This is a genomic window from Sphingopyxis sp. JAI128 (genome assembly GCF_014207235.1).
GTDB lineage: Bacteria > Pseudomonadota > Alphaproteobacteria > Sphingomonadales > Sphingomonadaceae > Sphingopyxis.
The window spans coordinates 1-57671 of record NZ_JACHDA010000002.1; the positions used below are offsets into that span (position 1 = coordinate 1).

General features: G+C 64.2%; 49 protein-coding genes and 1 tRNA gene (1 of these 50 running past the window's edge). 28 read left to right on the top strand and 22 right to left on the bottom strand.

Annotated elements, in window-relative coordinates:
• Together HDC35_RS04055 and HDC35_RS04060 are read right to left on the bottom strand one after the other, a co-directional pair.
• A partial coding sequence (locus HDC35_RS04055; RefSeq protein WP_184644012.1) for an RHS repeat domain-containing protein occupies positions 1–3569 on the bottom strand: 3569 nt, incomplete at its 3' end.
• Between the two features lie 19 nt (positions 3570–3588).
• Positions 3589–5487 carry a ParB/RepB/Spo0J family partition protein gene (locus HDC35_RS04060; RefSeq protein ID WP_184644014.1) on the bottom strand — a complete coding sequence of 633 codons (1899 nt, stop codon included), beginning with the start codon at positions 5485–5487 and terminating at the stop codon, positions 3589–3591.
• A gap of 451 nt (positions 5488–5938) precedes the next feature.
• Between HDC35_RS04060 and HDC35_RS04065 the strand changes: the two genes are divergently transcribed.
• From HDC35_RS04065 to HDC35_RS04080, 4 genes are all read left to right on the top strand, one after another.
• A complete protein-coding gene (locus tag HDC35_RS04065; RefSeq protein WP_184644016.1) occupies positions 5939–6934 on the top strand; it encodes a hypothetical protein in 996 nt (331 codons plus the stop codon).
• 170 nt (positions 6935–7104) lie between these two features.
• Positions 7105–7503: a hypothetical protein gene (locus HDC35_RS04070; protein ID WP_184644018.1), complete on the top strand. Its 399-nt coding sequence runs from the start codon at positions 7105–7107 to the stop codon at positions 7501–7503.
• A gap of 255 nt (positions 7504–7758) precedes the next feature.
• Positions 7759–7986, top strand: coding sequence for an AlpA family transcriptional regulator (locus HDC35_RS04075; RefSeq protein ID WP_184644020.1), 228 nt, complete (start codon positions 7759–7761; stop codon positions 7984–7986).
• Between the two features lie 284 nt (positions 7987–8270).
• Positions 8271–9950, top strand: a complete 1680-nt coding sequence (locus tag HDC35_RS04080; protein WP_184644022.1) for a recombinase family protein — start codon at positions 8271–8273, stop codon at positions 9948–9950.
• On the opposite strand, the gene HDC35_RS04085 is transcribed toward HDC35_RS04080, so the two are convergent.
• Together HDC35_RS04085 and HDC35_RS04090 are read right to left on the bottom strand one after the other, a co-directional pair.
• A complete protein-coding gene (locus tag HDC35_RS04085; RefSeq protein ID WP_184644024.1) occupies positions 9919–10368 on the bottom strand; it encodes a hypothetical protein in 450 nt (149 codons plus the stop codon). The genes HDC35_RS04080 and HDC35_RS04085 overlap by 32 nt on opposite strands.
• Before the next feature lie 46 nt (positions 10369–10414).
• Positions 10415–11404 carry a threonine/serine dehydratase gene (locus HDC35_RS04090; protein ID WP_184644026.1) on the bottom strand — a complete coding sequence of 330 codons (990 nt, stop codon included), beginning with the start codon at positions 11402–11404 and terminating at the stop codon, positions 10415–10417.
• Positions 11405–11468: 64 nt separating this feature from the next.
• Here HDC35_RS04090 and HDC35_RS04095 point away from each other — a divergent pair, with 64 nt between their 5' ends.
• From HDC35_RS04095 to HDC35_RS04110, 4 genes are all read left to right on the top strand, one after another.
• Positions 11469–12677, top strand: coding sequence for a saccharopine dehydrogenase family protein (locus HDC35_RS04095; RefSeq protein WP_184644028.1), 1209 nt, complete (start codon positions 11469–11471; stop codon positions 12675–12677).
• A 115-nt stretch (positions 12678–12792) separates the two neighbouring features.
• Complete coding sequence (locus HDC35_RS04100; protein WP_260397518.1) at positions 12793–13881, top strand: alpha/beta fold hydrolase; 1089 nt, start codon at positions 12793–12795, stop codon at positions 13879–13881.
• Positions 13878–14228: a DMT family protein gene (locus tag HDC35_RS04105; RefSeq protein WP_184644030.1), complete on the top strand. Its 351-nt coding sequence runs from the start codon at positions 13878–13880 to the stop codon at positions 14226–14228. Before HDC35_RS04100 ends, HDC35_RS04105 begins: the two co-directional genes overlap by 4 nt.
• Positions 14229–14252: 24 nt before the next feature.
• Complete coding sequence (locus HDC35_RS04110; RefSeq protein WP_184644032.1) at positions 14253–15440, top strand: carboxynorspermidine decarboxylase; 1188 nt, start codon at positions 14253–14255, stop codon at positions 15438–15440.
• On the opposite strand, the gene HDC35_RS04115 is transcribed toward HDC35_RS04110, so the two are convergent.
• Positions 15421–17079 carry an FAD-dependent oxidoreductase gene (locus HDC35_RS04115; RefSeq protein ID WP_184644034.1) on the bottom strand — a complete coding sequence of 553 codons (1659 nt, stop codon included), beginning with the start codon at positions 17077–17079 and terminating at the stop codon, positions 15421–15423. The genes HDC35_RS04110 and HDC35_RS04115 overlap by 20 nt on opposite strands.
• 256 nt (positions 17080–17335) lie before the next feature.
• On the opposite strand from HDC35_RS04115, the gene HDC35_RS04120 reads away from it, so the two are divergent.
• From HDC35_RS04120 to HDC35_RS04135, 4 genes are all read left to right on the top strand, one after another.
• Positions 17336–18529, top strand: a complete 1194-nt coding sequence (locus HDC35_RS04120; protein WP_184644036.1) for a type III PLP-dependent enzyme — start codon at positions 17336–17338, stop codon at positions 18527–18529.
• 415 nt (positions 18530–18944) lie between these two features.
• Positions 18945–20090, top strand: a complete 1146-nt coding sequence (locus HDC35_RS04125; protein WP_184644038.1) for a CaiB/BaiF CoA-transferase family protein — start codon at positions 18945–18947, stop codon at positions 20088–20090.
• Between the two features lie 65 nt (positions 20091–20155).
• On the top strand, positions 20156–20587 hold the full coding sequence (locus HDC35_RS04130; RefSeq protein ID WP_184644040.1) for an MAPEG family protein: 432 nt from the start codon (positions 20156–20158) through the stop codon (positions 20585–20587).
• 9 nt (positions 20588–20596) lie between these two features.
• Positions 20597–21031: an MAPEG family protein gene (locus tag HDC35_RS04135; protein WP_184644042.1), complete on the top strand. Its 435-nt coding sequence runs from the start codon at positions 20597–20599 to the stop codon at positions 21029–21031.
• 34 nt (positions 21032–21065) lie between these two features.
• Here the strand turns inward: HDC35_RS04135 and HDC35_RS04140 are convergent, their stop codons facing one another.
• Genes HDC35_RS04140 through HDC35_RS04175 form a run of 8 tightly spaced genes read right to left on the bottom strand, consistent with a single transcriptional unit; the run spans position 21066 to position 30862 of the window.
• A complete protein-coding gene (locus HDC35_RS04140; RefSeq protein ID WP_184644044.1) occupies positions 21066–22265 on the bottom strand; it encodes a class I SAM-dependent RNA methyltransferase in 1200 nt (399 codons plus the stop codon).
• Between the two features lies 1 nt (position 22266).
• On the bottom strand, positions 22267–23619 hold the full coding sequence (locus tag HDC35_RS04145; RefSeq protein WP_184644046.1) for an NAD(P)H-hydrate dehydratase: 1353 nt from the start codon (positions 23617–23619) through the stop codon (positions 22267–22269).
• A gap of 31 nt (positions 23620–23650) precedes the next feature.
• Entirely contained in the window at positions 23651–24040 is a 390-nt protein-coding gene (locus HDC35_RS04150; RefSeq protein WP_184644048.1) for a hypothetical protein, read from the bottom strand.
• Positions 24037–25896, bottom strand: a complete 1860-nt coding sequence (gene ilvD / locus HDC35_RS04155) for a dihydroxy-acid dehydratase (RefSeq protein ID WP_184644050.1) — start codon at positions 25894–25896, stop codon at positions 24037–24039. Before ilvD ends, HDC35_RS04150 begins: the two co-directional genes overlap by 4 nt.
• Before the next feature lie 59 nt (positions 25897–25955).
• Positions 25956–26687, bottom strand: a complete 732-nt coding sequence (locus HDC35_RS04160) for an N-formylglutamate amidohydrolase (RefSeq protein WP_184644052.1) — start codon at positions 26685–26687, stop codon at positions 25956–25958.
• Positions 26684–27532: a 4-(cytidine 5'-diphospho)-2-C-methyl-D-erythritol kinase gene (locus HDC35_RS04165; protein ID WP_184644054.1), complete on the bottom strand. Its 849-nt coding sequence runs from the start codon at positions 27530–27532 to the stop codon at positions 26684–26686. Before HDC35_RS04165 ends, HDC35_RS04160 begins: the two co-directional genes overlap by 4 nt.
• The gene (locus HDC35_RS04170; RefSeq protein ID WP_184644056.1) at positions 27529–29193 is read right to left on the bottom strand and encodes a tetratricopeptide repeat protein; all 1665 of its coding nucleotides are present in this window, start codon (positions 29191–29193) and stop codon (positions 27529–27531) included. Before HDC35_RS04170 ends, HDC35_RS04165 begins: the two co-directional genes overlap by 4 nt.
• A 13-nt stretch (positions 29194–29206) precedes the next feature.
• A complete protein-coding gene (locus HDC35_RS04175) occupies positions 29207–30862 on the bottom strand; it encodes an electron transfer flavoprotein-ubiquinone oxidoreductase (protein ID WP_184644058.1) in 1656 nt (551 codons plus the stop codon).
• A gap of 118 nt (positions 30863–30980) precedes the next feature.
• Between HDC35_RS04175 and HDC35_RS04180 the strand changes: the two genes are divergently transcribed.
• The 4 genes from HDC35_RS04180 (at position 30981) to HDC35_RS04195 (ending at position 35298) form a co-directional block, all read left to right on the top strand.
• Positions 30981–31766, top strand: coding sequence for a uracil-DNA glycosylase family protein (locus tag HDC35_RS04180; protein WP_184644060.1), 786 nt, complete (start codon positions 30981–30983; stop codon positions 31764–31766).
• 12 nt (positions 31767–31778) lie between these two features.
• On the top strand, positions 31779–33542 hold the full coding sequence (locus HDC35_RS04185) for a lytic transglycosylase domain-containing protein (protein WP_260397519.1): 1764 nt from the start codon (positions 31779–31781) through the stop codon (positions 33540–33542).
• Positions 33532–34056, top strand: coding sequence for a molybdenum cofactor biosynthesis protein B (gene moaB / locus HDC35_RS04190; RefSeq protein WP_184644064.1), 525 nt, complete (start codon positions 33532–33534; stop codon positions 34054–34056). The genes HDC35_RS04185 and moaB overlap by 11 nt, the downstream gene beginning before the upstream one ends.
• Before the next feature lie 153 nt (positions 34057–34209).
• Positions 34210–35298 (top strand): PA0069 family radical SAM protein, encoded by a 1089-nt coding sequence (locus HDC35_RS04195; protein WP_311770710.1) that lies wholly within the window; start codon positions 34210–34212, stop codon positions 35296–35298.
• A 39-nt stretch (positions 35299–35337) separates the two neighbouring features.
• Here HDC35_RS04195 and HDC35_RS04200 read toward each other — a convergent pair whose 3' ends face one another.
• The 6 genes from HDC35_RS04200 to HDC35_RS04225 all read right to left on the bottom strand — a co-directional run bounded on the left by HDC35_RS04200 (position 35338) and on the right by HDC35_RS04225 (position 43827).
• Positions 35338–36942 (bottom strand): long-chain fatty acid--CoA ligase, encoded by a 1605-nt coding sequence (locus HDC35_RS04200; RefSeq protein ID WP_184645160.1) that lies wholly within the window; start codon positions 36940–36942, stop codon positions 35338–35340.
• 76 nt (positions 36943–37018) lie between these two features.
• The gene (gene dnaE / locus HDC35_RS04205) at positions 37019–40504 is read right to left on the bottom strand and encodes a DNA polymerase III subunit alpha (protein WP_184644068.1); all 3486 of its coding nucleotides are present in this window, start codon (positions 40502–40504) and stop codon (positions 37019–37021) included.
• Positions 40505–40543: 39 nt separating this feature from the next.
• Entirely contained in the window at positions 40544–41020 is a 477-nt protein-coding gene (locus HDC35_RS04210; RefSeq protein ID WP_058802714.1) for a glutathione peroxidase, read from the bottom strand.
• Between the two features lie 20 nt (positions 41021–41040).
• Positions 41041–41718: an ABC transporter ATP-binding protein gene (locus HDC35_RS04215; RefSeq protein ID WP_184644070.1), complete on the bottom strand. Its 678-nt coding sequence runs from the start codon at positions 41716–41718 to the stop codon at positions 41041–41043.
• Positions 41711–42961 (bottom strand): lipoprotein-releasing ABC transporter permease subunit, encoded by a 1251-nt coding sequence (locus tag HDC35_RS04220; RefSeq protein ID WP_184644072.1) that lies wholly within the window; start codon positions 42959–42961, stop codon positions 41711–41713. Before HDC35_RS04220 ends, HDC35_RS04215 begins: the two co-directional genes overlap by 8 nt.
• A 464-nt stretch (positions 42962–43425) precedes the next feature.
• Positions 43426–43827, bottom strand: coding sequence for a MerR family DNA-binding protein (locus HDC35_RS04225; RefSeq protein WP_184644074.1), 402 nt, complete (start codon positions 43825–43827; stop codon positions 43426–43428).
• A 32-nt stretch (positions 43828–43859) separates the two neighbouring features.
• Between HDC35_RS04225 and HDC35_RS04230 the strand changes: the two genes are divergently transcribed.
• From HDC35_RS04230 to HDC35_RS04240, 3 genes are all read left to right on the top strand, one after another.
• Complete coding sequence (locus HDC35_RS04230) at positions 43860–44606, top strand: glutaredoxin (RefSeq protein WP_184644076.1); 747 nt, start codon at positions 43860–43862, stop codon at positions 44604–44606.
• A 77-nt stretch (positions 44607–44683) separates the two neighbouring features.
• A complete protein-coding gene (locus HDC35_RS04235) occupies positions 44684–46252 on the top strand; it encodes an alkaline phosphatase (RefSeq protein ID WP_184644078.1) in 1569 nt (522 codons plus the stop codon).
• Between the two features lie 42 nt (positions 46253–46294).
• Complete coding sequence (locus HDC35_RS04240) at positions 46295–47524, top strand: nucleotide pyrophosphatase/phosphodiesterase family protein (RefSeq protein WP_184644080.1); 1230 nt, start codon at positions 46295–46297, stop codon at positions 47522–47524.
• Here HDC35_RS04240 and HDC35_RS04245 read toward each other — a convergent pair.
• Together HDC35_RS04245 and mutL are read right to left on the bottom strand one after the other, a co-directional pair.
• Entirely contained in the window at positions 47475–47996 is a 522-nt protein-coding gene (locus tag HDC35_RS04245; RefSeq protein WP_184644082.1) for a hypothetical protein, read from the bottom strand. The genes HDC35_RS04240 and HDC35_RS04245 overlap by 50 nt on opposite strands.
• Position 47997: 1 nt before the next feature.
• Positions 47998–49821, bottom strand: coding sequence for a DNA mismatch repair endonuclease MutL (gene mutL / locus HDC35_RS04250; protein WP_184644085.1), 1824 nt, complete (start codon positions 49819–49821; stop codon positions 47998–48000).
• Between the two features lie 199 nt (positions 49822–50020).
• Between mutL and HDC35_RS04255 the strand changes: the two genes are divergently transcribed.
• The 8 genes from HDC35_RS04255 to HDC35_RS04290 all read left to right on the top strand — a co-directional run bounded on the left by HDC35_RS04255 (position 50021) and on the right by HDC35_RS04290 (position 56706).
• A complete protein-coding gene (locus HDC35_RS04255; protein WP_058803912.1) occupies positions 50021–51067 on the top strand; it encodes a rod shape-determining protein in 1047 nt (348 codons plus the stop codon).
• Between the two features lie 17 nt (positions 51068–51084).
• Complete coding sequence (gene mreC, locus HDC35_RS04260; protein WP_184644087.1) at positions 51085–51987, top strand: rod shape-determining protein MreC; 903 nt, start codon at positions 51085–51087, stop codon at positions 51985–51987.
• On the top strand, positions 51984–52505 hold the full coding sequence (locus HDC35_RS04265) for a rod shape-determining protein MreD (RefSeq protein ID WP_184644089.1): 522 nt from the start codon (positions 51984–51986) through the stop codon (positions 52503–52505). The genes mreC and HDC35_RS04265 overlap by 4 nt, the downstream gene beginning before the upstream one ends.
• An 18-nt stretch (positions 52506–52523) precedes the next feature.
• Positions 52524–54431 carry a penicillin-binding protein 2 gene (mrdA, locus tag HDC35_RS04270; protein WP_184644091.1) on the top strand — a complete coding sequence of 636 codons (1908 nt, stop codon included), beginning with the start codon at positions 52524–52526 and terminating at the stop codon, positions 54429–54431.
• A complete protein-coding gene (rodA, locus tag HDC35_RS04275) occupies positions 54428–55534 on the top strand; it encodes a rod shape-determining protein RodA (protein ID WP_184644093.1) in 1107 nt (368 codons plus the stop codon). Before mrdA ends, rodA begins: the two co-directional genes overlap by 4 nt.
• 110 nt (positions 55535–55644) lie before the next feature.
• Positions 55645–55720, top strand: a tRNA-Lys gene (locus HDC35_RS04280).
• A gap of 337 nt (positions 55721–56057) precedes the next feature.
• Positions 56058–56417, top strand: a complete 360-nt coding sequence (locus HDC35_RS19500; protein WP_221438125.1) for an excalibur calcium-binding domain-containing protein — start codon at positions 56058–56060, stop codon at positions 56415–56417.
• The gene (locus HDC35_RS04290; protein WP_184644095.1) at positions 56401–56706 is read left to right on the top strand and encodes a hypothetical protein; all 306 of its coding nucleotides are present in this window, start codon (positions 56401–56403) and stop codon (positions 56704–56706) included. The genes HDC35_RS19500 and HDC35_RS04290 overlap by 17 nt, the downstream gene beginning before the upstream one ends.
• A 13-nt stretch (positions 56707–56719) precedes the next feature.
• Here HDC35_RS04290 and HDC35_RS04295 read toward each other — a convergent pair whose 3' ends face one another.
• Positions 56720–56920, bottom strand: coding sequence for a DUF6961 family protein (locus HDC35_RS04295; RefSeq protein ID WP_221438126.1), 201 nt, complete (start codon positions 56918–56920; stop codon positions 56720–56722).
• A 157-nt stretch (positions 56921–57077) separates the two neighbouring features.
• Between HDC35_RS04295 and HDC35_RS04300 the strand changes: the two genes are divergently transcribed.
• On the top strand, positions 57078–57671 hold the 5' portion of the coding sequence (locus HDC35_RS04300) for a ParB/RepB/Spo0J family partition protein (RefSeq protein ID WP_184644097.1). Its footprint extends 525 nt past the window's final position; 594 of the gene's 1119 nt are visible here — the first part of the coding sequence; it begins with the start codon at positions 57078–57080; the stop codon falls past the right edge of the window.

Below are 57671 nucleotides of genomic sequence, written 5' to 3' on the forward strand. Positions count from 1 at the left end.
CCGACAAATCCCCGCGACCCATGACTGCTCCTCAAAAAGCAGTCTTGAATCAGACGCAGCCCGCTTTGGGAATCCCTTTTGTCAACACGGCCTAGAACTGGAATTCCACAGATTACGCCGTCAACCGTTTCGCTAATTAACTCCGGGACGTCTTCAAAGAGCACTTCGCCAGGAGTTCTGCATTGGAATCCGTAGTCCCGACACAAATCTTGCCTCATTAGTCCTCGCACTGAATCAAAAATGCGGTCGGGAGATAGGCATATCCATTGTCCAGGGCATAAGGCGTTAACAACCCACGGTTCGTCATCAACGCAATCGTTACCAACGCAATCAATTTTCAATCCCGACGGGTCGACAAAATTCACCGGATCCGAGCCTACATAATTATACCAATTCATCCCGTCCTGGTATCCGATCGGATCGGTCTGCATGAATCGCCCGAGCGTCGGCGAGTAGATGCGCGCCTTGTAATACCACATGCCCAGCTCGGGCAGCCAGGTCTGCCCGGTGTATCCGAACCGCCCGACATTGCCCGGCGCGGGGATGCCATATTCGTCATAGGCATTGATATTGATCGTCGCGCCCGCACTGTCGGTGATGCTCACGACGCTGCCACGCTCGTCGGCCATCAGGAACCGGCGGGTCGTGCTATTGATCGCGCTGCCCTCATACCAAGCGATCGGGTTGTCGATGCCGGGACCATGGACATAGCGGCGCTGGACGGCGTTGCTGCCATTATATTCGGCGATCAGGTCGACGCCGTCATACTCGAACCGCGTCGTCGTGCCGCCTCCGACTGTCTGATACAGCCGTCCGAGCGGGTCGTAGCCGAGCGTCGCGCTGGCGGGACCGGTCTTGAGCAGATTCTCCGATGTGTAGGTGAAGCTCCGGCTCCCGTCGTTCGTCAGGTTGCCGCGCGCATCGTAGGTGTAGCCGAACCCACCGGCATTCATGATACGGTTGAGCCCGTCGGCGACATAGGTCCGGTCGACATTGTAATGCGCCTGCCAGGCATAAGCGTCGTTGCTCCGCGCAACGCTCTGGATCTGGCTTGCGGGATTATAGGTGAACGTCTGCGTCAGGTCGTGCGTCGTCGCGCTGCCGCCGAGGTTGTTGGTCAACGTGCTCAGCCGCTGGCTCGCGTCATAGCCGAAGCTCTGCACGCTGCCGTTACCGAAGGTCACGCTCGATGCGCGCCCGAGATTGTCATAGGCGTAGGCCGCGAGCACGCCGACCCCGCTCGTGGCACCATTCTCGCGGATCTTGGTGACATTGCCGGCGGTGTCATAATCATAGTTGATCGTCAACACGCCGCCGGGATAGCTCATCGTCAGCCGCCGGCTTGCGGCGTCATAGGTGTAGCCGATCGTCCCCTGCGGACCGGTCTGGCTCGTCAGGCGGCCAAGCGCATCCTGCACGAAGCCCAGGCTGTAGGTTCCCTGGGTGGCTCCCGTCGCGCGGCCCATCAGGTCGTAGCTGTAGCTGACGTCGGTCTCGCCGGTTGGCAGGTCCTTTCCGGTCATCCGCCCGAGATCGTCGTAGCTGTAGCCGATTGTCGTCCCGTCGCGGAGGCGTCGCTGCGTCACGCTGCTGCGCGCGTCATAGGTCAGCCCTTCATAATCGCCCGTATTGCTGCTGTTCGCGCCCTTCGTCGTCACCGGATATTGGGTTTGCGCCAGCCGGTCGAATCCGTCGTAGACATAGGTGGTGCGATTGGTCTCTGCGTCGATCACATAATTTACGCGGCCATTGGCGGTATAGGCCGTGCGAACCTCATCGGCGGCAACTGCCGTGCCCACGGCGCTTTCGACCTTGGTCACGCGGCCAAGGCTGTCATAGCTGTTGCGGCTGATCCGGTCGGGGCCATAGGTCGTCGATGTCGTGGCCGCCGTGCAGGCGCTCGTCGGCAGCGAACCCCAGGTCGCCGGGTTCATGCGAAGCGCGGTGCACTCGAGGCGGTTCTTGCTGTCATAGCTGTGCTGGACGACACTCACCGCACCCGACGTGCCCGAGACGACGACCTTCGTCTTGTTGCCTGCCGAGTTGAACGTCGTGTCGAGGGTCTGGAAGACGGTCATCGCATCGAGCGCCGTCGCGGTCGCGGCCGTGACCGTACCGACTTCGGTCTTGATGATGCGACTCATCGCATCGAACGTATAGCGTTCGGCGCCTCGCGGACGACTGCCCGCGCCATCGGGATCGGGACCGATCGCCCCGCGTCGACGGTCTTTGTCGTCGTAGATATAGGTCGTCGTGTCGTCGGTGCCTGCAAGCGGTCCGTCGATCGTCGACAGATTGCCGCGCGCGTCATAGCCATAGGCGATCGACGAGCTGATCGCGCCGTCGCCTGAAGCCGTCGTCATCTTCGTTGGCTGCAGGTTCGGCGTATTATATTCGATCGTGACCTTGGTTTCGTTCGCGGTGCCGGCGCAGGTGGCAGCGGTAGCGCATGTCGTGATCGTCGTCGGCTTATATTTGGGCGTCGGATAGTTCACGAGCGCGCCGCTGAAGTTCTTATATTTAGCGTATAGCGCCGTGTAGCTGTAGTTGATCTCGGGCCGCGTTCCCGTCTCGCTACCCGCCGCGTCGGCGGTCGGCGACGGAAGCTGGATGCGCGTCACCTGGCCGTGCGTGGTATTATAGGTGTAGTCGGTGCGATTGCCGAGCGGGTCGAGCACATAGTTGGGCTGGTTGCATTTGACCGCGCTGCTGCACGTCGCGTCGTAGTTGGCGGTCGTCACGATATCCGAGAGACCGCTGCCCGACTTGGCAACAAGTCGCGTTTCGGTGATGTTGCCGCGGCTGTCATAGGTGTAGTTGACGTAGTTGCCCTCGGGCTCGGTGGTTCGCGTCAGACGGCCCTTTGTGTCATAGGTTTTCGTCGTCGTATTGCTCGCGGCATTTTCGATCGTTCCTGGCTGACCCTGCGACGGGTTCGTCGTGACCGTGCCGCCCCCGGTCGGGCCGCCGCTGATATCGACCACATCGTTCCCGCCGCTCGTCGACCAGGTGTAATTTTTGGTGACGCCGTCCCTCGTAACCGAAGCAACCTTGTTGCTGGTATAATAGGTGATCGTCGTCGAGGCGGTGCTATCGGTCGGCTTCTTGATCGAGGTCATCCGGTAACTGGCGTCGAAGGTGAACGTCCAGGTGCCGCCGTTGCTGTCCACCACCTGCTGCGTGCCGCTGACCGGCTCGGTATAGGTCGCATTGGGCCAGCTGCCCGTGCAGCTTCCGGGGACGCAATATTCGATGGCGGTGTTGACCAGCGTCACCTCGCCGTTCGACACATCGAGGCGATAGCCCGATTGGTCGCTGACGGCCGCCAGCGCGTAGCCGACATTGCATTGCCAACCCTGATCGAGCGGGCCGTTGTTGTACATGTCGCAGGTGGTCGACGCCTCGTTCCAGACGAGATCGAGCTTTTCCTTGCCCGGCTCGGTGATCGACACCGGCACCGCGCACTGCTTGTTACCTGCCGGTGTGCGCTTGATATAGGTGGTGATCTTGCACGCGCCGCGAGGACCCGTGATCGTATATTGCTTCGGATAACTGTCGTCCGGCGCCACCGCCTGCGGGCCGACGACATTAGACGGTCACCGTCCCGTCAGACGAGGTATAGGTATAGACCGGAAAGCCGCCGACGAAGGTCCGCACGAGGGTCGCGCCATTGCCTTTCGCCGACACCCAGGTGCTGCCTGACAGGGTGAAGCTTTCGGACACGCCGCCGCGCGTGATGCTAATGAAGCTGCCGTCCTGATAGAGGCTGCCGCTGTAATTGTCCTTCCAGCCGGCCCGCGTCCATGTGCGCGCATAGGAGAGGCCCGTCGAGCCGGGGTTTCCGGCCACATCGACCATCGAGAAGTTGAACGTCCCGGTCGACACATCGACGCCGAATTCATCGACATTGCGATAAGGTGTCGGCTCGTTGGCGACTTGTGCCGATGCAGAGGGAACCATGATCGTCGCGTCAAGAAACACCAGCAACGCCGCACAGAATTTGCGAAGAACCGAAGCGCCCAAAATCCGCATGAAAATCCCCCCGATACAGCCCCAAAAGTTCGGCGCCCACGCGCCGAGGCGGATCAGGGCGGAGGATTGGGCGGCGCTGCCGACCGCCAGCGTCTCGCCCATCACAATGGGGAGAATGCTCATCACCGCGTCATCGGACAGCGCGAGCAACCGGACGAACAGCCCGGCGACACCATGATCGCCATCATAGCCGCCAACCACGGTGGGCGTCTCGGGATCGAAGCCGAGCGTGGCCAGGACCTCCCGGCGCTTCGCATCGAACGCCGCCTCGCTCGCCGACACCTCGACGCTCTCGGCAATCGCATCGCTCGCCGCGCGCTGCCGTTCGACATCGACCCGCCATAGCGGCGACCCGACGATGGCATGGGCCACCATCAAGCGCAGCGCCACGCCCGGTTCGGACAAGACCGATGCGCGCACGGCGGCATGGCGGTGGAGATCGATATAGTTGCCAAGCGCGGCACTGACCTCGGGACGCACCGGCTTGGGCGTGTCGGCACCCGGCTCACCCTTGGCCCGCTGTCGCGCTTCCTTCATGGTGATATAGCCCTCGTGGAAGGCGACCTCGCCGCGATGGCTGACCGACACGAAAACCTTGCCGCCCTTCTTCTTGGGGCAATGGTCATGCTCCCAAGAATTGAAATAGGAGCCGCGGTCCATGATGACGACCTCAGACCAGCCCGCCTCGCGATAGGCGTCGGCCCGATCATCGACCGCAACCATCTGTGCGGTCCAGAAATCGTCGGCACTGGCAAAATAGCGATCCTCGCCGAACAGGTCCGAAATGACGTCGCCGGTGTAATCGGCAAGGTCGAACATCGCGACCTTGGCCGCAATCGCACTGCCGCCGAACAGCCATGCCTTCAACTGCGGGCCGGTGGGGGCGTGTTTCTCGGGACAATCGACCAATGCCAGCCACTCGCGCTGCTGCGCCTTCGATGCCAGCGTCAGATGCCGCATGGTGACGGCTTCGATCTTCTCGGCCCGATAAAGGTTGCGGATGCGGGGCAGCAAATTGCCGATGGCCAGCGTCCGCTTGACCTGCAAGCTGGTCAGCCCAAAGGTCAGGCCGACCGCCTCGATGCTCCGGCCCTCGCGGACAAGCCGGGTGAAGGCTTCACAGCGGTTCACCTCGTCGGGGTCCAGACGGGCAATGTTCTCGATCAGCGACGCTTCAAGCGCCGCCGCGTCGTCTCCGGCTTCCATGACCGCACAGGGCAGCGGATCGATGCCGTCCTGCTCTTCGGCGACCGCGAGCCCCGCATGATAGCGCCGCTTTCCCGCGACGATCTCATAGCTGCCGTCCTCCGCACCGGGCCTGACAATCAGCGGCACCAGAATGCCGCGCGCCCGGATTGACGGGAGAATGTTGGTGAGGTCCGGCTTCTTTGTGACCCCGCGCATGTTGGCGGACGAAACCGAGAGGTTGGCGATGTCGATATGCTTGAGTTCCATGATGTCTCTCCTTTGCTCTTCCAAACCACCGCAGCCCCGGCTGAGCGGGGTGGGCGGCGAGAGCGACCGGTGAGGTCCGCCATCAAGGCAGGGCGCACCGCAGGCCGAAATGCAATGGAGGACCCTGTAGGGGTTGCGCGCTGCCGGGCGGTCTTCAGAGGAGAGCGACGACCACCCCGCACGGCCGGAGGCCAACGCCAGCGCGCGTCAGCGCGATGACCTTCGGGACGGAGCTAGGCTCCGGCCCCGCGTCAGCGATCGTCACGGCGAAGCCGACGAGACGATGCGCAGCAGCGGCTCGGTGGAGCGCAGCGGAATGGAGCGTGGCCGCCGTAGGCGGGACGCTCGGTTTCTTACGCGCAAGCTGCTAGTCTATACGGCGGGTTTGGACGCATTTTTTCTCGACTTACGATCAGTGCTGTGCTGCCTTCCGTAAATCGCGGGAGGTAAAATGACGAAAGCAACCATTCAATATCGCCAACTCAAGCTCGATGGACTTTGGCCGGAAGCCGATCTGAAGGCGATGGTCGTCGATGTATTGAGGCGCCGCGCTTGGGCCGACAATGCCAAAACTCGCATAATTGATCTCGATCAGGACCAAAGCTACGTCATTCTAAACAAGCTTTCTGATCCCGCAACATGGGACGGCCCGGTATTCGCGGGCCAGCTGATCCAGCTTCAGGCCGGAACTGACGTGCATGCGGTACTACAGTCACTCGAAGAAGATACCGCAGAATATGTTGTGCAGAATCTGAACGTCGGCGAGGCCGTCCGGGTGCTGAAAGGCGCACTGTACTTCGTGGCGGTCGGAAATCACGTCGGCCTTATCGAGGGCCAACAGGTTCGTGGACGCACGCTGGAACGATACCTCACAGCCCTTCTTCAGCGCGCGGAGGAAATCGAGCCCGGGCAGGCCATAATTCTCAACGGCAAATTTGTTGCCGGTGACGGGAAGGAATTGTCGGAGTCCAGCGAGATTCAAGTGTCCGCTGCTCCCACCGATCGTCAGGGCGCGCGTAAGGAGCGCGCCGCCGAGCCGCGCGTCGAGCAACGCGAAGCAGCCGAAGCACGCGAACATGAACAAGCCACCGTCTTTGACATTCTGAGAATGCTTGGCTGGTCTGAGGAAGCGATCGAGAGTCTCGGCTCAGAGATACCAGACGATGGGTGGATCGAGGGCTTCTTCAAAGTCTTTATCAAGGAGCGCCGCCGTAAGAAGCCGATTTCCCGTGCGACAATCAATGAAGCGTTGCGTAACATCGATCCGGCAGATCTTGGTTTGCGAGGAGATGGGTCGGAGCGCGGCGGCATTGTAAAAATGTCGGTTCAGCGTGATATTCGGACGGCTGGCTCGCTATTGGACCCGGCGGATGCTATGGAACAGATTACGAACGCCCTTCGTGATTGGGCCACGGCTGGGAAGATCGATTGCAACTTCGAAAGATAGAGCGCTGGGTTCTGCCAGCGGCCTTGGCCGCGGGGGCTGCCTTGTCTCCTGGTGCGATCACGGACGATGCTGCTCGTATGTTGGTGACTTTTCTCGGATTGGTGTCAGCAAGTATACTTCCTACCGTCTCGTTGCTGATCAACAGCATGACTGCGAGCGGGCGTTCCGTGATGGCCCTTGATGAACTCGAAGGCGAACTCCAGGCCGCGATGGACGGTTTGCTTTTGTTGTTCGGATGCGCGGCGGTGGTTGTTGTCGCTTTGGTTGCGCTTGCGACTCCACCGCCGTTGACCCTTACAAAGTTGCCTGCACTCACGGACCAGATATTGCCACGGCTTGGCCAAGCCGTCGTGGTCATGTTTTCGGCAATCATTCTCATCCGCGTAGGCCAGATACCCGCAGTTCTTCGCCGCTCCCTTGTCGTCCGGCATAAAATCGCGGTTGAAGAGGCGCGCCGCAAAACGCTGGAAAAGGCGCCAGCCGCTGGCGCAGGCCAGGAGATGTTCGGCACACATCCCGATTTCGGAAAAACTGTCCGCTTGGAAGAGCTCCCCGGCAAAGGCCACTGAAGGCCGTTCGAGTCGTATCCGGGGCGAAAGCATATTCTCAGCACCAGAACTGGCACCAAACGTCTTCGCTGGGACGGCATGGGAAAATTATTTCGCCCAAAAATTGCACGCCGGGAGCCGACCAGAAACGCCAAGAAACGACAGGACACGCCAGAGGCAGTTGGTACCATTTTTGGCACTCTTGCGCGATTTTTTCTGATCGCCAATTCTACACCCAGGGGAGCCCAACCGACGCCAGCCGATGGAGTAATTGCCATGCCCGTCTCCGAAAGGATCATCCGCCTTCCGACCGTTCTCAATCGCACCGGACTGTCACGTTCCACCCTCTACCGTAAGATCTCCGAAGGCACCTTCCCAGCCCAGGTGCAGATCAGCGTCCATGGTGCCGGGTGGTGGGAGTCGGCCATCAATCGGTGGATCGCCGACCCGCCCGGCTACCGCGCCGAAAATGACAATCGGCCCATTGGCGATGGGCCGGTATGAAAAAGGACCAAGCGCCGCGTTCGCGGCCGCTTACGGCCGCGAATGACAACTCTTCCGCGCTTCCTCCTGCGTCGGTTGACGCGGCCTTGACGCGCATCGCCGAGGCGATCGGAAGACACATCGCGCGCGAGCATATCGGCGCGCGAAAAGCCGCCAACGACAATGATCTTCCGTAAATATGCGAAGGCCCGCGAGCGTTGACCCTAAGGGCATGGCGCGCGAGACTGTCATAGTGGGGGCAAGCGGGCCGGTGTCCGCTTGCCCCCACTCCAAAGGAAGATGTCATGATCCGCGCCGCGCTTTATGCCCGCTATTCCTCCGATCAACAGAGTTCGGCGTCGATCGCCGACCAGCAGCGTATCTGCCGCGAACGCGCATCGCGCGAGGGGTGGCAGATCGAAGGCGCCTATCAGGATGCCGCGATTTCGGGCGCGAGCATGATCCTGCGCCCTGGCATCCAGCGGCTGCTCGCCGATGCGCAGGCGGGCAAGTTCGATATCGTCCTCGCCGAGGCGCTCGACCGCGTGTCGCGCGATCAGGCCGATGTCGCGACGCTCTACAAGCACCTCCAGTTTGCGCGGGTGCCGCTCGTCACGCTCGCCGAAGGCGAGATCAGTGAGCTGCATGTCGGGCTCAAGGGGACGATGAATGCGCTGTTTCTCAAAGATCTAGCCAAAAAGACGCATCGTGGCCTGCGCGGGCGGATCGAGAAGGGTTTCTCCGCCGGGCCGAATGCCTACGGCTATCGCATCGTCCGGCGGCTGAACAGCGAAGGCGAAATTGTGCGCGGGGAGCGCGAGATCGATCCAGCGGAAGCGCTCATCGTCGAGCGCATCTTCCGCGAGTTCGCGTCGGGCAAGAGTCCGCGCGCGATTGCCCGCGATCTCAACGCCGATGGCGTCCCCGGCCCGAAAGGTTCTGCGTGGCGCGATACCGGTATTCGTGGAGATGTGCGACGCGGCACCGGCATCATCAACAATGAGCTGTACGCGGGGGTGCGCGTCTGGAACCACAAACATTATGTCAAAGATCCCGGCACGGGGAAGAGCGTCACCCGCCTCAATCCCGAAACCGAATGGATCAGGAAGGCGGTTCCCGATCTGCGCATAGTCGGCGAGGACCTATGGGACGCGGTCAAGCACCAGCAGGAGGACATCGCCCGGCGTTACGTGGCGGTCAAGGAAGCGGCAGAGGCGCGAGCGCTGCATAGCAAGCGGCGTCCTGCCTATCTGCTCTCAGGCCTGCTCGAATGCGGCGTGTGTGGCGGCACCTACGCGATTGTCGTCGGCGACCGCTATGGATGCGCCGGCCATCACCGCAAGCGCACGTGCGCCAACGGGCGGACGATCAAGCGGCAGACGCTGGAACGCCGCGCGCTCGTCGGCATCGCCGACCGGCTGGTGTCGGCCGACAAGGTTAAAGCAGCCGTCGCCGCATATGCCGCTCATATCAATCGCGAGAATCGCGAGCGGCGCGTCCAGGCTGACGCCGATGCCCGCGCACTCGCCAAGACCGACCGCGCGATTGCGGGCATCATGGCGGCCATCGAGGACGGGCTCTATCAGCCCACGATGAAGGCCCGCATGGCCGAACTTGAACGCGAGCGGGAAGAAATCACCGTGCGGCTTACCGAAGCGCCGCCCGTCATTCCCGACGTTCATCCCGGCATCGCTGAAATCTACAAGCGTAAGGTCGCAGCACTGACTGAGACGCTTGGCGATTCCGACACACGGCTCGATGCCTCAAGTGACATCCGCTCGCTCGTCGGCAAGATCATCCTTCATCCCGGTGAAAAGCGCGGCGAGGTTCGCGCCACCCTCCACGGTTCGCTCATGGGCATTCTTGACTTCGTAAACCACACGCCGCAACCGGACGAACGCCGAGTTATAACATCGGTGCCCCCGGGTTCGCGGGAACGACGAACAGGTCATGTCAGTCGCGGCAATAGCCCTCGCCGTCCTTGACGATCAGGCATTTTTTCTTGCCGGCCAGATATTTGAGGCCGGTCTCGTCGCCGCTGCCGCGCCGCAGGCTCAGCTCCTCGTCGCCGCGCTTGAACTTGATGCCATGCTCGCTGTCCTCGCCATCATAGGTGCCCTTGGTGTCGAGATCCGACTGCATCTCCAGTTTGTACTTGCCGGGTTCGCCGGTGGTTATGGTCACATACATGCCCTCGACGCCGGTCCATTTGCCCGCCCAGCTTGCGAAACGGTGCGACGCGGTGGCGGGGTCGGTCGCTTCTCCGGTCTCGGTGGGAACCGTTTCGACCGGGACCTCAGTCGTCGTCGTGTCCGTCGGTGCCGGTGCCGGCGCTTCGGCCTTTTCGCAGCCTGCCAGCAGCACAAGTGCCGCGGCGCTCGCCAGAATTATGCTTTTCTGCATCACGCTTCTCCTTCGACTGCCAAACGCTTCGGTTCCGATAAGTTTCCTATTCGGTGATGATCTCGGCGAACTTCAGCGGATCGACATTGCCGCCCGACAGGGTGACGAGCGTCGCGTCGGTCACCGCGACCTTCCCCGCAAGCACCGCCGCGAGCGCCGCCGCGCCGCCGGGCTCGACCACGAGGTGCAGCTTCTCGAACACCAGTCGCATCGCATCGCGCACCTCGCGCCGCGTAACCGCGACGCCTTTCACGCCGCGCGCCTGAAGCACCGCGAAGTTGATCGGCCATGTTTCGGGCGTCTGGAGCGCGTCGCATTCGGTCGGATATGCCATATCCTCGACCGACAGGATCTTGCCCGCGGCCAGGCTGCGCGTCACATCGTCCCAGCCCTCGGGCTCGACCGCGACAATCTCGGCCTCGGGACAGGCGAGCGCGAGTCCCGCCGACAGACCGCCGCCGCCGCAGCAGGCGATCACCTTGTCGGGCCCGTCGATCCCGCACGCCTTCATCTGCGCCGTCGCCTCGATGCCGGCGCTGCCCTGCCCCTCGATGATCCACGGATCGCCATAGGCGTGGACCAGTGTTCCGCCGCGCTCGGCGAGCAATTTCGCCGCGACGGCGTCGCGCGATTCGGTGACGCGATCGTACAGGACGACTTCGGCGCCCAACCTGCGCGTCGCCGCAAGCTTCATCGCCGGCGCGTTGCCGGGCATCACGATCGTTGCCTTTATCCCCAGCCGCTTCGCCGCCCACGCCACGCCCTGTGCATGATTGCCGCTCGACACGCCGACGACACCCTCGTTCGCCTGTTCGGGGGTCAAGTCGGTCAGCCGGTGCCACGCGCCGCGAATCTTGAACGCGCCGACGGGCTGCAGGCACTCTGCCTTGCACCAAATCGCCCGTCCGTCGATCTCGAGCGGCAGCAGCGGCGTTTGCGGCAGCAATGCAGCGACTTTCGTCGCGGCGCGTTCGACCCCCGCAAGCGTTGGGGCGCGGTTGGGGTCGATCAGGGCTTCGGGGCTTTGCTGTGTCATGGCTTCGTCCTATAGGGCCGGGCATACAAGACAAGGCGGCATAGGCCGCAACAGGAGATTTTTCATGAGCAAGGTTCTGGTGATCGGCGCAGGCGGCGTCGGTTCGGTCGCGGTGCACAAGATGGCGATGAACCCCGACATCTTTCCCGACATCACCCTCGCGAGCCGCCGCAAGTTCAAATGCGACGCGATCGCCGAATCGGTGAAGGAGCGCACCGGCGTCACGATCCAGACTGCCGAGGTCGACGCCGACCATATCGACGCAACCGCGGCGCTGATCCGCTCGGTCGGCGCGACGCATGTCGTCAATCTCGCGCTGCCCTATCAGGACCTCACGATCATGGAGGCGTGCCTGTCGACCGGTGCGCATTATCTCGACACCGCCAACTACGAGCCGCGCGACGAAGCCAAGTTCGAATATCACTGGCAATGGGCGTATCAGGACCGCTTCAGGGACGCCGGGTTGATGGCGCTGCTCGGTTCGGGCTTCGACCCCGGCGTGACCAGCGTCTTCACGACCTGGCTCCGCAAGCATCATTTCGACCGCATCGACACGCTCGACATCCTCGACTGCAACGGCGGCGATCACGGCCAGCATTTCGCGACCAACTTCAATCCCGAAATCAATATCCGCGAAGTGACCGCCGTCGCGCGGCACTGGGAGAATGGCGACTGGGTCGAAACCCCGCCGATGTCGGTGAAGCAGCAATTCGATTTCGAAGCCGTCGGGCCAAAAAATATGTATCTCATGTATCATGAGGAAATCGAAAGCCTGAAGACGCACCTGCCCGAGATCAAGCGCATCCGTTTCTGGATGACCTTCGGCGACGCCTATATCCAGCACCTCACCGTACTCCAGAATGTCGGCATGACGCGTATCGACCCGGTGATCTACGAGGGGCGAGAGATTATCCCGCTCCAGTTTCTCAAAGCCGTTCTCCCCGAACCTTCGAGCCTTGGCGAGACGACCAAGGGCAAGACCAACATCGGCGTCATCGCGACCGGCCTCGCCAAGGACGGGACGGAAAAGACGCTCTATCTCTATAACATCTGCGACCATGAGGACGCGTTCGCCGAAACGGGCAATCAGGCGGTGAGTTACACCACCGGCGTCCCCGCGATGATCGGCGCCGCGATGATGGTCACGGGCACCTGGTCGGGCGACGGTGTGTTCAACATGGAGCAGATGGATCCCGATCCCTTCATGGACATGCTGAACAAGCACGGCCTGCCCTGGCAGGTGAAGGAACTCGGCGCGCCGCTCGATTTCTGATCAACGCGCAAGCCAATAACCCATTTTTTGTCATTCCCGCGAAAGCGGGAACCCGGTAGCGACGGTAGAACTGGGTTTCCACTCTCGCGCGAACGACGAAGGGTAGTTTGAGATCATGAAGCTACATATGGCCGCGCTTGCCCTATTCGCGGCCTTTTCCACCCCCGCCACCGCGCAAACCGACGACCCCTACGCCCCTGCGCGCGCGATTGTCGCCGACATCGGCAAGATCGTCACGCCCAACGGCGTGCAGGAGACGTTCGAGGTCACGCTCGGCGGCGCGCGGCAGGTCGTCAATGTCCGCGGTTCCCACCGTGACAATCCGATCCTGATCTTCGTCCACGGCGGGCCCGGCGCGGTCGAGATGCCCTTCGCCTGGGCATTCCAACGTCCGTGGGAGGATGTCTTCACCGTCGTCCAATACGACCAGCGCGGCGCAGGCCGCTCCTATACGCTCAACGATCCCGCGGCGCTCGCCCCGACGATGACGCCTGAACGCTACCGCGACGATGCGATCGAACTCATCAAACTGCTTAAAAAACGCTACGCCAAGCGCAAGGTTGTGCTGATGGGCCACAGCTGGGGCTCGATCGTCGGCCTGTCGGTCGCGGTGAAACGCCCCGACCTTCTCTACGCCTATGTCGGCGTCGGCCAAGGGATCGATTTCCGCGAGGGAGAAAGGGCTGGGATGGCGTGGACGCGGGCGAAAGCGGTGGCGGCGGGCGACGCCGACGCCGTCGCTGCGATCGACGCGCTCGCGCCCTATCCAGAGGGCGAGTTCACGATCGCAAAGGCCGACGGCTGGCGCAAATATGCGATCCCCTACGGTTCGCTCATCTACAACAAACCCGACCTCAAATATTATTTCCAGACACCGCGGCTGTCGCCCGAATATGGACCCGCCGATGTGCAGGCGTGGGGCAAGGGCAGCGAATTTTCGGTCGCCACGCTCTGGCCGCGTCTCGCCGACGTCAGTTTCAAGCCCGTGCGCAAGATGGACGTGCCGATCATTTTCCTGCTCGGCCGGCACGATTATACCGTGCCTTCGCCGGTGGCGGCTGACTGGTTCGCACAGGTTCAGGCCCCCTCGAAGAAGCTTATCTGGCTCGAACATTCGGCGCATATGCCGATGGTCGAGGAGCCAGGCCATTTCTTCGCCGCGCTGCTCCGCGACGTTCTGCCGCTGACGAAAGACCCCGAATGACCGCCTATCTTGCGCCGATCGGCCTCCTTTTCGTCTCGAACATCTTCATGACCTTCGCTTGGTATGGGCAGCTTGGCGCGGTGTCCCGGCCGGTGTGGCTCGCCGTGCTGATCGCGTGGGGCATCGCCTTTTTCGAGTATTGCCTTGTGATCCCCGCGAACCGCATCGGCTATGGTGCTTACAGCGCCGCCGAACTCAAGACCTTGCAAGAAGTCATAACCCTGATCATATTCGCGGGGTTTGCGGTCTTCTGGCTCGGTGAGAAGCTAACGGTGAACCACCTCGTTGGCTTCGGCTTCATCGCGGCGGGGGCGTTCTTCATCTTCAAGGGACCGATTGCGGTCTGACTTTATTCAGGAATCCCAAGCGACATGGAAACCCGTGCCGGCGACCCCGGAGCCTTTGCCCGCTTCGACCTGACCCGCGTCCCCTCTCCCGCCTTCGTTGTCGACGCCGCGAAGGTGCGCGCCAACCTCGCGCTGCTGCGCCATATCGGCGATGCGTCGGGGGCGCGCGTGCTTGCGGCGCTCAAGGCCTTTTCGATGTGGTCGCTCGGTTCGACGGTTGCGGACTATCTCGACGGTGTATGTGCATCGGGCCTTTACGAGGCGAAGCTCGGACGCAGCGAATATGGCGGCCCGAACGGCAACAAAGAGGTTGCGACCTATTGCGCCGGTTACAAGGAAGCCGACCTGCCCGAAATCGCGGCGCTTTCCGACCATCTGATCTTCAATTCGCCCGGTCAGATCGCGCGCTTTCGCCCGCTGCTGGGCGAGCTTCGCGCGAAGGGTGCGGCGTTCGACGTAGGCCTACGGATCAACCCGATGCACAGCGAGGGCGAGGTCGCAAAATATGATCCCGCCGCGCCGTGCAGTCGCCTCGGCTTCCCGGTCAGCCAGCTGCTGCCCGAACATATGGAGGGCGTCGATGGCATCCACATCCATAGCCTCTGCGAACAGGATTTTCCGCCGCTCCAGCGCACATGGGCAGCGGTGCTGCCAATGCTGCGGCCCTTCTTTGGCCAGCTCAAATGGCTAAATTTCGGCGGCGGCCATCATGTGACCCGCGCCGATTATCAGACGGACGATCTGATCGCTTTCCTGAAGCAGGTGCGCGCCGCGACCGACTGCGACGTGATGATCGAACCCGGAGAGGCGATCGCGCTCGACGCCGGCATCCTCGTCGGCGAAATCCTCGACCTGTTCGACAACGGCATGCCCATCGGGATCACCGACATTTCGGCGACCTGCCACATGCCCGATGTGATCGAGGCGCCCTACCGCCCCGCGATGCTGAACGAAGGCAGCGAAGGCATGCCGACGCGGCTCGGCGGCCCGTCGTGCCTCGCGGGCGATGTAATCGGCGACTATCGCCTGCCCGGCGGCGCGCGCATCGGCCAGCGCTTCGCCTTCCTCGACCAGGCGCATTATTCGATGGTAAAGACCAACACCTTCAACGGCGTCCCGCTGCCGTCGATCTGGCTGTGGGACAGCGAGGTCGACGAACTGGCGCTGATCCGCGAATTCGGTTATGAGGATTTCAAGACGCGGCTGGGGTGACCTCCGCCAGCGCCTGATGGATATCGCTGACCACGACCGATCCTTCCCCGACCGACGATGCGACGCGTTTCACCGATCCCTTGCGGACGTCACCGACGGCATAGATGCGCGGCCAGCTCGTTTCGTAACGGGTCGGCATCCGGTCGAGCGACCACCCCGCCTTTACCAGTTCGAGCGGGGCGATGTCGGTTCCGGTTTTCACGAAACCGCGTTCGTCGCACACCATTTCCTTGGGCAGCCACGTCGTGTTCGGGTTCGCGCCGAGGAACAGGAACAGGAAGCCGCAATCGCAATGCCCCTCGTCGCCGGTATCGCGGCAACGATAGGTTAGGCCCGCCAGATGCTCCTCGCCGTGGAGCGCAACGACGTCGGTCGACGGGATGATCTCGATATTCGGATGTTCCTCGAGTCGCTTGACCAGATACTCCGACATCGTCTCGCGCAGGCTGCCGCGACGGAAGATCACATAGACCTTCTTCGCCACGCTCGCGAGATAGATCGCCCCCTGTCCCGCCGAATTGCCGGCACCGACGATCGTCACCTCGGCATCGCCGCACAGCTGCGCCTCCATCGGCGTCGCGCCATAATAGATACCGCGGCCTTCATAGGCCTCGATTCCGTCGATCGGCAGCGTCTGATATTTGGCGCCGCTGGCGACGACCACCGCCCGGCTGCGCAGCTTGCGCCCATCTGCGAGGTGCAGGCAATAGGCGTCGCCGTCGCGGTTAATCGAGGCCGCGCGCACCGGCGACACGAGCCGCGCGCCAAATTTCTGCGCCTGTACCGTCGCGCGCCGCGCGAGCTCGTTTCCCGAGATGCCGGTTGGGAAGCCGAGGTAATTTTCGATCTTTGACGACGTGCCCGCCTGCCCGCCCGGTGCGAGCGAGTCGAGCGCGATCACCGTCAGTCCTTCCGATGCCGCATAGACGGCGGCAGCCAGGCCGCCGGGTCCGCTTCCGACGACCAGGACATCGGCCGTCGCGCCATCGGGTAGCAGGTCGAGCCCCAGCCCGGCCGCAAGCTGTTCGAGTGTCGGCTGGACCAGCACCTCGGCAGCGCCTAGGATCGCGACGGGAAGCTGCGCCTCGCTCAGACCGCGTTCGGCAAGCAGGTGCGCCGCGACCGGACCATCGGCGGGGTCGAACCAGCGATGCGCGACGCCATGTTTCATAAGCAGGTCGCGCATCGCGTAAACGCTGCGATCCATCGCCGCACCGATGATGATCGTCACCGCAAAACCGCGGTGCTTGCTGAATTCGCGCCGCGCGGACAGCACGCGGATGAAGATATCGGAAAAATGACTGTTGCCCGCGATCAGCCGCTGGAAATCGGCGTGCGCGATGCGCAGGATCTTGCCGTCCGCGCCCATCTCGACGCGCGAGAGATGTCGTTGCCCGGTCAGCACCGACAGGTCCCCTGCAAACTGCCCATGCTCCATCCAGCCGACACGCTTGCGCCCTTCGTCGGTCGACGCGAAAATATCGGTATGGCCCGACAACGTGACGATACAGTCGGGCGCCATCGCGCCCTCTTCGACGATCAGGTCGCCCGCCGCGTGCGTTTCGACCGTGCCGAACCCACGCAACTCGGCAAGCTCCGCGTCGGAGAAAGTGTGGTTGACCTCGGCGCGGGAAACCATGACGGAAGAGTCCTTTCGGCTGTCGCTTGTCGATTATCCCTAACGTGGCAGCGGGCCCTTGTCTCGCATTTGCCCCACTCGGCGCGACGGGGGCCCGTTTCGCCGCGCGCGTTACCCCCGCGTTACAAAATTGCGCGCTGGGGTCTTTACAGGGAAGACCCCCCGCCATATATGCGCTCCCCGCTGCCCCAGGGGGACTTCCAATAACCGCAAGGCAGCCTTGGATGTTTCACTTTATCTTTGGGGGTCCCTTGCATTGCACCAGCATCATAGCGCCCACGGGCTGATTCAGGCACTTTCGCCGGTCGAACCCGTTACGCTTGTCCGCCCGCATGCCGCGCGGCGCGCAGCGCGTTTCTTCATCGAGCGATTTCCCGGCACGACCATGTACGCGGTTAAGGCGAATCCGTCGCCCGACCTGCTGCGCGTCCTGTGGGATTCGGGCGTCACCCATTATGACGTGGCCTCGATCGCCGAGGTGCGCCTCGTCGCGCGCACGCTGCCGCAGGCGACGCTCTGCTTCATGCATCCGGTAAAGGCCGAGGAAGCGATTTCCGAAGCCTATTGGAAGCATGGCGTGCGCACCTTCTCGCTCGACACGATGGACGAACTCGAAAAGATCGTCCGTGCGACCGAAGGCGCCCAGGATCTGAACCTGCTTGTTCGCCTGCGCGTCTCGTCCGATCATTCGAAGCTCAGCCTCGCCGCCAAATTCGGCGCGGAAACCGACGAGGTCGTCGAACTGCTGATGGCAACCCGTCAGGCGGCCGATGCGCTCGGCATCTGCTTCCACGTCGGCAGCCAGGCGATGACGCCTCACGCCTACGCCCAGGCGATGGAGCGCGTGCGCACGGCGATCGTCGCGGCGTCGGTGACGGTCGACATCATCGATGTCGGTGGCGGCTTTCCCTCGACCTATCCGGGCATGGAACCCCCGCCGCTCGACGCCTATTTCGAAACGATCCACCGCAGCTTCGAAAGCCTGCCGATCAGCTATTCGGCCGAACTCTGGTGTGAACCGGGCCGCGCGCTATCAGCCGAATATAGCTCGCTCATCGTCCGCGTCGAAAAACGCCGTGGCGAGGAACTCTACATCAATGATGGCGCCTATGGCGCGCTGTTCGACGCGGCGCATGTCGGCTGGCGCTTCCCGGTGACGCTGCAGCGCGACGTGGAAAGCGACGCCGAGATGGTACCGTTCAGCTTCTACGGTCCGACGTGCGACGATCTCGACCATATGGCAGGCCCCTTCTTCCTGCCTGCCGACATCAAGTCGGGCGATTTCATCGAGATCGGCATGCTCGGTGCCTACGGTTGCGCAATGCGGACCAAGTTCAACGGCTTCGGTGCCGACGAGACCCATGTCGTCAGCGACGAGCCGATGGCGAGCCTATATACCGGCGAAATCGAAGAGGAGCGCCGCAGCGCGACGGTGACCAAGCTGTTCTGACCGCACCCGATAGCGAAACGAAGAGGGCTGGCGCAGCAATGTGGCCGGCCCTTTTTTCGCCGATCGAAAAAGAAGCCTGCCGGCAAAACCGGCGAACCTGAAAAGAACAGGATGGCCTTTGCAAACCGTCCTGCTCTTAAGTCGTACCTCCGTGAATGACCGATCGCGAAAAATTCGCCAAACCTGCATTTTACCAGAATTTTTTCGCCAATAGTTGCGCCGCCAATCTCACCAAATTCGCAGCCGCGGCCTTCTGGTCTAAATCCTATGGCTGGATATGGGATGCCTTTTTGGTCGGCGCTGCCGACAGCCTCGGCACGCCGGCCAAACAGCCGGCCCGAGGACGAACCCCCTTCCGTTTTACTTTGCAATCATTCTATGCTGCTGGGCAAAAGCAGAGAGAGGATGCGCGTATATGCTGTCAGGGATCCGGATCGTCGACCTTACCACCGTCATTTTCGGCCCCTATGCGACGCAGATGCTCGCCGACCTCGGCGCCGAAGTGATCAAGGTCGAAACGCCGGGAACGGGCGATATTTCACGCTACCTGGGGACCGGCATTCCTGACCCGACGATGGGATCGATCCACCTGACCGTCAATCGCGGCAAACGCTCGATCGCGCTCGACCTAAAAAATCCGGACGATGCGGCGACACTGCGCGGCCTCATCGCCACCGCCGACGTCTTTTTCCACAACGTCCGCGGCCGGGCGATCGCCCGCCTCGGCTTCGATTACGAAAGCTGCAAGGCGCTCAAACCCGACATCATCTATGTCCATGGCACCGGTTTCGGGCAGGACGGCCCCTATGCCGACTTGCAGGCCTATGACGACGTCATCCAGGCCGCGACAGGCACCACCAGCCTGCTTCCCCGCGTCGATGGCGACCCGCGTCCACGCTATTTCCCCTCGCTGATCGCCGACAAGATCGCGGGCCAGTTCGGCGCGCAGGCGATCCTCGCGGCGCTCGTCCACAAACTTCGCACCGGCGAGGGGCAAGAGGTCGAGGTCCCGATGTTCGAATGCTTCGCCACCTTCATGCTGACCGAGCATCTGCGCGACGCGGCGCTCGATCCGCCGATCGGCCCCGCGGGTTATCCGCGCCAGCTTGACCCGACGCGACAGCCCTTCCCCACAAGCGACGGCTATCTCGCGATCGTCCCCTACACCCCCGAATCGACCGCACGGCTGATGGGCTTGCTCGGCAGTGCCGACCTGCTCGAAACGGCGGAATATGAAGCGGCGAAGGCCAAAGGCGCGCATATGCCGATTATCTACAGCGAGATCGCCCGCAAGACGCCGGCAAGGACCAGCGCCGAATGGCTTAAGCTCTTCGCTGCCAACGATATCCCAGCGATGGCGGCGCGCGACCTTCAAGATATCAAGGACGACCCGCATTTCGTCGCGACCGGCTTTTTCCGCCATCGCACCCATCCCGATGTCGGCGATTTCCACGAAATGCAGCCGCCGGTGAAATATGGCGCGATGCCGCCCCGCGACCTCGGCTTCGCGCCGCGCGTCGATGGCGACGGCGCGGCGATCCGCGCCGAGTTCGGCGGCTGAACTCAACGATTGCAAAGCCCGCGAAGCGCCCTAGCATCGCACCATATCGAAAAGGGGGAGCCAATATGTCGGAAAGTCTGCTTGCACCGGGCGCGGTCCTCGCGCTTTGGACCATCCTCATGCTCGGATGGCTGGCCATCACACGCTTTTCGGCGATGTCCAAAGCGGGAATCGATATCAAGGTCGCACCGCCGGGCGGCCGCGGCGCCGACCTGGAAAGCGTCCTTCCGCCGCCCACCAACTGGAAATCACACAATTATACGCATTTGTGCGAACAGCCGACGATCTTCTATGCGGTCATCCTGTTCCTTCATCTCTCGGGCGGCAACACCGACGTGACGCGCGGGCTGGCTTGGGCCTATGTCGTGCTGCGCATCGTCCACAGCCTGTGGCAATCGACGGTCAACCGGGTGTCGGTGCGCTTCCTGATTTTTTCGCTGGCGACATTCTGCCTCTTCGCATTGTCGATTCTCGCCGTCATCGCCACCTTGGGTTAGGGGAATATCATGGACACGAACGCCATTCTGGCGCCGGTAGCGACGCTCGCGCTCTGGTCGATGATCATATGGGTGTGGATGTATGCGACGCGCATTCCCGCAATGCGGCGTGCCAAGATCGACGCGGCCAAGATGGTGGGCGGGACCGGCAAGGGGCTCGACGAGGTGCTTCCCCCCGAAGTGCAGTGGAAAGCGCACAACTACAACCATCTGATGGAACAGCCGACGGTTTTCTATGCCGTCGCGATCGCGCTGGCGGTCGGCGGGATGGGCGGCGGACTCAATGCGCAAATCGCGTGGGCCTATGTGGTTCTCCGCATTGTTCACAGCCTGATCCAGGTAACGGTGAACCGCGTCATGTGGCGCTTCGCCGTGTTCGCGCTCGCCAGCCTTGCCTTGTTCGCGCTCTGCCTGCACGCCTTCATGGGTTTCGTGCTGCACTGAGACGCGTTGCCGCCGCGAAGGCGGTGGCAACGGCTTATCGCGAAAAACGGCCTGCCAGTTCCACATGGGTTGACCAGCGGAACTGGCCGACGGGCTGCACCCAGTCGAGGCGATAACCGCCTTCGACCAACAGTTTCGCATCGCGGGCGAAGCTCGCCGGATTGCAGCTGACATAAGCGATCACGGGCGTGTTTGACGCCGCCAGCTGCTTCACCTGCTCCTCGGCGCCCGCGCGCGGCGGGTCGAGGATGACGGCGCCGAAGCGATCGAGCTCGGCGGGCACCAGCGGTCGGCGGAACAGGTCGCGATGCTCGCCAGCGACAAGCGCGCGCTGGCGGTTCGCCGCCGCAGTCAACGCGGCGATCGCATCGCGCGCGCCCTCGGCCGCATAGACCTTGCGCCCCGCCTGGACCGACAGCGCAAAGGTGCCGACGCCGGCAAAGAGGTCGGCCACTGCGCCGGTGTCGCCGATGGCTTCGCGCACCGCATCGACCAGCCCCGCCTGCCCCGCCGCCGTCGGCTGCAAAAAGGCGAAGGGCGGGACTTCGACAAGGATATCGCCAAACCGCATCGTCGGCGGTTCGGGCTGCCACAGGATTTCAGGGCCATCGCCCCGATCGATCGCAAAGCGCGCAAGCTTGTTTACGTCAGCAAAATCCTGAAGCGCCATTGCCGCGTCGAGCCCCTCGGCCTTTACGCCTTCGAGGATCAGCTCGACGCCCTGATCGAGCATCTGCATCTTGACTTTCACCGGTCGCCTCGGCTGCGCGATCGTAGCAAGCAAAGTTCGCACGGGTTCGATCAGCGCGAACAGCTCCGGCAGCAACAGTGGGCACATCCGCATATCGACGACATGGTTGCTCTGCGCCGCGTTGAAACCGATCGCGACCTGCTTGCCCGTGCGCAGCGCAGTCAGGACGGCGCGCCGGCGGCTCTGCGGCGGCGAAAGCAGCGCGGCACGCACGTTGCCAAAGGGAACGGCCTGCCCTTCGAGCCCGCCGACAACGCGGTCGCGCACGAATTCGGCCAGCGCGGGCTCGGCGACATGCTGCAACTGACAGCCGCCGCATTTGCCGAAATGGCGGCACGGCGGATCGGCGCGATTGGGGCCGGGAATGAGGATACCGTCGTCGCGCACTCGATCGCCGGGCACGCCGCCCGCCACGTGGCGGCCATCGCCCGTCACGCCATCGCCGCGCGCGGCGATACGCTCGATCAGCGCAGCTTCGTTCATGTCAGTCCCTAACCAGATCGTCGGCTACAAGGCCGGGGCCTATACGCGCGGCCCGTGCGATATGCCAGCCTACAGCGGAAACCGCCGCGTCAAAGGCATCGCCGCCGCGCGCAAGCATCGCCCCGCACGCCCCCGCCAGCACGTCGCCCGTTCCCGCCGTCGCCAGCCAGGGGCTTCCGGGCCAAGCCGCGGCGACCCGGCCATCGGGCGCAGCGATAATCGTATCCGCGCCCTTGTAGATCACGACCGCCTGCGTCCGCACCGCCGCGGCCTTTGCCCGGTCGACCTTGCTGCCATAGGCTTGCGGGAAGGCACGCGCGAACTCGCCCTCATGCGGTGTCAGGATCGCTTTGCGCGGCGCTTCCGACAGGCGCGGCAGCGCCGCGTCGATCGCCGCCGCATCGAGCACCAGCGGCTTGCCCGAATCGAGCGCGGCCTCGACATCAAAAATCAGCTCGTCACCCGCGGGGAATCCCGGACCGATCACGACCGCACCGACGCGCGGATCGTTCAACCGTTCGCCGAACTTCTCGTCGCTCTCGGCAATGATCGCCGACAAGGGCGCCTGTTCGCTGCCGTCGAGCACGACGTAGCCCGCGCCCGCGCGCAGCGCCGCCGCCGCAGTCAATCCTGCGGCGCCGCGCATCGGTCCAGCAAAGACCAGCACCATGCCGCGCGTGAATTTATGCGCCGCGGCAGCGGGCGGCTGCGTTTCGGCCCTTGGCAGCGTTCGCATCCTTCGGCTCGCCGCGATCCCGATCGGCGCGAGCAGAACGCGCCCGCACGCCTGCGCCGAGGGCAACAGGACATGCGCGGGCTTGAGCGCTCCCAAGGCAATCGTCACAGCGGCCGGCAACGGCGGCATCCAGTCCGCCGCGCCGTCGGCGTCGATACCGCTTGGGACATCGACCGCCAGGATACGCCGGTCGGAAAAATGCGCGAGGACGGTTTCGAGCTCGTGGGCCAGCGGCCGCGAAAGGCCGACACCGAACAGCGCATCGACGATCAAGGGTGCCGGCTGCGTCCGGCCATCGAGCGGCTCGACCGGCCCGTCCCATAGCGCGCGGGACGCCTTCGCCAGCCCGGTCGCAGGGTCTGCGAGCGCCGCCACGCGGACCGGCGCGCCGCGCGCCCCGAGAAGCCGCGCCGCGACATAACCGTCGCCGCCGTTGTTACCGGGACCGCACAGGATCAGGATGGGCGCGCCCGCCGCCATCCGCCACGCCAGGTCGGCGACCGCTGCTCCGGCGGCGTCCATCAGTTTCGACAGCGACGTACCCTGCACCGCGCACGCGGCTTCGGCCTCGCGCATCGCCTTGACGGACAGGATCGGGGCGCCGGCCGGAACGGACATGCCCCGCCCTATCACGATCGCGCCGATGCGCCTACTTCGCGCCGCCCGTATTGGCGGGCAGGCGGTATCGGTCGTTGCCGATCGCGACTTCGATTATATTGTCGCCGACGATGCTGACCTTCGCGGGTTCTGCGCCGTCCGCCGACACCACCCCGCGTCCGTCGGTCGTGATCTGGAGGCGGCGATAGCCGACATTGCCGCGTCCGACGACAAGAATCACCCCGCCCTCGCCGCTCAATTCCTCGATCGTGCAGGCGCGATCGAACAGCTTCGCGCCTTCCAGCGCGCAATCGATGCGGCCGCTTTCGGCCGCCCCGCGCGATCCGCGCGCCTCGGCTTCGGCGAGGTCGCCATTGTCGGGCGCGCGGTCGCAGCCGGCGAGCGCGAGCAGTGTCAGCAATAGGCTCCCCGATCTCGTCATCCCTCGCCCTTCAGCTGCGACAGGTCGCGCACCGCGCCGCGTGCGGCACTGGTCGTCATCGCGGCATAGGCCTGAAGTGCTACCGAAACCTTGCGTGGACGCGGCTTGGCGGGTTGCCAGGCATCCGCGCCCTTCGCATCCATCGCGGCACGGCGCGCGGCGAGCACATCGCTGGCGACCAGCAGGTTGATCGTTCGCTTCGGGATATCGATTTCGATCACATCGCCATTTTCGACCAGCCCAATCGCGCCGCCTTCGGCAGCCTCGGGCGAGGCGTGACCGATCGACAGCCCCGATGTGCCGCCCGAAAAGCGGCCGTCGGTGACGAGCGCGCAGGCGGCGCCCAGCCCCTTCGACTTGAGATAGCTCGTCGGATAGAGCATTTCCTGCATTCCCGGCCCGCCCTTCGGCCCCTCGTAGCGGATGACGACGACATCGCCGGCTTCGACTCCGCCGGTCAATATGCCCGCGACCGCCGCGTCCTGGCTTTCATAAACTTTGGCAGGTCCCGAAAATTTCAGGATCTTTTCGTCGACGCCCGCGGTCTTCACGATGCAGCCGTCGAGCGCGATATTGCCCGACAGCACCGCAAGTCCGCCATCCTTGCTGAACGCATGGTCGGCCGACCGGATCACGCCATGTTCGCGGTCGAGGTCCAGATCGTCCCAGCGCCGGTCCTGGCTGAACGCGGTCTGCGTCGGCACGCCGCCGGGCGCCGCCATGAAGAATTTCTGCACCTCGGGATCGTTGGTCCGCGAAATGTCCCATTTGTTGAGTGCGTCGCCCAGCGTCGCGCTGTGCACCGTCGGCAAATGCGCGTGGATCAACCCTGCGCGCTCGAGTTGGCCGAGGATCGCCATGATCCCCCCGGCGCGGTGGACATCCTCCATATGCACGTCGCTCTTGGCCGGCGCGACCTTCGACAGGCACGGAACGCGCCGCGACAACCGATCGATATCGTCCATCGTGAAATCGACTCCCGCCTCGAACGCTGCCGCGAGCAGGTGCAGCACCGTGTTCGTCGACCCCCCCATCGCGATGTCGAGGCTCATCGCATTTTCGAACGCCTCGAACGTCGCGATATTACGCGGGAGGACGCTGTCGTCATCCTCTTCATAATGGCGGCGGCACATGTCGACGACCAGCCGCCCTGCAGTCAGGAACAGCGCCTTGCGGTCGGCGTGCGTCGCGAGCGTCGATCCGTTGCCAGGCAGCGACAGCCCCAGCGCCTCGGTCAGGCAGTTCATCGAATTGGCGGTGAACATACCCGAACAACTGCCGCACGTCGGACACGCGGCGCGCTCGATCTCGGAGACTTCCTCGTCGCTATATTTCTCATCGGCCGCAGCGACCATCGCATCGACCAGGTCGAGCGCGACTTCCTTGCCCTTCAGCACGACCTTGCCCGCTTCCATCGGGCCGCCCGACACGAACACCACGGGAATATTGATGCGCAGCGCCGCCATGAGCATTCCCGGCGTGATCTTGTCGCAGTTCGAAATGCACACCATCGCGTCGGCGCAATGCGCGTTGACCATATATTCCACGCTGTCGGCGATCAGGTCTCGGCTCGGCAGCGAATAGAGCATGCCGTCGTGCCCCATCGCGATGCCGTCATCGACCGCGATCGTGTTGAATTCCTTGGCGACCCCGCCCGCAGCCTCGATCTCGCGCGCGACCATCTGGCCCAGATCCTTCAGGTGGACATGCCCTGGCACGAACTGAGTGAAGCTGTTCACCACCGCGATGATCGGCTTGCCGAAATCGCTGTCCTTCATCCCCGTCGCGCGCCAGAGGCCGCGCGCGCCCGCCATGTTGCGGCCGTGGGTGGTGGTGCGCGAACGATATGAAGGCATTTTCAGCAATCCTGATAATATTATTTCAAAAATTTATGATAGGACGCGCCTCTACACGCCTATTCGGGCAGATTCAATGCAACTTTGCTGCACATGCGAGAAAGCCGCCCGGCGAACCGTTCCTGCCCCCCCGCGTCACCGACGAGATCCTGTCGCATCTCGATCCCCACATAGGGAATGCCATTGGCTTCGGCATGGCGGTTCATCGTCGCGTTGAGCAGCTTGCCCGAATAGGGCTGCTGGTCGCCGACGATCAGCCCTTCGGCCTCCAGCGCCGCGATCGCCGCGCCCGCCAGCCGGTCGTCCTCGTTATACAGCACCCCGACATGCCACGGTCGCGCCTGATCGGGATGCGCCGCGAGCGACGGCGTGAAGCTGTGAAGCGACAGGATCATCGCGGGCCGCGCCGCCGCGATCGTCGCCGAGATATGATCGTGATAAGGCCGATAAAAGCGCACCAGCCGCGCCTCGCGCCCGGCATCGTCCAGCGCATTGCCCGGCACCGCATGCCCGTCGCTCGCGATCGGGAGCACCCCCGGCGCATCCTCGTCGCGGTTGCAATCGACGACAAGGCGTGAGACGCCGCCGAGAATCGCCGCATCGACCGCGCCGCTCTCGACGAGCAGCGCCGCGACTTCGGCAACGCCGATATCGACCGCGATATGGTTCGCCAGCAACGCCGGATCGATGCCCAGATCGACATCCGCCGGCACCAAAGCCGACGCGTGATCGGCGATCAGCAGGATGCCGCCCGCCCGCGCCAAACCGGTCTGCCTCCAGGCTTCGTTCACCTTAATGCTCCGGCCATCGTCCACCAGCCCGGATGCCGCGCGGTCAGCAAGGTCGCCGCCGCGTCGCGTTCGGCCACCGCATCGAACAGCGCGAAACACGTCGCGCCCGACCCCGACATGCGCGCCAGCCAGGGCCTGAGCGCGCCGAGTTCGAGCAGGATATCGGCGATCGCGGGGCACTGCGCGATGGCCGGCCGCTGCAAATCGTTGCGCGCGCCGAACAATTGCGCCCGGCCGGCTGGATCACTGAACAGCGGCCCGCGATCGATCCCGTCCCACGCCGCGAACACCGGCCCCGTCGCGACCGGCAGCCGCGGATTGACGAGCAACACCGGCGTTCCGCCGAGCCGCAATTCGGGCACCGCGCTCAATTCTTCGCCGACGCCGACGCCAAGGCAGGTTTCGCTGGCAACGCATGCGGCGATATCGGCGCCGAGCGGGCTCACGACCCGCGCGAGCGTCGCGTTGCCCAGTTCGGGCAGGAATTGCGTCCGTACCAGCCGCGCCATCGCCGCAGCGTCGGCCGACCCGCCGCCGATCCCCGCCGCGACCGGCAGCGCCTTGGTCAGCGTCACCGCCAGCGGCGGCACCCGGTCCGCACCATAGCGTGCGCGCAGCAGGAGCAGCGCCTGCATCACCAGATTGTCACCACCCGCGCTCAGCCCCTCGGCAAATTCACCGTCGATCGTCAGGCTGTCGGTGTCGGCAAATTCGGCCGCAATCGTATCGCCGCCATCGACGAAGGCAAACAGCGTTTCGATCTCGTGATAGCCGTCGGCCCGCCGGCCTCGCACGTGCAGCGCCAGGTTGATTTTGGCCCAGCCGGTCTCGCAGAATGCGGTCACGGCGCGGTGTTCGCGGGGGTCAGCCCATCGCGCAGTTTCGCCGCCAGCCGCGTCGCCATATCGGCTTCGGCAAGCAGCGCCGCCGCGCGCCAACTGTACCGCGCCTGGAATTTGCGCCCCGCCTTCCAATAGGCGTCGCCCAGATGCTCGACGATCACCGCATTGTCGGGCGCGCCGCGCTGCGCCTTTTCGAGCAAGTCGACCGCATCGTCGGCGCGGCCGGTCAGGAAATAGGCCCAGCCGAGTGAATCCGTGATGCTCGCATTCTGAGGTTCGCGTGCCCATGCCGCCTCGATCCGCGCGAGCGATTGCGGCACGTCCTTGCGCCGTTCGAGCGCCGAATAGCCGGCGAAGTTCAGGATATTCGCATCGTCGGGCCGCAGCGCGACCGCCTTTTCCATCAACGGTTCCGCAGCATCCCAGTCGCCGGCCTGCAACAGCAATTCCGCGCGCGCGATCCACAGCGAGCCGCGCAGCGACCGATCCTCGTCGCTGTTCCCCAGCGTCTCCTCGAGCCGCTCATAGGCCCGCGCGGCCGCCGCGGGGTCGTCGGATCGCCGCGCCACGTCGGCCAGCCGCACCAGCAGGCTGCGTGCATCGGTTCCGGCGGCGGCGGCTTCGGCCAGCCGGGCGGCTTCGGCCAGGTCGCCGGCCTCCGCGGTCAGTTCGGCGCGCCGCATGGCTAGTGCCGGCGGCAGCGGCGCGCCGTCACCGTCGAGCAACTTCATCGCCGCGTCACGCTGGCCGTTACCCTCGAGCGCTTCGACCAGCGTCGCGCGAACCGCCCAATCCTCGTCATTCAGCCAATGCGCGGCGCGCGCGAACAGCAACGGCACCCGCGGACTCGCCCCAGGCGTCCGCGCCAGCCCGTCGGCGAGAAGCCCCAGCCACAACGCGGTGCCCGCGCGCGGCGTCGATGCCGGCTGGTCGGGAAGCAGCAGCATCGGGTCCTCGCGTTGTCCCGCCGCGAGCGCGATCCGTTCGCGCAGCCTTTTGGCGGCGTCGCGCGCATCGGCCTTGGCACCCGACCGGTCGCCAACCGCGTCGAGCGTCGCCGCCAGCCGCATCGCTATCAACTGGCTCGTCCGGTCGGTGAGCGTAATCGTGTCTGTCAGCGCCGCCGCTTCGTCGACGCGCCGCACCGCGGTGAGGACCAATGCGGCCTGTAGCCGGAGCGACGGGTCCGGCCGCGTCCGCGCCGACGTTGCAAGCAAATGGCGTTCGGGCAGTTTCTCGCGCGCGCCGACATCGATCCACGCGTTGACCGTGGGCTGGATCAACCGGGCAATCATATCGGCGCCGGTCTTGTCGTCGCGCCCGGACATCAGGTCGCGCGCCGCTTTCCAGTCCGACCGCCGCATCGCATCGACCATCAGCACCAATTGGGCATCGAACCGATGCTCACCGGCCGCCCACAGGCGCAGCGCGGCGGCGCGCGCCGCGTCGAGGTCGCCGGCCTGGATCGCCTGTTCGAGGATCCGTCCGCGCAGACCCGGCAGATCGGGCGCGAGGCTCGACGCAGTCGTCAACGCCGACAGCGCCGCGGCCGGCCGGCCGCTTTCCTCGGCAAGCCGCGCGCGGACCAGCGCGTTCAGCGCCGCGCCAGTATCGTCGACGGCGTGCGCCGGGGCGGCGGACGCCAATGCGGCGGCGGCCAGCATGAAATGCGCGATCTTACATGTTCGGGTAATTGGGGCCTCCGCCACCTTCGGGGGTGACCCAGTTGATATTCTGGGTCGGGTCCTTGATGTCGCACGTCTTGCAATGGACGCAATTCTGCGCGTTGATCACGAATTTGGGATCGCCCTCGGCTTCGCCCACGATTTCGTACACGCCGGCCGGACAATAACGCTGCGCCGGCTCGTCGAACATCGGCAGATTATATTCGACCGGGATCGACGGGTCTTTCAGCTGGAGGTGGACCGGCTGGTCTTCCTCATGATTGGTGTTGGAAACAAACACCGATGACAGCCGGTCGAATGTCAACACGCCGTCGGGTTTCGGATAGTCCGGCTTGGGCATGATGTCGGCGCGATAGAGGCTTTCATTATCCGGATGATGCTTCATCGTGAAGGGGACTTTAATCTTCAGCGTTTCGAGCCACATCGTCATGCCCGACAGGATGGTGCCGGCCAGATCGCCGTATTTCTCGACGAGCGGCAGCACGTTGCGGACGACGCTGAGCTCCTTCTTGACCCAGCTGTTGTCATAGGCGGCCTGATAGGCGTCGAGCGTGTCGTTCGACCGGCCCGCGGCCACCGCCGCAAACGCCGCCTCGGCCGCCATCATCCCCGACTTCATCGAGGTATGGGTGCCCTTGATGCGCGGCACGTTCAGGAAACCGGCGCTGTCGCCGATCAATGCGCCGCCCGGGAAGGCGAGTTTGGGCACCGATTGCAGCCCGCCGTCGCTGATCGCGCGCGCGCCATAGGAGACGCGCTTGCCGCCCTTTAGGATTTTCGCGATCTCGGGGTGGGTCTTCCATTTTTGCATCTCCTGGAACGGGGAGATGTGCGGGTTGCGGTAATTGAGCCAGGTCACGAAGCCCAGTGCGACCTGTCCGTTCGCCTGATGATATAGGAAGCCGCCGCCATTGGCATGTTCGTCGAGCGGCCAGCCCTGCGTATGGATCACCCGGCCCGGCGCATGGTTTGCAGGGTCGATGTCCCACAGTTCCTTGACGCCCAGCCCATAGACCTGCGGCTCGCAGTCGGCGTCGAGCGCGAACTGCGGTTTCAGCATCTTGGTCAGATGGCCGCGCACGCCCTCGGCAAAAAACGTATATTTCGCATGGAGTTCAAGCCCGGGCGCATAATCCGCCTTGTGGCTGCCGTCACGCGCGACTCCCATATCGCCCGTGGCAACGCCTTTGACCGAGCCATCTTCATTATACAGGATTTCGGCCGCCGAAAAGCCGGGGAAGATTTCGACGCCGAGCCCCTCGGCCTGTTCGGCGAGCCAGCGGCAAAGATTTCCCAGACTGCCGGTATAGGTGCCCTTGTTATGCATGAAGGGCGGCGTGATGATGTGCGGCACCCCGATCTTCTTGGTCTTGGTGAGCACCCAATGCTGGTTGTCGTTCACCGGCACCTCGGCGAGCGGACAGCCCATCTCGCGCCATTCGGGGAGAAGTTCGTCGAGCGCCTTGGGGTCGATCACCGCGCCCGACAGGATATGCGCGCCGACTTCGGATCCTTTTTCGAGGATGCACACCGACAATTCGCTGCCTGCATCATTTGCCATTTGTTTGAGGCGGATCGCCGCCGAAAGCCCCGCCGGACCCGCGCCGACGATGACCACGTCATAGGGCATCGATTCCCGTTCGCTCACCGCAAATACCTTTCTGCCGTCCCTGCACGGACATTCATCGTGCCCCGCGCTCATTCTGTCACGAATTGCGATGCCCGCCAATTGACGCGTCCGTCAACTGCCTGTTTGAAACAAAATCATGGGTGGGCGAAACTCTGCGTTGCTGGCGGAAAGCATTTGCGACTGGTGGTTGCTGGCGGGCGTCGATTCGCTTGTCGGCGAGCAGCCGGCGGGCTGGCTTGTCGCGCCGCCCGCGAATGACGCTGCGGCAAGGCCGAAGCGCCTCGACCCCGTCGAAGCCGACCCTCCCCCGCTCCCCGCGGTGCTTCAGCGCCAGGAAGCACCCGTGCCGGTGGACCCCGCTGGTCCCATCGCGTTTCCCGACGACTGGACGGAATTTCAGGACTGGCTGGCGACCGGCAGCGACGTTCCCGGCAGCCAGTGGGATGCGCGCCGCATTGCCCCCGCGGGCGAGCCCGGCGCCCCGCTCATGCTCCTCACCGCCTGGCCCGAAATCGACGACCAGCAGGAGGGCGTGCTATTTTCCGGCGCGGCCGGCCAACTGCTCGATGCGATGCTGCGCGCGATCGGCATGGCGCGCGCCGATTGCTATGTCGCCAGCCTTGCGGTGACGCGCCCGGCGGGCGGTCGCTGCGACGGCGAAGAGGCTGCCGGACTCGACCGGCTGCTCTGGCATCATCTGCGGCTGGCGCGCCCCGGGCGGCTGTTGCTGATCGGCGGCGACATCGTCCGCATGGCGGCGGCGACATCGCTTGTCGATGCGCGCGGAAAGTTACTCGAAATTAACCAAGATGGCGGCAAGGTGGACGCAGTGGCTGTAGCGCATCCCGCGATGCTGCTGGCCCGGCCCGCGCAGAAAGCGGCGGCCTGGGATAGCCTGAAACTGTTCAACCGGGGACGTTGACAGATGCAAAAGATGACCAAGACTTTCCTTTCCTGCGCCTTTCTCGCGCTTGCCCTATCTGCGTCACCGCTTCTGGCGGCCGATTCCGGCGATTACGGACTGATATCGGCGGCGCAAACCGTACCCGACATTCTCTCTTCGAAGCAGAAGCAGCTTTACACGCAGATCGTCGCCGCGATTCGCAGCGAACGCTGGGCCGATGCCAAATCCTTGCTGGACGGCGCCGATCAGGATCCCAAGGCAGGGCCGCTCACCGACTTCCTCCGCGCCGAACTGCTGACCGCCGCGAACAGCCCGCGCGCCGAGGTCGCCGACATCATGCCGATTCTCGCGCGCTCGCCTTTCCTTCCGCAAGCCGAACAGCTCGCCCGGTTGGCGACGAAACGCGGCGCGACCGAGCTGCCGGCGCTTCCCTTTCAGGCGCGCCTTGCCTGGGCGGGCAGCGCGCCGCGCAGGCTCGGCGCCGACAGCGTTAGCGATCCGGCGGCTGCCCGCCTCGCCGCGACGATTCCCGACCGGATCAAGAATGACGATCCTTCGGGCGCCGAAATGCTGCTCAACGCCGTCCTCGACCAGCTGAGCCCCGAGGCGCGCGCCGAATGGATGCAAAAGGTCGCTTGGTCCTATTATATCGAGAATGACGACCAGAATGCGCTTCGCCTCTCGCTCGCCTGCACCGCCGGCGGCGGCGCTTGGGCGACGCAAGGCGCGTGGGTGCAGGGCCTCGCCTCGTGGCGCCTGCGCGATTACCGCACCGCGCTCGTCGCTTTCGACCGCGTTGCGAAGGAAGCGCCCGACAGCGAACAGCGCGCGGCCGCCTATTACTGGGCCGCACGCGCCGCGATCGCCGCCGGCGAGCCGGCGTCGGTGCAATCGCGCCTGCGCGCCGCCGCCGCGAACGAGGAAACTTTCTACGGCCTCCTCGCCGCCGAAACGCTCGGCGTGGAAACCAACGCCCAGCGCGAGAATGTCCGCGCAGACCGCAGCGCCTGGCGCGCGCTCGAAGACCTGCCGAACGTCCGCCTTGCAATGGCCTTGTCCGAAATCGGCGAGGATATCTACGCGGGTCAGGCGCTGCGCCATCAGGCGCAGATCGGCAACCCCGACCAGCATGCCCAGCTGATCGCGATGGCGGGCGCGCTCAGCTTGCCCGAAACCCAGCTCTATCTGGCCCACAATACGCCGCACGGCCGCCGGCCCGCGGCGCAGACACGGTACCCGCAGCCCAAATGGGAACCCAATGGCGGGTGGAAGGTCGACCCCGCGCTCGTCTTTGCCCACACGCTTCAGGAATCGCGCTTCCAGCGGACCGTGGTCAGCCCCGCGGGTGCCTTCGGGCTGATGCAGGTCCGCCCCGGCACGGCGCGCGATATCGCGCGCTGGCGCGGCGACAGCGGCACCGGCGACCTGCGCATCCCCGCGGTTAACATGGATATGGGCCAAAGCTATCTGCAATATCTCAGCAAGGATCCTTCGACCGGGGGCCTGCTGCCCAAGGTGATCGCCGCCTACAACGCCGGCCCCGCCCCGATCGCGCGCTGGCAGACGGAGATACGCGATCAAGGCGATCCCTTGCTCTATATGGAATCGATACCCTATTGGGAAACACGCGGCTACGTCGGCATCGTCCTGCGCAATTACTGGATGTACGAAGCGCAGCAGGGCAAACCCTCGGTCAGCCGCGCCGCGCTCGCGCAGGGCAAATGGCCGCGCTTCCCCGACAGCAAGGATCGCACGCGTCTGACCTATGCGGGCGGCCTCGCCAATGCCGATTGACGAAAGCCTGACCTTCAAACCGGTCCGCATCGCACTGTTGACGATTTCGGACAGCCGCAGCGCCGCCGAGGACCGTTCTGGCGACAAGCTCGAGGAGTTGCTGACCGGCGCGGGCCATATCCTTGCCGCGCGCGCGATCATCAGGGACGAGACCGATCTGATCGTCTCGCGCCTTCACAACTGGATCGATGATGCGGAGGTCGATGTCGTAATCACCACCGGGGGCACCGGCCTCACCGGCCGCGATGTCACGCCCGAGGCCCTCCATCGGCTCGACGGCAAGGACATCCCCGGTTTCGGCGAGCTGTTCCGCTGGCTCAGTTACCAGACGATCGGCACCTCGACGATGCAGTCGCGCGCCTGCGCCATCGTCGCGCGCGGCACCTATATTTTCGCGCTTCCCGGTTCGACCGGCGCCGTCACCGACGCGTGGGAAGGCATTTTGTCGACGCAGCTCGACAGCCGGCACAAGCCCTGCAATTTCGTCGAACTGATGCCGCGGCTGATGGAATAGAACCCATCTTGAAAATGTCTTCACCCCCGACTTGATCCGATAGCCCTAGCGCCACCGCCGAATGGATGCCGGATCAAGTCCGGCATGACGATCAACTACTCTATCCGGTCATTTGTTCTTTATCTGTTCTCAGATTGCGCATATTCTACGCCGGTGGAATCGTCCAAACCCCTCCCCCCTGTCGCCGGTCGAGGCGCGCCCACCAACTTGCGCCCCACCCGCACCGGATCGGCCGAACGCATCGCCGACGGCGACTGGCTCGACGCGGCGGAGGATATCGACGGCGAGGCGCCAAAGCTGCGCACGACCGTGACCGTCGAGCATCCCAAGACGATCATCACGCGCAACAAGTCGCCCGACATCAGCTTCGATCGCTCGATCAACCCCTATCGCGGCTGCGAGCATGGCTGCATCTATTGCTTCGCGCGTCCGACCCACGCCTTCCACGACCTCTCGCCAGGCCTCGATTTCGAAAGCAGGCTGTTCGCGAAGCCCGATGCGGCCAAGCTGCTCCGCGCCGAACTCGCCAAGAAGAACTATATCCCTGCGCCGCTCGCGATCGGGACAAATACCGACGGCTACCAGCCGATCGAGCGCGAATGGGGCATCACGCGCTCGATCGTCGAGGTGCTCGCTGAAACGCGCCACCCGCTGATCATCACGACCAAGTCGGACCGGCTGCTGCGCGACATCGACCTGCTCGCCGACATGGCGCGCGACAATCTTGTCGGGGTCGCGGTGTCGGTGACGACGCTCGACCCCCATATCGCGCGCACGCTCGAACCGCGCGCGCCGCACCCGCGCCGCCGCCTCGCCGCGATCCGCCGGCTGATCGACGCAGGCGTGCCGACGCAGGTCAATATCTCGCCGGTGATCCCCGCGATCACCGATCACGAGATCGAGGCAATCATGGCCGCCGCGTCCGAAGCCGGCGCCATCCGCGCTTCCTATATATTGATGCGCCTGCCCTACGAGGTCGCCCCGCTTTTCCGTGCCTGGCTCGCCGCGCATTATCCCGACCGCGCCGACAAGGTGATGCATATGGTTCAGGACATCCGCGGCGGCAGCGACAACGATCCCAATTTCTTCACGCGCATGAAGGGGCACGGCGTCTGGGCGCAGCTGATCCGCACCCGCGTCAAACGCGCCGCGCGCGAACATGGCATGGACAAGAGCTTCCCGCCGCTCCGCAGTGACCTGTTCCGTCCGCCTGAGAGGAATGGGCAGATGGAGTTGTTCTGAACAACCATCGCCCCCGCCTGCGCGGGGGCGACGTGATGTTTATGCGGCGGTCAACGACCGCAGCTTGTAATCCTTATAATCGTCGCGAATCTGGCGCTTCAGGATCTTGCCCGTCGCCGTGTGCGGCAATTCGTCGACGAACACCACCTCGTCGGGAAGCCACCATTTGGCAACCTTGTCTTTTAGATAATCGACGATCGCCGCCTCGTTTGTCTCGGCGTCTGGCTTCTTGACGATCAGCAGGATCGGCCGTTCGTCCCATTTGGGGTGATAGACGCCGACTGCCGCAGCCTCCTGCACGCCCGGAGCGCCGACCGCGGCATTTTCCAGCTCGATCGAGCTGATCCACTCGCCCCCCGACTTGATGACATCCTTGGCGCGATCGGTAATCTGCATCACGCCGTCGGGGTGGATCACCGACACGTCGCCGGTATCGAACCAGTCGTCGGCGTCGATCGCGTCCCGGTCGGCCTTGAAATAGCGTCGGATGATCCAGGGTCCGCGGATCTGGAGCCGTCCGCTCGTCACCCCGTCGCGCGGCAATTCGCGGTCCTCGTCGTCGACGATACGCAATTCGACCCCGAACGGAGGGCAGCCCTGGCGGCAGACGACATCGACGCGTTCGTCAAAGCCCATCTGGTCCCAGTTCCACGGCCGCTTGCCCATGGTGCCGATCGGTGAGGTTTCGGTCATCCCCCATGCATGCGCGACCTCGACGCCCGCCTTCATGAACCGTTCGATCATCGCGCGTGGCGCCGCCGATCCGCCGATGATGACGCGCTGCAACTTGCCATAATCGATGCCCGTCGCGTCCATATGGCCGAACATCGCCAGCCACACTGTCGGCACGCCGGCGCTGTGTGTCACGCCTTCCGCGTGCATCAGGTCGCAAAGCACCTGCGCATCGTTGGTCGCCGAAAAGACCAGCTTCGCGCCGACCGTCGCGGCGGCAAAGGGAATGCCCCAGCTGTTGGCATGGAACATCGGCACGATCGGCAGAACGACGCTGCGGTTCGACATGTCGAACACGTCGGGCTGGATTTCGGTTATCGCGTGGATGACGTTCGACCGATGCTCATAAAGCACGCCCTTGGGGTTGCCCGTCGTTCCGCTGGTATAGCAAAGCCCGACCGGATCGCGTTCGTCGAGCTCCACCCATTCGAAGCTTCCGTCTTCGGCGTCGATCAGGTCGCGGTACGACAGATAGCCCTCGCGCGCCGGCGCATCGAACAGGATGAAATGCTCGACCGTCGGCAACTGATCGCGAAGCCGTTCGACGATCGGCAGGAATATCGCGTCGAAGAACAGCACGCGGTCCTCGGCATGGTTGATAATATAGACGAGTTGCTCGTCGAACAGCCGCGGATTGACCGTGTGCAGCACTCCGCCCATGCCCGCGCTGCCGTACCAGCTGACCAGGTGATGCCCGTGGTTCATCGCCAGCGTCGCGATGCGGTCGCCCTTCCTCATGCCCAATTTCGTCATCGCCGCGGCGAAGCGGCGCGCATCCGCGCCCACCGCGCCCCAGGTCGATCGTGTCATGCTGCCGTCGGCCCAGCGCGAAACGATCTCGCGCCCCGCATGCTCGCGCGCGGCATGGTCGATCAGGCTGGTTACCAGCAACGGCTGGCCCTGCATTCCCATCATGAGGCATCCTCTATTCTATCGTTGCCGCCTAGGGATAGGGTCGAGAACCGCCGATACGCAAGGGGGAAGGACGCTATCGCACCCTGAATTCGCGCGGCGCGACCAGCGACAGCGCGGCTTCGGCGACCCCTGCAACCATCTCGAGGCGCGAAACCGTGTCGGGCCCCAATGCAAAGCTGCGCCCCAGTTCGATGCGGACATCCTCGTGGGTCAGCGGATCGCGCGTGGCAATCACCACCTTGCCGCGCGCGTCGCTGCGCCGTTCCAACCATTTGACCATTTCCGGAATCGCCTCGGCCAGGTCCACCCGACACGTCAATTGCAGCGCCGCGGTCGCGGCAATATCGGCGAGCGATTGCGCCCCGCGCACGGTGACGCGCGGCGTTTCCTCGCCTTCGAGCAGGTCGAGTTCGACCGACAGCATCGCGCAGCCGCCGATCGCCGCCAGTTCCTCCAGCGTCTTGCCAGCCATTTCGTCGAAACAGCTCGACTGGAACTGGCCGCTGCGGTCCGACAGCGTCAGGTTGAGGAAACGGTTACCGCGTTGCGACACGCGCGGGCGTGCGCTTTCGACCATCGCAGCCATCACCATCGGGATACGCGTGCCCGGCGTCATTTCGACATTGTCGCAGATATCGCCATAGGAGCGCGCGCCGCGCGCGGAGACGATTGCCTCATATTGCTCGACCGGATGCGACGAGAAATAGAAGCCGAACGCATCCTTTTCGCGCGTCATCCGCTCGGCGAGCGTCCACGGCTCGGCGGCGGGCAGCTGGAGCGCCGGGGCGATCGCGATATCCCCGCCAAACAGGCCGCCCTGCCCCGTCGAGCGTTCGTGTGCCGAGCTATTGGCGCAGGCGAGCAGACTCTCGGCCCCGGCAAAGGCGCGCGGACGATCGGGTTCGATGCAGTCGAACGCCCCTGCCGCCGCCAACGCCTCGATCTGGCGTCGGTTGAGCAGCTTGGGATCGATGCGGCTCGCAAAATCGTCGAGCGAGACGAAATCGCCCTTGGCGCGTTCGGCGACCAGTGCCTCCATCGCCTTTTCGCCGACCCCCTTGAGCGCGCCGAGCGCGTAGCGGACGGCCAGTCCGTCGTCGCCGCGCCCAACCGAGAAGTCTGCTTCGCTCTCGTTGACCGAAGGGGGCGCAATGCCGACGCCGAGCCGCCGCATATCGTCGATGAAGATCGACAATTTATCGGTCTGGTGACTGTCGAACGACATCGACGCCGCGAAAAACTCATGCGGATAATGCGCCTTCAGCCACGCGGTCTGGTACGACAGCAGCGCATAGGCCGCGGCGTGGCTCTTGTTGAAGCCATAGCCCGCGAACTTGTCGATCAAATCGAACAGCTCGTTCGCGGCTTTTGCATCGATGCCATTATGCTCGCCGCAACCCTTGACGAATGTCTCGCGCTGCGCGTCCATCTCTGCTTGGACCTTCTTACCCATCGCGCGGCGCAAAAGGTCGGCGCCGCCGAGGCTGTAGCCCGCCAAGATCTGCGCCGCCTGCATAACCTGTTCTTGGTAGACGAAGATGCCATAGGTTTCGGCGAGGATACCTTCGAGCAAAGGGTGCGGATAGGCGATCGGCTCGCGCCCGTTCTTGCGCGCGCCGAACAACGGGATATTGTCCATCGGGCCCGGGCGATAAAGCGCCACGAGCGCGATGATGTCGCCGAAATTGGTCGGTTTCACCGCCGACAGCGTGCGCCGCATTCCTTCGGATTCCAGCTGGAACACGCCGACGGTCTCGCCGCGCTGGAGCAGCGCATAGACCTCTTCATCGTCCCACGCCAGCGTGTCGAGATCGACGTCGATACCCCGCAGCGCGAGCAGGCGCTTCGCCTCCTTCAGCACCGACAACGTCTTGAGTCCCAGGAAGTCGAACTTCACCAGCCCCGCGGTCTCGACATATTTCATGTCGAACTGCGTCACCGGCATGTCCGAACGCGGGTCGCGATAGAGCGGGACCAGCTGGTCGAGCGGCCGGTCGCCGATCACGACGCCGGCGGCATGGGTCGAACTGTGCCGCGGCAGGCCTTCGAGCTGGCGCGCCATGTCGAACAGACGCCGCACCCCGTCGTCCTGCTTATATTCGGTCATCAGCTCGGCAACCCCGTTCAGCGCGCGTTCGAGCGTCCAGGGGTCGGTCGGGTGGTTCGGCACCAGCTTCGCAAGCCGGTCGACCTGACCATAGCTCATCTGGAGCACGCGGCCCGTGTCCTTCAGAACCGCGCGTGCCTTCAGCTTACCGAAGGTGATGATCTGCGCGACGGTGTCGCGACCGTATTTTTCCTGCACATAGCGGATCACCTCCCCGCGCCGCGTTTCACAGAAGTCGATGTCGAAGTCGGGCATCGACACGCGTTCGGGGTTGAGGAAGCGCTCGAACAGCAGGCCGAGCTTGAGCGGATCGAGGTCGGTGATCGTGAGCGCCCAGGCAACGACGCTGCCCGCGCCCGACCCGCGCCCGGGCCCCACCGGGATATCGTGCGCCTTCGCCCATTTGATGAAGTCGGCAACGATCAGGAAGTAGCCGGGAAAGCCCATCTGAACGATGACCCCGACCTCGAAGTCGAGCCGCGCGACATAGGCATTGCGCTCCTCCTCTGACAGCTCGGGATAGAGTGCCAGCCGCGCCTCCAGCCCCGCGCGCGCGTCGGCGGCAAGCTGCGCCGCCTCGCCTTCGCGGTCGCCGGCAAGGCTCGGCAGGATCGGTTTGCGCTTCGGCGCCATGAAGGCGCAGCGCTGTGCGATCACCAGCGTGTTGCGGATTGCCTCGGGCAGGTCCGAAAACGCATCTTCCATCGCCTCGGCCGGCTTCAGCCACGCCTCGGGGTTCGACACGCGCCGGTCCTCGCTCTCGACATAGGCCGACTGCGCAATGCACAGCATCGCGTCGTGCGCGGGGTGAAATTGCGGCTCGACGAAATTCGCCGGATTCGTCGCGACGATCGGCAGCGCGCGCGCATAAGCGAGATCGATCAGCGCCGCTTCGGCGGCCTTCTCGACCTCATCGCCGCGCCGCGACAATTCGATATAGAGCCGCCCGCCGAACAGCGCCTCCAGTTGCTCGACATAATCCCCGGCCGCGGTCTTCTGCTCGTCCGCGAGAAGCCGTGCCAGCGCACCCTCGCCGCCGCCCGTCAGGCAAATCAGCCCGTCGGTCTTGCCGGCGATATCGGACAGCGTAACATGCGGGTCCTGCTCGACCGGACGGCCGAGGTGCGCCGCCGAAACGAGCGCGCACAGATTGTCATACCCCCTATCGTCCTGCGCATAGAGCGCCAGCCAGTCGATCTGCGGCGCGCCGTTCGCGAGCCTCTGTCCCGGCCGCGCGACGCTCAGCAGCGCGCCAACTATCGGCTGCACCCCCGCCGCCTTGCACGCGTCGCCAAAGGCCATGACGCCATAAAGCCCGTTGCGGTCGGCGACCGCAATCGCCGGAAACCCGCGCTCGCGTGCCGCTTTCGCAATCGCCTTGGGCTCGATCGCTCCCTCCAGCATCGTGAAACTGGAAAAGACGCGCAGGGGAACAAAGGGGCTGTAGGCCATCGGATGACGCTACAGTGACAGCGGTGATTCTGCCAAGGCTTAACCCAGCAGTTCTTCAATCTCTTTGCGCAATTGCTCGGGCTTCGTCGTCGGCGCGTGGCGCGACACCGTCTTGCCGTTCCGGTCGACGAGGAACTTCGTAAAATTCCATTTGATCCCGCTGCCGAGCAGCCCGGTCTTTTCCTTCTTCAGATGCTTGAAGATCGGATCGGCATCGTCGCCGTTGACGTCGATCTTCGCCATCAGCGGAAAGGACACGTCATAGGTCAGCGAACAGAAATTCTTGATTTCCTCGGCGTCGCCCGGTTCCTGCGCGCCGAACTGGTTGCACGGAAAGGCCAGGATTTCGAACCCGCGATCCTTGTAATCGCGGTACAGCTCCTCCAGCCCCTCATATTGCGGCGTGAAACCGCATTTCGAAGCCGTGTTGACGATCAGCAGCACCTTGCCGCGATAGTCGGCGAGCGACTGCGATCCGCCCCCAGGTAGTTTCGCCGAAAGATCGTAAAGCCCCATCATCCGTCCCCTTCCGCAAGCTACGCCGCGATATGCCCTTCGTGCAAGCGCAGCACGCGGTCCATCTTCGCCGCGAGCCGCTCGTTATGCGTCGCCACCAGCGCCGCCGAGCCATGGTCGCGCACCAGCCCCACGAACTGGTCGAATACGCGGTCCGCGGTCGCTTCATCGAGGTTGCCCGTCGGCTCGTCGGCGAGCACCAGCAGTGGCCGGTTCGCCAGCGCGCGCGCCACCGCGACGCGCTGCTGCTCGCCGCCCGACAGCTTGCTCGGCTTGTGGTGAAGCCGCTCGCCGAGCCCCAGCCGTCCGAGCAGGTCGGTCGCGCGCTCTTCCGCCTCTTGCTGTCCCGCCCCGCGGATCAGCTGCGGCAGCACGACATTCTCGATCGCGTTGAAATCGGGGAGCAGGTGATGGAACTGATAGACAAAGCCGATCTTCTCGCGCCGCGTCTTCGTCCGCTCGCCCTGGGCGAACCGCGTGACATCCTCGCCATCGATCCGGATCGTGCCATCGAAGCCGCCTTCGAGCAGGCCGACCGCCTGCAGCATCGTCGACTTGCCCGATCCCGACGGGCCGAGCAGCGCGACGATCTCGCCGCGCTTCAGATGCGCATCGACGCCGCGAAGCACATCGATCGTGACGTCGCCTTGCGTGAAACTGCGCTTGAGCGACTTCAAGTCGAGCACGATGTCACTCATAACGCAGCACCTGCACGGGGTCGGTATTCGCGGCCTTGAACGCGGGGTAAAGCGTCGCGAGGAAGCTGAAAACGATCGCCATCACGGCGATCCCGGTAATCTCGAACGGATCGGGTTTCGACGGCAATTCGGTAAGGAAGCGGATCGACGGGTCCCATAAAGGTTGCCCGGTCAGCCATTCGACTCCGCGCAGCACGCCCGCGCGGAAATAGAGCAGGCCGAAACCGAAGATCATGCCCATGATCGTTCCCGCGATGCCGATCGACAGGCCGATCGCCATGAAGATGCGCAGCACCGCATCGCGCGGCGCGCCCATTGTGCGCAGGATCGCCATGTCGCGGGTCTTCGCCCGCACCAGCATGATCAGCGACGAGACGATGTTGAACGCCGCGACCAGCACGATCAGCGACAGGATCACGAACATCGCGACGCGCTCGATCGACAGCGCCTCGAACAGGCTCGCATTCATCGACCGCCAGTCGGATATCACCGCCTGCGCCGCGACCTTTTCGGCCAGCGGACGCAGGATCTCACCGACCTTGTCGGGGTCGGTCGTCTTGATCTCGATCATCCCGACCTGGTCGCCGGTGAGCAGCAGCAATTGCGCATCCTGCATCGGCATCACGACATAGGCCTTGTCGAAATCATAGACGCCGATCTCGAAAATCGCCGAAATGCGATAGCTGATCTCGCGCGGAACCGTGCCGAACGGGGTCGAACGGCCCGCGGGGTTGATGATCGTCAGGTTCGATCCGACGGTCGCGCCCAGATTGCGCGCCAGTTCGCTGCCGATCGCGACATTGCCCGATCCCGGCGTCAGGCTGGCGAGGCTGCCCTGCAGCACCTTGCCATTGAGCGTCTCGTTCTTGCGGATGTCGGACACCAGCATGCCGCGCACCAAAATGCCCTCGACCCGCCCCGAATAGGTGCCGAGCAGCGGCTGCTCGATCAGCGGCGTCGCCGAAACGACCCCCGGCGTGGCCTTCGCCTGTTTCAGCACGTCCTGCCAGTCGTCAAGCCGCCCGCCAAAGCCCTGCACCACCGCATGACCGTTCAGCCCGACGATCTTGTCGAACAGGTCGCTGCGCACCCCGTTCATCACGCTCATCACGATCACCAGCGCCGCGACGCCCAGCGTCACCGCGACAAAGCTGAACGCCGCCGCGACAAAGATGAAGCCCTCGCCGCGCTGCGGAAGCATATAGCGTTTGAAGATGGTGCGCTCATACGGACGCAGGATCATAGGGCGATCGGCCTTTGCGGCGCATGAGGAATGTCACGCATTGCGCCGCTTTACGCACCCCCGCCAGCGCTGGCAATGGGCTCAAAACCGCGCGGCGGCATGACGGCAAGCTGCGAATGATTCGCAAAATATGTTGCTCTTTGGTCACAGCGCCGAGCAAAAGCAGGGTCGATCGCCCGTCAGAGGGTGACAAAGCCCCCCCGCGGACCTACCCCCGTGGCTTCTGGTTCAACGCGGCCCAAAGGCCCGGCTCCAGGGAGTGCAGGCCTTTCGCCAGGCCTGCAACAAGGGGGATGGCGAGTGTTCGTCACAGGCGCCCGGGTCTCGTAAAACGAGGCCCGGGCGTTGTGATTCTGGCCATTCACCAGCTCACGCCTGCCTTGGGGGTGACGAAAAGCCGCTGGCGATTTCCGTGTGCAACCCGGCGAACGACAGGACCCAGCGCGGAAAAGCGCAAGGAAGGCTCAGGGCTCGAACGCCGCCAAAATCGGGCACGGTCCCTTCTCGCTCGCCGCGCATTGATCGGCGAGGCGCGCGAGAGCGGCGCGCGCGCGGGTCATCTGCGCGATCTTTTCGTCGAGCAGCTCGATCCTCTGACGCGCAAGGTGGCGCACGCGGATCCGATCATCGCCGGCCTCGAGCGCGAGCAATTCTTCGATTTCGTCGAGCGTGAAGCCCGCGCCCTGCGCTGCGCGAATGAACTTTAGCCGCCTGAGGTCGTCCTCGTCATAGCGGCGCACGCCTCCGCCCAAACCGTCGCCGCCGCTACGCACCGGCGTTCCCATCAAGCCCCGGCGCTGATAATAGCGCACGGTTTCGACCCCGACCGCGCCCGCCGCCGCCAATTTTCCGATCGTCAGTTGCATTACTTGACTCCGTACTATGGTACGGACGCTATATGGCGCGTATGACGAAACAGGCAATCCTCCATCGCATGGTCATGCCCGGGCACATCTGCCCCTATGGCCTCAAGGCAAAACATCTGCTCGAAAGCTGCGGCTTCGCTGTCGACGACCGCTGGCTGACGACCCGCGAGGAAACCGACGCATTCAAGGCCGAACATGGCGTCGCGACAACGCCGCAGACCTTCATCGACGGCGTTCGCATCGGCGGATATGACGACCTCCGCCGCCATTTCGGGCTGAAGGTCGCCGATCCCGACGCGACCAGCTACACCCCCGTGATCGCCCTCTTCGCGATGACTGCGCTGATGGCGCTTGCCGCCAGTTTTTCCGTCGAAGGCAATGCTTTTACCTCGCGCGCCGCCGAATGGTTCATCTCGTTCAGCATGATCGTGCTCGCGCTGCTGAAATTGCAGGACGTCGACAAATTCGCGACGATGTTCCTGAATTACGACCTGCTCGCCCGGCGCTGGGTGCCTTATGCCAGCATCTATCCTTTCGCCGAGGGGCTCGCGGGCGTGCTCATGACCGCGCACGCCCTCCCCTGGCTATCGATCCCCGTCGCGCTGTTCATCGGCGGCATCGGCGCAGCCTCGGTGTTCAAGGCGGTCTATATCGACCGGCGCGACATCAAATGCGCCTGCGTCGGCGGCAGCAGCAAGGTGCCGCTGGGCTTCGTCTCGCTCACCGAGAATGTCATGATGGCCGCGATGGCACTGTGGATGGCGCGCATGTGGTTTTAGCTCAAGGCCCATCGATCATTGATGTAACGCAGGGCTCGGCTATCGAGGGGCGTCGATTCGCCCCACGGAGCCCCGCCATGTTCAATCGCCGCCAATTCCTTGCCGGGGCCACGCTTGCCGGCCTTTCCGCCCCAGCGATCCTGCGCGCCGAAGGCGGCCTCTTCCGCGAATTCCCGTTCAGCCTGGGTGTTGCGGCGGGCGATCCGGCGAGTGACGGCTTCGTCCTCTGGACGCGCATCGCCCCCGAACCGATGGAGCGCCACGGCGGGATGCCCCTCGTGAATTTCCCGGTTGATTGGGAAGTTGCGAGCGACGGCGGCTTTCACGATGTGGTCGCAAAGGGGACCGAACTGGCGCGCCCCGAACTCGGCCACAGCGTCCATGTCGAGGTCGCGGGGCTCCAACCCGACCGCCCCTATTATTACCGATTCACCGCAGGCGGCGAACGCAGCCTGCGCGGCCGCGCCCGCACCCTGCCCGCGCCGGGCGCAAAGGCCGACGCGCTGAAATTCGGGGTCGCCGGATGCCAGCATTTCGAGGCGGGCTTTTTCGGCGCCTATCGCCACCTCGCGCGCGAGGACCTTGCCTTCGTCTATCATTATGGCGACTTCATTTATGAATATAGTCAAGATTATCTGTTCGACGCCGGCCTTCCGAACCGGCCGGTGCGCAAGCACGCGTTCCGCAACCTGATCGACCTTGGCGACTTCCGTCTCGCCTATGCGCAGCAACTCGGCGACATCGACCTGCAGGCGGCGCGCTGCACCCACGCATTCCTGTCGAGTTTTGACGATCATGAAATCCGCAACGACTGGGTTTCGGACTTCGACAATTGGAAGCTGGGCCTCGACGGCAACGACCCCGAAGCCGCGCCGCCCGAGGTTTTCATGCTGAAGAAACAGGCCGCGATGCAGGCATGGTATGAACATATGCCCGTACGCAAGGCGCTACTGCCGCGCGCCGGCATGGTCGCGCTCAATCGCGAATTCCGCTGGGGCGACCTGATGGCGATGCAATTGCTCGACACGCGGCAATATCGCAGTGACCAACCATGCGGAGACGGCTTTAAGCCGGCCTGTCCGGGGGTGTTCGACAAGAAAGCCGAGGTGCTTGGCAAGGCGCAAGAAGAATGGCTGGGCCGCAACCTCGCAAAGGGCGGCGCGACCTGGAATGCGTTTGCGCAGCAGGTCACGATGATGTCGCTCGACCGCCGCCGCAAGCCCGAGGAGCCCGCGAAGATCCTCAATCTCGACAGCTGGGCGGGATATGAAGCGCCGCGCGAGCGCATCCTGTCCCGGATGGCCGGGCTCAAGAACAATGTCGTCCTGACGGGCGACGAGCACCAGAATTTCTGCGGCGACCTTGTGCTTCGGGACAAGGTCGTCGGCGCCGAGTTCGTCGCAACATCGATCTCGAGCGGCGGCGACGGCAGCGACCAGCGTGTCGGCACCGATATGTTCCTCAGCCAGAACCCCGAACTCAAATTCGCCAACGATCAGCGCGGCTACGTCGTGTGCGACGTCAATCGCGACGCCTGGCAGACACATTTCATGGTCGTCGACAAGGTGACGACTGCCGTGAACACGCTGTCGAAACGCGCGACGGGGGTCGTCGAGCGCGATGTTGCAGGGATCAAGATGGCATGATCTGTCGCCGGACGGTCACAAAGGCGCCATAGCGGAGCGCCCATGAATCGCCTTTTGTCGCTGCTGCTCGCCTTGCTCGTTCCTCTCGCCGCGCACGCGCAGGACGGGGGCGTGCGCAAACCCGTCACGCTGCTGATCTCGATCGACGGCTTTCGCGCCGACTATCTGTGCCGCGGGATTACGCCGAACCTCTCGCGGCTCGCGGCCGGCGGTGCGCATGGCAAGCTGCGCCCCTCATTTCCCACCAAGACCTTCCCCAACCATTATGCGATCGTCACGGGCAAGCGCCCTGACAACAACGGCATCGTCGGCAACAATATGATCGATCCGCGGCGCGCCGGCGTGAAGTTCAGCCTGGGCGAGCCGAAACAATCGCTCGATCCCTTCTGGTGGGACGAGGCCGAACCGGCGTGGGTGACCGCGGGCAAGGCGGGCGTGCGCAGCGCGACGATGTTCTGGCCGGGGAGCGAGGTCGCGATAGACGAGGCACGCCCCGCCGACTGGCTGCGCTACGACGAGCATGTCGGCTATGCGCAGCGCGTCAACACGATCCTCGACTGGATGCGCCGCCCCGCCGATATCCGCCCCGCGTTCGTGACGCTCTATTTCGAGGCGGTCGACAGCGCGGGGCACGAATTCGGTCCCGACAGCGCGGAGGTCAACGCCGCGATCGCCGAGGTCGATGCACATATCGGCGAGCTTGTCGCGGGCCTCGCGAAGCTGGGCCAGCCCGTGCAAATGATCGTCGTCGCCGATCACGGCATGCGCGCAATCGACGCGAGCCGCGTGATCCAGCTCGCCGACCTGATCGACCTCCCCAGCATCATCGCGGTCGAAACCGGCCCCTACGCCGCGATCGAGCCCGCCGCCGCGACCGACAACCGCGTGCATGACGCGCTGCTGAAACCGCACGAGCATATGCGCTGCAACCGCCGTGAGGAATTGCCGAAGCGGCTGCATTATAGCCAGAATCCGCGCGTCGCTGCGATCATCTGCATCGCAGAACCCGGCTGGACGATCCTCGCGGGATCGCCGACATGGCCGGTCAGGGGCGGCGCACACGGATATGACAATCAGGATCCCCAGATGCTCGCGCTGTTCATCGCGAGCGGCACCGGCCTCAAGGGCGACGTCGGCATTGTCGACAATATCGAGGTCTATCCGCTGCTGATGTCGCTCCTGGGCGTCACGCCGCTTGCCAGCGACGCGGCAGGCGTTCTGATCAGTCGCGCAGCACCGCCATCGCGCGGATCGACGCGGCCGGGGCGTTGACGATCTGGAGCTGGTAACGTCCCGGCGTCACATCATATTCGACCAGCTTGCGAATGCCCGAACAGCCCGGCCCATGGCCGTGCGCGACCGATTTCCGGGCCACGCCGTCCTGGACAAGATCGATCCACGCGCCCGCGTCGAGGGCGATCATGAGCCGCCCCGCCTTTTTGACCTCGATCGGGATCATCCCGCCGAATTTATGGACGTCGGGCTTGCGCTTGGGGGCGGTGCCGTAGCGCAGGCTTTCGAACCGGTGCAGCGGCAACATGGTCCGCGCTGCGCCGAGCGGCGGCCAGTCGGCGCCAAGGTCGTCGCCGTAGGCATAGATGGTCCTGCCCGCCGCGTCGCGCGACCAGCCGGCGAGTTCGGGCGGCAATAGCGGGTGCGCCGGGCAGGATGGCGCGGGAGGCGCCGGCACGGCGGCACCGGGCATGGCTGCGGCGATCGACAGGGCGATTATCCCGACCTTCATCCTATTTCCTCCCGAACAATTTCTCCACATCGTCCATTGCGAGCTTGACCCACGTCGGGCGCCCATGGTTGCACTGCCCCGAATGCGGGGTGACTTCCATCGTGCGGAGCAGCGCGTTCATTTCGGCAACGCTCAACGTCCTGCCCGCCCGCACCGATCCATGACACGCCATGGTGGCAGCGACCAATTCGAGCCGCTCGCTGAGCCCAAGCGCCGCGTCGTAGCCGGCGAGGTCGTCGGAGATGTCGGTCACGAGCTTGCGGCAGTCGATCGCGCCGAGCATCGCGGGCGTTGCGCGGACCATCACCGCCGCCGGGCCGAAGCGTTCGAGTTCGACACCAAGCGCGGCGAGCTGCGGCGCCGCCGCCTCGAGCCGGTCGCATGCGGGTTCGTCAAGTTCTACGACTTCGGGCAGCAGCAGCCCCTGCGAGGGCACAGCCTGCCCGCTCATCCCGCGGCGCAATTGTTCGAGTACCAGCCGTTCGTGCGCGGCATGCTGGTCGACGATGACGAGCCCATCCTCGGCCTCGGCCACGATATAGGTTTTCGCGATCTGCCCCCGCGCGATACCGAGCGGATGCGCGTCGGCCTGCGGCACGGGCGCCACCGCGGGCTCGGCGCGGCCCATCGGCAGCGCGTCGCTCGGCGGCGAGAAACCGACAATGCGGTCGCGCAGCAAGGCGGTCGTTGCCCGATCCTCGTCGGCGCCGAACAGGTGCTCGGCGGGCGCCTGCGGATGAGGCAAATGCGAGGCGAACAGAGTCGGCGCCGGTGGCCGCGGCGCGACCGCTTCCTGCTGCCAGGCGGCGAGCGCCGCCTCGGCGGGACGCTGGACGCTGCGAAAGCCATGCTCGTCGAGCGCGCGGCGGAGCCCCCCGACGATCATGCCGCGGATCAGCTGCGGATCGCGAAAGCGCACCTCGGTCTTCGCCGGATGCACGTTCACATCTACCTCGCTCGTCGGTACGTCGAGGAACAAGGCAACGACCGGGTGGCGGTCGCGCGCGAGCAGGTCGGCATAGGCACCGCGCAGCGCGCCGACGAGCAGCCGGTCCTTGACCGGGCGGCCATTGACGAAGAGATATTGATGGTCGGCGATGCCGCGATTGTAGGTCGGCAGACTGATGACGCCGCCGAGATGCACATCGCCGCGGTCGAGATCGACCCCTATGCTGTTCGCGACGAGATCGCGGCTGGTGAGCGCCGCGACACGCGCGACCCGGTCCTGCCCGCCCTGCACATCGAGCACGCGGCGCCCGTCATGTTCCACCACGAAAGCAATGTCCGGCCGCGCCATCGCAAGCCGCCGCACAGCGTCTAGACACGCGGCATATTCGCTGCGCGCGCTGCGCAGGAACTTGCGCCGCGCGGGAACGCGCGCGAACAGATCCTCGACCATCACGCGCGTGCCCTGCGCAAGCCCCGCGGGTCCCTCCGCCGCAACGCCGCCATTGTCGACGACGCGTTTCCAGCCATCGCCGCCCGCGATCCGGCTTTCGAGCGTCAGCCGCGCGACGCTCGCGATCGACGGCAGCGCTTCGCCGCGAAACCCCATCGTCGCGACATCCTCGATCGCGTCGGTCGGCAACTTCGACGTCGCATGGCGTTCGAGGGCGAGCGCCATATCGGCGGCGGTCATTCCGCAGCCATCGTCCTCGACCTCGATCCGCAAAATTCCGCCCTCGGCGATTCGCGCGGATATGCGAGTCGCACCGGCGTCTATGGCGTTTTCAACCAGTTCCTTGAGCGCTGCGGCGGGTCTTTCAACCACTTCACCGGCTGCGATCCGATTTACGAGCTTTTCCGGCAGGCGACGTATTGACATGGGGGCTCTCCTAGCGCAGTCGGACGCAAATCGCGACCCACCTGCACAGCCTGATCATTCCGTCCAGCCAGTCCCCCCGGACGAGCCGGAATCTCTCCCTGATTGAAGCTGTCGCCGGGACCGGCGCGCGGAAGCAAACACGACAGGGGCACGGGGCCGTTTCGGGGGCCGAGGGCGCCGATGACAGGAAGCAGTATAGATGTCCTTCTTTTCCCGCTGGCTTAAATTCAACTCGCAAGACATGGCTATCGATCTTGGCACCGCGAACACGGTGGTTTACGTGCGCGGCAAGGGAATCGTGCTCAACGAGCCCTCGGTCGTCGCGGTTGAAACGCTGAACGGAATCAAGCGGGTCAAGGCGGTCGGCGACGATGCGAAATTGATGATGGGCAAGACGCCCGACAGCATCGAGGCGATCCGCCCGTTGCGCGACGGCGTCATCGCCGACATCGACGTCGCCGAACAGATGATCAAACACTTCATCACCAAGGTGCACGGCGGCAAGCCCAACGCGTTCCGCAGCCCCGAAATCGTGATCTGCGTCCCATCGGGTTCGACCAGCGTCGAACGCCGCGCGATCCGCGATGCCGCATCGAACGCCGGCGCCAGCGAGGTGTGGTTGATCGAAGAGCCGATGGCCGCCGCGATCGGCGCCGACATGCCGGTGACCGAGCCCATCGGTTCGATGGTCGTCGATATCGGCGGCGGCACGACCGAAGTCGCAGTGCTTTCGCTCCGCGGCCTCGCCTATACCACGTCGGTCCGCGCGGGCGGCGACAAGATGGACGAGGCGATCGTTTCCTACGTCCGCCGGCATCATAATCTGCTGATCGGCGAAGCGACTGCCGAGCGGATCAAGAAGGATTTCGGCATCGCGCGCATTCCCGCCGACGGTACTGGCCTCACGATTCACATCAAGGGCCGCGACCTCGTCAACGGTGTTCCCAAGGAAATCTCGATCAATCAGGCCCAGATCGCCGAAGCGCTGTCCGAACCGATCGGCACGATCGTCGAGGGTGTGCGGATCGCGCTCGAAAACACCGCGCCCGAACTCGCCGCCGACATCGTCGACCAGGGGATCGTCCTGACCGGCGGCGGCGCGCTGATCGCCGAACTCGACGAACTGCTGCGCGATGCGACCGGCCTGCCGGTCACGGTGGCCGAAGATCCGCTGACCTGCGTTGCGATCGGCACCGGCCGCGCGATGGAAGACCCCGCCTTCCGCGGCGTGTTGCAGCAAGCTTGATACCAAGGCGCTGAACCATGGCTCGCCCGGCACATCGGCGTCCGGGGCAATCCCGAAAGGCCCAGTACAGCCTGTTCGCTGCCTATGTCATTGCGGTGACAGGGGCGGTGGCCGGGCTGCTTTTGGCGATCCTGTCGGTGGTCGACCCCGTGGGTTTTGCCCAGCTGCGCGTGGCAAGCCAGGAAATTACTGCGCCGATCGCGCGCGCATCGCGTTCGGCGATCGGATCGATCTCGGGCATCGATGATACGGTCGGCGCTTATGTCCGCGCGGGCACGCAGAACCGGCGGCTGCGCCGCGAACTTGCCGACACGCGGCGCGAACTGGTGGCAACCAGTTCGTTGCAGGAAGAAAACCGCCAGTTGAAGGCGCTTCTCAGGCTGCAGGAAACCGACAAGACCGCGCTCGCCAACGGCTATCTCCTCACATCTACCTCAACGAGCAGCAAACGTATCGCGCTGCTCAGCATCGGCCGCAATCTCGGCGTCGCCGCGGGCCAGCCGGTGCGCGGCGCCGACGGATTGATCGGCCGCGTGCTCGGCGCGGGGCCATCGGTCTCGCAAGTGCTGCTGCTGACCGACGTCGATAATATCGTGCCCATCCGCCGCGCGCGCGACGGCCTGCCCGCGCTCGCCAGCGGCCGCGGCAATGGCGACCTCGACGTTCGTACGCTGAACATCGCGAACAACCCCTTCAAACCCGGCGACATCCTTGTCACCTCGGGAACCGGCGGGCTGTATCCGCCCAATATTCCCGTCGCGATCGTGGTGCGGCGACAGGACGACGGCGCGCTCGCCCGGCCGCTCGCGGACCCCGGCAAGGTCGATGCAGTGTCGGTGCTGCGCCCCTATACGCCCGACAATATCGAAGCGCAGGGCTTGCCCGGGCCCGCGGCCCCCGCCCCTGCGAAAGCACCATGAATCAGAAAGGGCCGCGCCTCGGCGAACCGGCATCGCTGTGGCGGATGCGCATCGTGCCGATCGGGACCGTGATGTTCGCCTCGGCCCTGCCGCTGATGCTCCCTCTGATCGCCAATTCGCCGGTCCTGCCGCCGCTCGGCCTGCTGTTCTTCCTCTGCTGGCAGTTGCTTCGCGCCGAAATGTGGCCGGTGTGGATCGGTCTGCCGCTGGGGCTTTGGGACGATCTGTTCAGCGGCGCGCCGATCGGAACCGCCGTCGGCTTGTGGACGCTCGCCAGCATCGCGATCGCCTATTCCTCGCAACGTATCTATTGGCGCGGCTTTTTCCACGACTGGGCGATTGCGGCCCTGCTCGTGGCCATCGTCCAGTCGCTCGCGGCGCTGATCACCCATCCGCACGCGGATATCGGCCGGGTGCTGGGCCTCGTCCTGCCCCAGATCGTCATTTCGGCGTTGCTCGTGCCGCTATTCATGCGCCTGACGGGCAAGTTTGACAATTTCCGCTTGAAGCGCCGATAGACTGGTTCCAACCCGCACATGCCGAAGAAGAGTCCGCCGATTACCGAAGCCTGGAGGGGCATAACCTTCACCCGCCGCGCGCTCGTGGTCGGCGGGGCGCAGGCGGCGGTCGGCGTGGCCCTCGCGGCGCGGATGGCCTATATTTCGGTGGTCGATAACGACCGCTATGTCCTTGAATCGGAAAGCAACCGCGTCAATCTGACGCTGATCCCGCCGCGGCGGGGCTGGATCGTCGACCGTAACGGCAAGGCGCTCACGAACAATCGAGTCAGCCTTCGCATCGACATCATCCCCGACCGGCTGCACGACCGGAAGCTGGTTCTCGGCCAGCTCCAGACATTGCTGCGGCTCGACGGCGACGCGATGGAACGCATCAACCGCGACCTCAAGGCCGCTTCGGGATTCCAGCCCGTCGCGGTGAAGGAGGACATGACCGAGGCCGAATATAGCTCGATCCTCGTCCGCCTGCCCGAATTGCCCGGCATCGCGCCACAGCGCGGCTTCGCACGCAATTACCCGACCGGCGCCGCGGTCGGCCATCTGATCGGTTATGTCGGCGCGCCGAACGCGGAGGAATATGAAAAGGCGAAGGATCCGCTCTACATCACCCCCGGCTACAAGATCGGCAAGGACGGGCTGGAGAAATATTTCCAGGAGATGCTGAAAGGCGAGCCCGGCGCGCGGCGCGTCGAGGTGACCGCGCGCGGCAAGGTCGTCCGCGACCTGTCCACCCAGGCCGATGTGCAGGGCAAGACTGTCCATCTGACGATCGATGCCGATCTGCAGGAATATGTCGCGCGCCGCATGGGCCGCGAGTCGGGCGCGGCCGTGGTCATCGACTGCCACAACGGCGACATCCTCGCTTTCGTCTCGATGCCGAGCTTCGACCCCAACAGCTTTTCGGACGGGATCAGCACCAGCGAATATGCTTGGCTGCGCGCCGACGATCACCAGCCTCTGATCAACAAGGCGACGCGCGGCCTGTATCCGCCCGGATCGACGCTGAAGCCGATGGCCGCGATCGCCGCGGTTGGGCATGGCGTCGATCCCAGCGAGCGCCATACCTGCATCGGCGGATACCGCTTGGGCAATCGCTTTTTTCGCTGCCTTGGCACGCACGGCAGCCTCGACATGCCATCGGCGATCATGAAAAGCTGCAACAGCTATTTCTACTGGCTCGCGCACCGGCTGGGCTATGACGCGATGGCGCCCACTGCGCGCCTGCTGGGGCTCGGCGAAGAATATCAGCTTGCCGGCAGCAACCAGCGATACGGCACCATTCCCGACAGCGCGTGGAAGATGAAGAAATACGACCAGCAATGGTCGGCATCGGACTCGCTGAACGCGGTCATCGGACAGGGCTATGTCAGTGTCAATCCGCTGCAACTCGCGGTGATGACCGCACGGATCGCCTCGGGCCGCCGGCTCTACCCGCGGCTGATCAACCGCGAATTCAAGAACGAGCCCCTGCCCTTTTCGGCCGAAGCTCTCGCCGCCGCGCGCCACGGAATGGACCTTGTCGTCAACGGCCCCGGGGGGACCGCCGGACGCAGCCGGCTTCCGCTCGACGGCATTACCATGGCGGGCAAGACGGGCACCGCGCAGGTGCGCGGGCTCAATACCGGCAACGGCAGGGCCGGGACGTGGAAATTCCGCGACCACGGCCTGTTTGTCGGCTTCGCGCCGGTGGACAATCCGCGCTATGCGACCGCCGTCGTCATAGAGCACGGCATGGGCGGTAGCCGCGCCGCCGCGCCGGTGGCAAAGGATTTCATGACTTTCCTTTTCGACCGCGAGAAGGCGATGGAAGCGCTCGCCACCCTCGAAGCCGGTTGGGGCGGAACGATCAAGGAACGGATGGACCGCGATTATGCCGCGTGGAAATCAGGTACGGCGAGCGACCCCGAACCCGGAGTGCCGCAATGATTCCCATTCCGCCAGCGATCCAGCGTATCCCGTGGAAGCTGATCGCGATCCTGAGCGGCATCGCCGGCTTTGGCCTGCTCGTGCTCTATTCGGCGGCGGGCGGCAACTGGTCGCCCTGGGCGCTGCAGCAGGGCGCACGCTTCCTCATTTTCTTGTCGATGGCCTTGGTGATCGGGCGCTTTCCCCTGCGCATCTTCGAGGATTTCACCTATATAGCCTATATCGGGGTACTCGTCTTACTGTTCGCGGTCGAACTGCTCGGCTTCGTCGGCGGCGGCAGTCAGCGATGGCTCAACCTCGGTTTCATGAATCTTCAACCGTCCGAATTGATGAAGGTCGCGATCGTCGTCGCGCTCGCGCGCTTTTATGCGCAGCTTCCGCCCGGCAACACGCGTACCTTCACCGCGCTGTGGCCCGCGATGGTGATGATCGGACTCCCCGCTGCGCTTGTCATGCTCCAACCCGACCTCGGCACCGCGCTGTCGATCTGCGTGGGCGGCGTCGTCGTGATGTTCGTCGCAGGCCTGCCCTTCTGGTGGTTCGGCAGCACCGCCGTCGCCGGCCTCGCGGCGCTGCCCGTGCTCTTCTCTTTCCTTCACGACTATCAGCAGAAGCGCGTGCTGATCTTCCTCGATCCCGAAAGCGATCCGCTTGGCGCGGGCTATCATATCAGCCAGTCAAAGATCGCGATCGGTTCGGGCGGCATCGGCGGCAAGGGCTTCCTCAACGGATCGCAGAGCCACCTCGACTATCTCCCCGAAGGCCATACCGACTTCATCTTTGCGACGATGGCCGAGGAATGGGGGCTGATCGGCGGGCTCGCGCTGCTCTTCGGTTTCTTCCTGCTGTTGCGCTGGTCCACGCGCGTGGCGCTGAAGGCGCGGACTCGGTTCGGGCAACTCGCCGCCGCAGGCCTCACGATGACGATCTTCTTCTACATCGCGATCAACCTGATGATGGTGATGGGGCTGGCGCCCGTCGTGGGCATCCCGCTCCCGCTCTTTTCCTATGGCGGCTCATCGATGCTCACGATCATGACCTGCGTCGGCATTATCCTGGCGATCGAAAACGACAGCAAAACCGGCACCCGGCGCTTTCACTGACAAAAAAGTGCAAAAGGCCATTGCCAACCATAGGACGCCATGATAGCGGGCCGCTCTCTTCACGACACGGAGGCGCTGCTCCCGGGTCGCGAATGCCGGAAACCGGCAGTGGACGCATAGCTCAGTTGGTAGAGCAGCTGACTCTTAATCAGCGGGTCCTAGGTTCGAGCCCTAGTGCGTCCACCATAACTTTTCCGCCAGTTTTGATTGATCGGGCGCCACGCCGCCGTGGTCAGTTTTGGCCTCACGTAATCGCCACGTAATCGAGCGCGGGAATTTGGCGTCATTCTCTGGTGATATTGTCGCCGATGGGATTGATCGACCGGATTAATCAAAACTTCTAAACTGAGCGCCTTTTCCGATTAACGCTGCCGTGCTATGCAATCCGCAGGGGAAGCGGGTTGCGACCGAAGACGGCAGCCCCCTTTTATGTCAGTCGCGGGCGCTGCCCCGATGACACCGCCAGATCGTCCCAGCCGCTTCCCTCACCCATCATTTACCTACCATCGGTATAGAGTGCGTCATGAGAGAGCGCAGACGCTACCATGAGCCACGACGCTACGCTGCGGCAGCACGTTATCCGCGGCGGCGATCCTCGTCTGTCGGCAGCTATCTCGCGACCGCCGGACTGATCGGCGCCGTGGCAGGCGGCGGCTGGGCGATGACGGACCCAGATCAGCGACAGGCGTTCATCGCGAACGCGAAGGAGGTCGCCGTTGATGCCGGGATGATGCGCGCGCGGGCGCCGCAGGAGGGCGACTTTTGGCGGCGCTGCGACGAAGCCCGAGCCGCCGGCACAGCTCCTATCTATCGCGGTGAGCCGGGCTACCGCGAGGGCATGGACGGCGACAATGACGGGATTGCCTGTGAACCGTATCGCTGATGATCGCGATCTACGCGGGATGCGGACAAGCCTGTGGCTGTGCGCACCCTTGCTGATGCTGGCCACCGCCTGCGACTCCGCCATCGTCGATGAAGCTCAGCGTGCGGAAGATCAAGGCGCGGTCGTCAGCAACGAGGCTATGACTTCGATGTATCCCGAGACCTTTCGTCCAGGCTCACCAGCCTATCTGGAACGGGATTTCGAAGCGGGCGCCAACTTCATCTGTGACGAGATCAAGACCAAGCACGGGCGCGACATCTGCTCGGAGCCCGACATCAATTGGCGATGAGGCTCGGCAGCGCTTACATCGGCATTGGTCGCTCACCAGACCAGAGCAACGACAGCTTCTCGGCAATCGCTTTCCATCGCGCAACGCCGGCAGCATCGCCTTCCAAGGCGAGATCGCCGATACGCTCCGCAATGTAGACTGCGGCGTTGTCACCCTGCTCGCGCTCGACGAGCAACGCACATGCCCAAAGTTCTCGCTCGGGCGTAATCGACATGCTTCGCCGCTCCTCCGTCACCCGAAATTGTGGACCTCTCCGGCAGCCATAGGCGGAGCGGCCCAAAATCAAGATCGCCCGATTCGGCGCTTTCCGTTTCCTTAGCGCACCTTGCGCGCCCGCCCGCATGCCGTGGGCGAGAATCAAGGAGACGGTCATGAATATGCACACTCGCATCGATTTACCGCAAGGTGTCCACCACTGGACCCACGACGGCTCATCGCTTCCCGATTGGGTGAAAAGCGATGTCCGCGGCGAGATGTCGCCCAACGGCACCTTCCTTATCAAGACGCCGGTCGGAACGGCGCGCGTCCATCTCGGCAATGTCGTGATCCAGCATCAAGGTGACCTCTGGTGCAGAAATGCCGAGGAGGTGCCTGATTTGGTCGCCTGCCTACGAGCGGAGGAACTGGACAACGTGACAGCGATCGGCCCGGGAAAATCGGCGCAGTTCGGGACAAAGAGCAAATCGGCAGCGAAGAAGGGCTTCCGGGCGATTGTCGGTGCGCCCCCGATTATTGAATGGGTGGCGCCCGAGCATCTCAGTGTTGACCCGACATATCAGCGATCCATCGATAACGAGGCATCAAGACGTCTTATTGCCAGCATTGCCGCCTCCTTCGACTGGCGACTCTTTTCCTCGCTGATCGTCTCAGCTCGGCCGGACGGAAGCCGTGTCATCATCGACGGCCAGCATCGCTGGGCGGCAGCGGTGCGCCGGGGCGACCTGGTTCACCTGCCATGCTGTTCG

Excerpts from the sequence above, each read along its gene's own strand:
- HDC35_RS04200 (WP_184645160.1), bottom strand. The coding sequence starts at position 36,942 with ATGGGAATGCAGGGCCAGCCGTTGCTGGTAACCAGCCTGATCGACCAT.
- HDC35_RS04245 (WP_184644082.1), bottom strand. The coding sequence starts at position 47,996 with ATGAAGGTCGGGATAATCGCCCTGTCGATCGCCGCAGCCATGCCCGGT.
- HDC35_RS04210 (WP_058802714.1), bottom strand. The coding sequence starts at position 41,020 with ATGGGGCTTTACGATCTTTCGGCGAAACTACCTGGGGGCGGATCGCAG.
- HDC35_RS04140 (WP_184644044.1), bottom strand. The coding sequence starts at position 22,265 with ATGAACGAAGCTGCGCTGATCGAGCGTATCGCCGCGCGCGGCGATGGC.
- HDC35_RS04105 (WP_184644030.1), top strand. The coding sequence starts at position 13,878 with ATGACCGCCTATCTTGCGCCGATCGGCCTCCTTTTCGTCTCGAACATC.
- HDC35_RS04085 (WP_184644024.1), bottom strand. The coding sequence starts at position 10,368 with ATGCAGAAAAGCATAATTCTGGCGAGCGCCGCGGCACTTGTGCTGCTG.
- dnaE (WP_184644068.1), bottom strand. The coding sequence starts at position 40,504 with ATGGCCTACAGCCCCTTTGTTCCCCTGCGCGTCTTTTCCAGTTTCACG.
- rodA (WP_184644093.1), top strand. The coding sequence starts at position 54,428 with ATGATTCCCATTCCGCCAGCGATCCAGCGTATCCCGTGGAAGCTGATC.
- HDC35_RS04185 (WP_260397519.1), top strand. The coding sequence starts at position 31,779 with ATGACCAAGACTTTCCTTTCCTGCGCCTTTCTCGCGCTTGCCCTATCT.
- HDC35_RS04095 (WP_184644028.1), top strand. The coding sequence starts at position 11,469 with ATGAGCAAGGTTCTGGTGATCGGCGCAGGCGGCGTCGGTTCGGTCGCG.
- HDC35_RS04080 (WP_184644022.1), top strand. The coding sequence starts at position 8,271 with ATGATCCGCGCCGCGCTTTATGCCCGCTATTCCTCCGATCAACAGAGT.
- HDC35_RS04145 (WP_184644046.1), bottom strand. The coding sequence starts at position 23,619 with ATGTCCGTTCCGGCCGGCGCCCCGATCCTGTCCGTCAAGGCGATGCGC.
- HDC35_RS04230 (WP_184644076.1), top strand. The coding sequence starts at position 43,860 with ATGGCGCGTATGACGAAACAGGCAATCCTCCATCGCATGGTCATGCCC.
- HDC35_RS04240 (WP_184644080.1), top strand. The coding sequence starts at position 46,295 with ATGAATCGCCTTTTGTCGCTGCTGCTCGCCTTGCTCGTTCCTCTCGCC.
- HDC35_RS04255 (WP_058803912.1), top strand. The coding sequence starts at position 50,021 with ATGTCCTTCTTTTCCCGCTGGCTTAAATTCAACTCGCAAGACATGGCT.
- HDC35_RS04170 (WP_184644056.1), bottom strand. The coding sequence starts at position 29,193 with ATGCTGGCCGCCGCCGCATTGGCGTCCGCCGCCCCGGCGCACGCCGTC.
- moaB (WP_184644064.1), top strand. The coding sequence starts at position 33,532 with ATGCCGATTGACGAAAGCCTGACCTTCAAACCGGTCCGCATCGCACTG.
- HDC35_RS04135 (WP_184644042.1), top strand. The coding sequence starts at position 20,597 with ATGGACACGAACGCCATTCTGGCGCCGGTAGCGACGCTCGCGCTCTGG.
- HDC35_RS04125 (WP_184644038.1), top strand. The coding sequence starts at position 18,945 with ATGCTGTCAGGGATCCGGATCGTCGACCTTACCACCGTCATTTTCGGC.
- HDC35_RS04265 (WP_184644089.1), top strand. The coding sequence starts at position 51,984 with ATGAATCAGAAAGGGCCGCGCCTCGGCGAACCGGCATCGCTGTGGCGG.
- mreC (WP_184644087.1), top strand. The coding sequence starts at position 51,085 with ATGGCTCGCCCGGCACATCGGCGTCCGGGGCAATCCCGAAAGGCCCAG.
- HDC35_RS04235 (WP_184644078.1), top strand. The coding sequence starts at position 44,684 with ATGTTCAATCGCCGCCAATTCCTTGCCGGGGCCACGCTTGCCGGCCTT.
- HDC35_RS04100 (WP_260397518.1), top strand. The coding sequence starts at position 12,793 with ATGAAGCTACATATGGCCGCGCTTGCCCTATTCGCGGCCTTTTCCACC.
- ilvD (WP_184644050.1), bottom strand. The coding sequence starts at position 25,896 with ATGCCTTCATATCGTTCGCGCACCACCACCCACGGCCGCAACATGGCG.
- HDC35_RS04180 (WP_184644060.1), top strand. The coding sequence starts at position 30,981 with ATGGGTGGGCGAAACTCTGCGTTGCTGGCGGAAAGCATTTGCGACTGG.
- HDC35_RS04090 (WP_184644026.1), bottom strand. The coding sequence starts at position 11,404 with ATGACACAGCAAAGCCCCGAAGCCCTGATCGACCCCAACCGCGCCCCA.
- HDC35_RS19500 (WP_221438125.1), top strand. The coding sequence starts at position 56,058 with ATGAGAGAGCGCAGACGCTACCATGAGCCACGACGCTACGCTGCGGCA.
- HDC35_RS04075 (WP_184644020.1), top strand. The coding sequence starts at position 7,759 with ATGCCCGTCTCCGAAAGGATCATCCGCCTTCCGACCGTTCTCAATCGC.
- mutL (WP_184644085.1), bottom strand. The coding sequence starts at position 49,821 with ATGTCAATACGTCGCCTGCCGGAAAAGCTCGTAAATCGGATCGCAGCC.
- HDC35_RS04220 (WP_184644072.1), bottom strand. The coding sequence starts at position 42,961 with ATGATCCTGCGTCCGTATGAGCGCACCATCTTCAAACGCTATATGCTT.
- HDC35_RS04070 (WP_184644018.1), top strand. The coding sequence starts at position 7,105 with ATGGCCCTTGATGAACTCGAAGGCGAACTCCAGGCCGCGATGGACGGT.
- mrdA (WP_184644091.1), top strand. The coding sequence starts at position 52,524 with ATGCCGAAGAAGAGTCCGCCGATTACCGAAGCCTGGAGGGGCATAACC.
- HDC35_RS04215 (WP_184644070.1), bottom strand. The coding sequence starts at position 41,718 with ATGAGTGACATCGTGCTCGACTTGAAGTCGCTCAAGCGCAGTTTCACG.
- HDC35_RS04295 (WP_221438126.1), bottom strand. The coding sequence starts at position 56,920 with ATGTCGATTACGCCCGAGCGAGAACTTTGGGCATGTGCGTTGCTCGTC.
- HDC35_RS04225 (WP_184644074.1), bottom strand. The coding sequence starts at position 43,827 with ATGCAACTGACGATCGGAAAATTGGCGGCGGCGGGCGCGGTCGGGGTC.
- HDC35_RS04150 (WP_184644048.1), bottom strand. The coding sequence starts at position 24,040 with ATGACGAGATCGGGGAGCCTATTGCTGACACTGCTCGCGCTCGCCGGC.
- HDC35_RS04060 (WP_184644014.1), bottom strand. The coding sequence starts at position 5,487 with ATGGAACTCAAGCATATCGACATCGCCAACCTCTCGGTTTCGTCCGCC.
- HDC35_RS04110 (WP_184644032.1), top strand. The coding sequence starts at position 14,253 with ATGGAAACCCGTGCCGGCGACCCCGGAGCCTTTGCCCGCTTCGACCTG.
- HDC35_RS04115 (WP_184644034.1), bottom strand. The coding sequence starts at position 17,079 with ATGGTTTCCCGCGCCGAGGTCAACCACACTTTCTCCGACGCGGAGCTT.
- HDC35_RS04065 (WP_184644016.1), top strand. The coding sequence starts at position 5,939 with ATGACGAAAGCAACCATTCAATATCGCCAACTCAAGCTCGATGGACTT.
- HDC35_RS04130 (WP_184644040.1), top strand. The coding sequence starts at position 20,156 with ATGTCGGAAAGTCTGCTTGCACCGGGCGCGGTCCTCGCGCTTTGGACC.